Below are 50,499 nucleotides of genomic sequence, written 5' to 3' on the forward strand. Positions count from 1 at the left end.
CCGGTCGTCCCGTTCGTGATGTCGGCGATCGCCTCGTCCATCAACCGCTGCAACGTCGGCCGGTCGAACCCGGCGCACACCGGCTTCCGGGTCGACGGCGGGTACGGGTCGCTCTTGTTCGTCCAGCCGTTCTCGTAGTCGACGCGGATCGCGTTCCGGCATGTCGCTTCGACCGGTGTCGGCTTCGCCTTCGGGGTCACGGTCACGGTCGCTGTGACGGTCGCCGGTGCCGCCTTCGGTGTGCCGCCCCCGCCGCACCCCGCCAGTACCACCGCCGCGAGCACCCCGGCCGCGGCCACCCCAATAGCGTTCTTCATCGCTCCCCCACTCCCCAGTAGACGGCCGATTGTGACACCCCGTGTCCGGCCTTGGCTACCTCAGGTCAGGTCGACGCCGTAATGCAGCACGTACTCCGGGCCCGGCACGATGACCCGCGATGCCTCGACCGGCCGGTCCCCCACCAGGAACACGCGCACCACATCGAACACCGGGGCCGCGGTCTCCATGCGCAGCGCGCGCCGCTCCTCGTCCCGCGGCGCCCGGGTACGGACCTCCTCGTCCACCCACGTCGCCACCAGGCCGAGCGAGTGGAGCTCGGCGATCGTGCCGCCCGGCCATGGCTGCCGGCCAACCTCCGCCACCGGGGTGCCGCCTGCGATGTCCCACGGGATCGCCGACCGTTGCAGCTGCACCGGGCGGCCCTTCACGTACTTCGTGAAACGGCGCCGCAGAATGTCGGTGCCCTCTGGTACACGCAGCCGACGCGCATCCTCCGCTGTTGCTGGTTCCTTCGCGACCTCGACGTCGACCGTGTAGTCCTGCCAGCCGATCCCGTGGTCGGCGGTGAACGCTGACCGGAGCGGGTGGTCGCCTCCGCGACGCAGGACCTCGAGTTCTTCGACGTACCGGGCGGCGGCCATGCGGCGTTGCATCGGCGCTTCGGCGACGCGGGTCGCGGTGCCTTGCCGGCGGACGACGAGTCCGTCGTTGATGAGTTGGTCGATGCCGCGGCGGATCTGCTCGCGGGACATGCCGGTTGCGTCTTTCATCTGCTTCTCGGAGGGGATCTCTTCGCCTGGGGTGAGGCGGCCGTCGTCGATCGCTTCTCGGATCCGCGCTGCGAGCTGCTGGTACTTGGGTAGCTGCGCGTGGGGGTCGATCAGCGCGGTGAGGTCGATCGGCATGCACAGATCGTAGCCGAGTGTCGCGACACACTGCGGGATGTTGACATGTTGCCTTGTCTAGACGAGTGACGTACCGTTGTTGACTACGCGCGCGCAGTACGTGCGGGCGCGGGAGAGAACGGGGTCACGAATGGCGAACGAGCAGAAGCTCAAGCTCACGCTGAAGAACGTCGTCACCGACCGCGAGTGGAAGTACAAGCCGATGACCGTCACCGCAGACCCCGACGACCACCGGGCACTCCGCGGCCACATGGAAACCATGGCCCGCGACCTCGACCGACGCTCCGGCCGTGGCTGGCTCAGCGACTACACCGCCACCGTCGAGGTGGTCGACCAGTCCTGGCGGAAACCCTTCACCATCTCCGGTGGGAACTGATGGCCGCCGACACCGTGACCCCTCTCGACCGTGGACTCGACCCGCACCAGGTGCGGCTGTCCCGCCTGCAACAGAAAGCGAAGAAGAGCCGCGCCGCCTTCGTCATCAAGTTCGCTCGCGCCCACTCCGCCCGCGAAAAGTTCGACATCGCCGCCGACTACATGCGCAGCATCACGAACAATCCAGGCGTCGAGCACAGCCAGGCGCAAGACGCTCTGGAGCAACTCGCGCGGCTGATGATCGATCGGACGGACCAGCTCGCCAAGACCATCCGGAGGATCCGATGAGCGCCCCGGAGCACGTTGCCTCAGTCACCCAACTCCCCGTCCGGGCGCTTGGTACCACTCCCCCGGTGCCGTCGCCTGCCGTGGCCGACGTGCCGCGGGAGCCGATCATCACCCTCGACGCGGTAAAGGACGCGATCCAGCCGCCTGACATCTGGTCCGACCGGCGACCGTCGCTGCGCGAGATCTGGCTGTACGGGGTGTACGGACGCTGGACCCGAGCGAAGGGTCCGGTCCGGATCGCCGGCGCGGTCTACGCCACGGTCATTGCTCTGCCGATCCACGCGCTCGCCTACATCTTCTGCTGGCTCGCTGAACGCCCCGCTCGATTCTTCGTCGTCGCGACCGTCGCGGCGTTGACCATGCTCGCTCTCTGAAAGGAAGTCACATGGGTCTCACGTTGGGAGGTATCGCAGCGATCTCCCTCGTCATTGCTATCGGCCTGATGGTCGTCGGGATCGCCAAGCAAGCCGTCGTCTACCTGATGCTGATCGCCGGACTCGGCCTGTCCGGTCTGATCGGCGTAGCGCTCGGCCGGATCATGGGCAGCGCGGTGAAGGGCACCGCGACCGCTGGCGACGCCGTGCTCGGGGCAGGCGGCCTCGGCACGCTCGTGCTGTTCGCGTTCCTGTCCACCCTGCTGGTCCCCCGGCTCAAGCCGCGCAGTAACCCGCCGACCAAGTGGACGAAGTGGATCGCACTGTCCTACGGCTCGGTCATGGTCGCCACGGGCGGCATCGTCTCCGCGCTCATGGGTCTGCAACAGAACGTCGTGACGCAGGCCGCGAGCGCGCTCATGTCGGCCGCCACCGCGATCGTCGGAGGGTTCTGACCTCATGCTGAAGCGCGTCATTCTGTTCGGGGGTGCCCTCGTCGTCGCGGTGGCTGCGGGCTGGGCGTCGTTCGCGACGCTCGCAGCGCTGGCCAAGGCGACGCAGTGGCCGGGCGGGTACTTCCTGCTGCCGACCAGCATCGACGTGCTCGGCGCTCTCGCCTGCTACGTGTGGCTGACAAAGTCGTTCCCGCAGGACGCCCGCCGGTTCGCCCGGTGGACGACGCTGTTCGTGATCGCTGCGTCGGTGGTCGGCAACGGCATCGGGCACCTGGTGTCGTTCGGGAAGCTGACCCCGTCTGTCCTGTTGATCGTCCTGGTCGGCGCCGTCCCGCCCTCGTCGCTGGCCGCCCTGATCCACCTGATCGTCCTGGCGACCTCGACCCCGGTCCCGGCGAAGCAGGTCCGGAAGACCGAGCCGGCCCGTCCTCAAGCCAAGACCGAGCCGCCGGCGGTTCCGGCCAAGCCGTCCTCGCCCCCGAAGAAGACGGCCGTCCCGAAGCCGAGTCCGGTGAAGTCCGGTCCGGAGTCCGGTCCGGTCGTGGATGACGTCCTGATGCAGCGTGCGCGGCATGCGGACCGGACCTACCAGGAGAAGAACAACGGCAGCCCGATCACGCGGGACGCGCTGAAGGCTGAGCTGAAGATCGGGACGGGCAAGGCGACTGACCTGCTCGACGCCCTGAAGAAGGAGAGGGAGGTGGCGTGATGGAGATCGTGATCATCGTCGCGATCTGGTCGGTCATCGTGAAGCGCGGTGTGGAGGACATCCTGCACACCGCGCGCGGCGGGACCCCGCACCGGTATGAGGCGGCGAGGGCGCGGCGTTCGTCAGGTGCCGCAGGGCGGTACTGGAGTACGTTGCGCGACGACACTTTCGAAGACCTGCTGCGGAAGCACAGCGAGCGGCGCGACCGTCGCCTCGCTGGGGGGTCGCCGAAGGTGGATCGTCCACGGGGTGCAGCGACCCAGTACTTCGCCGGCCTGTTGCAGGACGGGCGTCGCGGGGCGCGCCGGTCCTGGGACGGGGCGTGGGTGAGGCGGGACGAGAAGCGCCGCGCGAAGTCGACTCGTCCTCGTCCTGGTCAGGAGACGGTCCCGGGCGTAGTCGTCCCGAACGCTCCGTCTGAGGACGGGACGCAGGACGGTGCTCAGGACGAGAGCCAGGACCGTCCTCAGGACGACACGGGACCTGCCCCCCACGTCGTCCCGACCGAGGGCGGCAGGACGGACCTGCGATTCGGGGACGACCCGACCGACCCGACCGGGACGAAGCTGTGCCCGGAATGCGGCGGGACCGTCCTCGTCGACGGCGAGATCTGCCTGTCCTGCCGCGACCGGCAAGAGCAACGCAACCAGCACTACGACAACCAGACCATCACCACCCCGGAGGGCGGCGAACAGGGCTCGCCCGACACCCAGGAAGGACCCACCACCATGACCGCAACCAACATCGAGGTCGTCGGACTCGACGGCGCGATCCGCTTCTGCGAGGACTCCGCCCGCGCGTACCGCGCTCAGGCCCAGGCCATCGACAACACCCAGGGCAGCCTCCAGGCGGGCGGCGTGACGGGCATCGCTGTCGACTCGCTGACGCAGGCGATGGACCAGGCGAACGCAGCCGCGACCCAGATGGACGCGGCGGCTGCCGAGTTCGTGAAGCACAAGCAGGTCCAGGAGGCGTACAACGCGAACCAGGGTGCCGGCGACCGGGACTTCATCCTCGCCGGGCAGTGAGCGCACGTCGAGCGCCTCGGGTCCGGTTGGTCCGGTCCGGGGCGCTTGACATGTACCGAAAGTCTCGCGTACGCGCGGGCGCGCGCGAAGGCGCCTTGAAGGCGTCAGATCGAGTTCCGCCCGGACCGGACTCCACCGGACCGGACTTAGGTAGGGAGAGGAGCACTCGATGAGTAGGAGGGCGACGAGGGAAGGGCAGCGGCTGGCCGAGGATGTGGCAGCCAAGGTGTATGCCGCGAGTGAGGCAGCGAGGCGGCGGCCACTGAGCCGGGCCGAGGCGAAGCAGATCAAGGCGGACCTCGCCCGGGAGCAGGAGGAGCGGCGAGCGACCAGCATGCGGGTGCTGTTGAAGCGGCAGTACGCGCCGTGGCTCGCCGGGCTCGGCGTGTTCGCGGTCGGCGCGGTCACCTGGCTGCTCAGCTGGCTCGCGATCAGTCCGATGCTGCCGGTCGCGGTTGCGGCGTTGACCGGGCTGTGTCTCGGCTGGGCGGCGTGGATGATGGGCCACCGGCATCAGCAGTGGCGACGCTCGCTGCACCGCGCCGCGATCATGTCTGCCGGCTGGCTGCTGATGGCCGCGATCACAGGACCGTCCTGGTCTGTCGTCCTCGTGTGGGCCGTCCTCGTCGTCCTCTCGTCCTCGTCCTGGTGGAAGGCCAACCGGATCCCGTACCCGACCGCGCCGTCCCCGCAGCCCGTCCCCGAGACGAAGCAGGCGTCGATCGAGATGCTGTGGGACGAACACCTCGGCGCGCCCGGCGCCGTCCTTCAAGGGAGCGTCCTCTCGGGACGGGACGATTCCAAGACGAACTGCGAGTCGTACGTGGTGAACCTTCGTCCTGGGAAGCAGACGATCACCGGGACGATCGCGCATCTCGAGCTCATCTCGAGCGGGCTACATACTCCGGTGGAGAATCTCGTCCTCGAGCCGCATGAGGACCGCAGCCCGACCCACGCGAAGCTGACCGTTGTCCGGAAGTCGCCGATTGAGAAGACGATGGAGTACTCCGGTGCGCGGCTCGTCGGAGACCAGCGGCATGTGATCGAGGTCGGCCCGTACGGCGACGGTGACGGGTGGGCGCGGTGGCGGATGTGGGAGCCGGGCGAGCAGCCGATGACTGGCTCGTGGCTGTCGGGGTGCGTGATCGCCGGTACCGGGATCGGGAAGTCGCGGCTGATGGAGCTGCTGGCGGCCGGCTACATGGCGTCGGGTTCGGCGGTCGTGTGGTTCGTGGATCCGCAGGGCGGTGCGTCGAGCCCGGCGCTCCAGGAGTACGCCGACTGGTATGTGTCGTCCGAGGGGGTCGGTCGGATGCTCGGTGCGTTGGAGGCGATCGCGAAGGCGCGGGAGGCTCAGAACGCGCTGAAGAAGTGGTCGCGGTTCGACCCGACGCCGGAGCGTCCCGGGATCGTCGTGTTCCTCGACGAGTGCCATGTGACGATCGAGAAGTACGCGAAGCGGCTGGAGGACTTGGCGCGGAAGACGCAGAAGGTCGGGATCGGGTTCGTCGGCCTGACGCAGGGTGCGTCGCTGGAGTCGCTCGGGAAGGACATCCTGCGGGCGTGTCTGACGGCGAATCTGATTGTGATGAAGACAGGGTCGAACCAGACGAAGAACCTGCTGCCCGGTCTCACGGTGAACCCGGAGATGCTGCCGAAGATCGCCGGGTTCGGCTACACGATCGGCGACCCGAAGGACGGCACGCGGACGGCGCCGTTCCGGTCGGAGTATGTGGCGGAGCCGGAGCGATGGTTCCAGCAGTACCGGATGCCGAGGTTGGACGCGCTGTCGGCGAACGCCGCGGGCGACGTGTACCAACTGCGCAGCGAGGCCGCGGCCGAGGAGCAGGAGAAGAATCGTCGGTGGGTCGAGCAGCTGGAGTCTGGTGAGGGCGTCCAGCCCACGCTGGACGAGGCCGACGACGACGTGCAGGACGAGCCGGCGCAGGGTGGCGCGTTCCAGGTGGCGGCGTTCCCGTCCGCTCCCCGCCCGCAGGACAAGCCTCCGGCGCAGCGGATCATCGCGCTGGTCGCGCAGGGTGTGACGCGGACGAAGGAGATCGAGGAGGCGATCGGGTTGAAGTCGTCGCAGACTGCGGCTCTGCTGCGGAAGCTGGTGGACGAGGAGCACCTGGAGCAGCCGACGCGTGGCGTGTACGCGATCGCGGGCAGCGCGTCGGTCCCGGAGCGGTGAGATTTGTCTAGGGCGAGATTGACTTGATTGTCTAGGGCGGGGTAGACTACTCTCATGAAGCGGCGGGAAGTGATCAAGCGGATCAGCAAGCAGGCCAAGGTCGACGGCGTTGCCTTCGACCTGAAGCGCGAAGGCGCAAACCACAGCGTCTACGACGTCGGTGGCTGCATGATCCCGATCCCCCGCCACAACGAGATCGGTGACAGGACAGCCGAAGGCATCTTCAAAGAGTGCGAGCCCGTACTAGGAAAGGACTGGTGGCGATGAGCACCTACCACGCGAACGTCGAACGCGACGGCAAGTTCTGGCTCATCCACGTTCCGGAGGTGGACCGAGTCACCCAGGCTCGCCACGTCCGCGAGATCGAACGCATGGCCCGCGATCTCGTCGCAACAATGGAGGACGTCGAACCTGGCTCGTTCGATCTCGAGGTGTCGATCGACCTGCCGAAGTACGCTCAAGACCACCTGAAGGCATCCCGCGCCTACCGCCATGAAGCTCTCGAGGCGAACCGCCGGTCGGCCGAGGAAGCTCGGATCGCGGCGCGCAGCCTGGCCGAAGATCTGCCGCTGCGTGACGTGGCCGAACTGCTCGGCGTCTCACACCAGCGGGTCCACCAGCTCGTCAACTCCTGACCCCAGACGCAACAAAGAGCCCCCCACCTCCGGAGAGGTGGGGGGCGCTCTTGTTCGCTGGGGTACCGGCCTGCGGCGGCGAGCTCCCAGGAGCTTCTACGTGCGGGCGGCCTGGATCTGGATGGCGTACCCGATGACCCACAGCGCGAGGCCGAGGGCGGGCAGCTTGAGGTCAGAGTCGAACGTGCCGCCGATGAACGCCGCGAGAGCTGCGATCATCAGCGCCAGGAACAGGCCGCGCATGGTCAGGCCGCGCCGGGATCAGCCGGGGTAGGCGCGGCCGGAGCCGGATCGGCCGGCTTGGAGTCGGCTGCGAGCCACGGCGCGTACCGGTGCAGGAAGTCGTTCACCTGCGGCAACGCCAGCACCCGGGTGACACCGGCGGCGATACCGAGCCCGGTCGCGGCCCAACCGGTAGCGACAGAAGGGTCATGGTGGGTGGCGGCCTGGTAGACGAGCGGCGACATGGCCGCGGCACCGACGATGACAGCGAACGCGGTACGGGCGGTGGCCCGCCACGGATACTTCGACTGGGTAGACATAGTCACCTTTCAGCGGTTGGTGGTGGTCACTGGCCCGGGTCCGCCATCGTCGCGGGCTGGTTGTCCAGCGCAGCGGCGACATCGGCGGTCAGGTTGGCCTGGAGCTTGTCCAGCTCCGCCTGCCGCTCCGTGTCGGTGGTGGAGTCGGTCTGCCGGGTGAAGGCGTTCACGGCGACGGCGTACTTCTGGACGATCTTGCCGACCTCGGTGATGACGCGGTTCGAGTGCTGCCGGGTGTTGTCCTGGATCTGGATCGTGCACGCCTTCTGGTAGGCGAGGATGCTCTGTACGTCGGCCATGGTGAGTTCTCCTGTCGATGTGCCGGGTGTGCTGTTGCTGCCCCGCGTCTTGAGGTCGGCGAGGGTCATGTTCGCGATGTTCGCGTCGCGGTTGCCGCCGCCGAACGACTGGCTGAACTGCCAGATATCCGGCCCGGATCCCCAGTTGTTCTGCGTCGGGTAGCCGGTGATGGCGTCCGGCCACGCGGTCTTGCCGTCGTAGGCGGACGGGTACTCCGGGTACCACCAGGCGGCGTAGTGCGACCGCAGGTTCAGGGTCGAGTTGTTGCGGATGTAGCCGCTGCCGCAGTACAGGAACGGTTTCCGGCCGGTGGCCTTGGTGACGATGTCCGCCCACTTGGCCAACCAATCGCGCACCGTCAGCATCGGCAGGTTCAGCTGGTTCGCCTCCATGTCCATGCAGGCGATGTCCTCCGGCCCGAAGCCGCCGGCAGCGTTGACGTAGGCCAGGAACGCGTTCGCGTCGTCGGTCGGGTCGTTGTCCGGGTGCGCGAAGTGGTACCCGACCCGCACGAGACCGGCGGCCTTCAGGTTCCGCCAGTTCGCCAGAAACTCGCTGTCCTTGCCGCCTTCAGCCTCGGTGACCTTCGCGGCACCCCAGGTGAGCCCGTACTGCTTCTTCAGCGCACCCCAGTCCACCGTCCCCTGGTAGTGGCTGACGTCGATACCTCTCAACATGTCCTGACCTCATTTCCTGGCTTGCGGCAGAACCGCCGGCGTGCAGGCGGCGTTCGTGGTTTGGGTGGTGTTGTCGGTGTAGGTCACGACCCAGACGCCGGACTGGTCACAGGCCATCGACTGGATCCCGCGGCCGTCCGCACCGTTCGTGCCGTTGGTCCCATCGGTTCCGTTGGTGCCGTCCTTGCCGTCGGCCCCGTTCGTTCCGTCCTTGCCGTCCTGGCCGGCTGTGCCGAGGCACGGCTTGGAGTCCTGCGCGCAGTACGCCGCCAGGGCCGTCTTCGCGGCGGTGAGCAGGTCGGCATCTGTGACCGGTGGAGCGTCCTTGCCGTCGTCGCCCTTCGTGCCCGGCTTACCGGTCGTGCCGGCAGGCCCGACACACTTCCCGTTCGCGCAGTACGCGGCCACAGCAGATACCGCGGCGGCATGTACCTGTGTCGCGGACGGTGAGACGCCGTCCTTCGGTTTCGGCACCAGGTTCGCGGCGACCCGTGCGACCTGGTTGACCTCGGCCGCCGTGATCGTGACGTGCTGCTTGGACAGTTCCTCGGTGACGATCGTGCGCACGTCGTCGGCGCCGATCCCCTTGATCGTTGGAGGCGCAACGGTCGGCGTACCACCGAGTGCCTTCACCTGCGCAGCCAGCGCGGCACTGTCGCGCTTGGACTGCTCGAGCTGGTTCCAGAAGAACGCCCCACCAGCTACGACCGCGGCGAGTACAGCGGAGCACAGCAACGCGAGGATCACCGCGGTCAGGTCATGTCGGCGCCGTTGTGACGGTGACTCAGACATCAATCAGCCCTTCAGGAACGCGGCAAGGACGATCGCCACGAGGATCGGGAACACGAGCGCCGTCAGCACCGCGAACAGTGCCTGGCGTCGGTTGGTCGCAGCACGGTTGTCCGCCTCGTGCTTCTCCTGCGCGCGCTTGTCACGCTCGGCCTTGAGGTCCGAGGCGAGATCCGTGATGTCCTTCTCGTTCTCGCGGATCCTGAGTTCCATCAATTCCCGCTCGGCCTTCCACACCTCGACGGTGAGGACCTCGCGCCGGAACTGGGCGAAGTCCTTTCGGAACTCGCCGATGAGGCGGGCGACCTCGCCGATGGTTGGTTCGTCAGCCACGTCAGCCCCCAGCGACGCTGTAGGGGCGGACCCGGAGATTTCCGGACCCGCCAGTACGTTCCCCCTGGATCTCGATCAGTACGTAGTCGTCCCAGCCGCCCGGCAATGCGAGCGACCACGCCGCCGCGTACGAGTCGCCGTCGGCGATCGCGGTGGGGGCATGGAGTTCCGTCGAGGTGCCTGAGATCACGGCCCTGACCGAGCCGGTGGTGCCGGCGTCGCAGGTGGCCTGGAACCGGACTTCCCAGGTCGCGTTCTGTCGGCGGCCGGCCAGCGTGAACGCCTCGACCCAGGACGCAGACGTGACCGTGGTGGCGGCGCCGGGGCTGGTCGGTGTGGCCGAGAGCCGCGGTTTCAGGATCCCCGATCCGGCGTCGATGTCGGCGCCGAAGATCAGGTTCCCGAGCGGGTCATGGAGCTGCGTGCTCGGGTCACCGCCCGACGTCGCGAGCAGGGCGCGGAGCCGAGCCATGTCCGACTCGAGCGCCTTCAACCGTTGAGCGATGGTGCGGTTGTCGAGGGGTACCCCCATCAGGCTGCCTCCAGGTACGGGTTCCACAGCACCGGCGTGTAGGTGTCGTTCGGGATGTCCAGGGAGATGCCGATGACGCGGATCGTTTCCTGGTGGCCGTCCGGGTGCCTGGGTGATGGCGGGTCTTCGCCTGGTTTTGGGGCGGACACGAACCAGGTGGCGTTGTCGCCGAGCTCGAGGTCGCGCCGGTACTGCGGCCCGTAGGTGAGGGACACCTTGACCGAGTTGGTGATCTGTCCGCGGGCCCGCCATTTCAGGGCGGCTTGGGCGGCGCCGGTCAGTCCGGCGATGTTGAGGTCGCCGGACGGGGTGACGAGTTGTTCCCACCGTGGCCAGCCCTGTTGGGTGATCGCGGTGTTGTCGCGGGCTGCGGGTGCGGCGCCGCCGGCGGAGTTGAGGGCGATGACGTAGTTGGCGCCGTGGCCTTCGCTGAAGTCGTCGTCGACCTCGTATGAGTTGATGCAGCCGGGGAAGTCGAACCGGGCGTTCGGGGTGCCGGACCAGCCGAGTTGGGTGCGGGCCACGAATACGAGGTCCACCGAGGTGCGGGAGGCGTCGGTCCACTGGGCCTTGATGGTCCACTCGGGGCCGCCGTCCATGGCCGCCAGGTCTTGCAGCGCCTGCAGCACGGTCTTGTTTTCGGTGGCGAGGAACCGGACCGCGCGCAACGTGGGGCAGTCGACGTCGAGGATGAAGTCGAGCCCTTCGGCGGCGGCGTCGCCGAGCAGGTCGGTGATGATCTTCCCGTCGGTCTCCCCGGGCCCGGCGCTGTAGGTGTGGGTGCCGACGTGGCGCCGGTTCAGGTACGACGCGATGGTGGAGCAGTTCAGTTGGGCGTCTGTGGCCGAGCCGGCCTGACGGAGGACGATGATGCCGGCCCACAGGATGTCGCTGGTGGAGTCGCCTTTGTACTCGCGTTCGACGATGACCATGGTGCGGCCCGGGGTGGTGACGCCGATGAAGTCGCCGCACATCTTGAGTGCGTCGTACTGGTCGCAGGCGAACTGTGCGGTCGACACGTCCCCGATCCGTTCCGGCAGTTCCCCGGACGGGCGCAGCGGCAACTGGGCGATCTTGTTGCCGGTGCGCAGGTCGCAAACCCAGTACCGGTAGACCGCGGTCGGCAGCGGCGGTTCCGTTGTCACGGTGTCTCGTTGGCGGGCCGGAACCGCAGGGTGATCGCGAGCGTGTCGCCGGTGTCCGGGACCGGCCCGGCGGGACCGAGCCGCACCCCTGCTTCGGAGACGGCCGCGAACGAGGCGGGCTGGCCGAGGGTGACGGCGTTGCGGGTCAGGCATGCCCCGGCGGACACGTCGTTGAAGGCGGTCCGGCCGACCGATCCGATCGCCCAGTCTGAGGCTGCGGCGACGGGCATGGTCCAGGCCCAGAGTCCGGCGCCGACGACGAACGCGGTGCCGTACGTGTACTTCCAGAACGCGTCGACCATGCCGCCGCTGATGCGGTAGGCGCCTGCCTCGACGCCGTTGCCGCGCTGCGGGTCCTGGGTGGTGCCCGTCCATGACGGGACCCAGTTCGTCCAGACCGACGACATGATGTTGCGCCACGCGGACGAGTGGAACACTTCGAGGACCCCGGTGGACCGGTTGTAGATCACGGCGCCGGGGCGCGGGTTGGACGGCCGGGCGGCGATGTCGAGGATGCCGCCGGCCGCTGCGTAGCCGACCAGGTTCGCGTTCGCTGTGAACGCGGGTGAGGCGCCGCCTGCCGCGGGCACGTTGAAGGTGCCGAGCCGGATCCCGACACCGGTGAACGCCGGGGCCGAGCCGGAGCCGGGGGTGCCGGTGGTGAGGACGATGTCGGCGCCTCGGAGTCCGGAGCCGTCGGCTTCGTGGTCGTAGATCTTGACGTCGAGTGCGTCGATCCGGCTGAGGGTGGCGTGCGCGGCCGCGAGGGTCTTCGACAGTTCGCTCGAGCCGCCGGGGAACGCTGCCCGGTAGACGCCCAGCGACGCCAGCGTCTGCACGACGACGGTCAGCGGGGCGATGGTCACGGAGCTGCCGGTGTTCGTTACGGCGCCGCCGCGGACTCCGCCCATGACGACGTCGGTGGTGTCGCGCAGGAACAGGCTGGTGTCGGTCAGCCGCCACTCGGTCGCGGTCAGCTCGGGGCCGCTAGACCCGGCGTCGTAAGTGATGCCGATGAGGTCACGCATCAGTCTGTTCTCCCTACTGGTACGTGTCGGAAAAGGCGAGGTCTGCGGTGCCGGAGCCGCCGGCTGAGCGGAACGCGATGTTGTTGCCTCCGGGCTCGATCTCCAACGTGCCGCCGCCTCCGGTCGAGACCTTCCCGGTGCGCAGCGCGGTGCCTTGCAGCAGCGCGACGAGCGGGTAGCGGAGGTACAGGACGACGAACTCGCCTGCCGCGAGGGCGTCGTTGTAGGTGACCCACTGGCCGGTGTCGACGTTCCGGATCGTCGGCGACTGCAACGGCCCGGTGAACGTCACGGTGATCGGCGCCGGCATGTTGCCTTCGTTCGGCGCGTAGACGTCGCCCGACAGGGTGGTGCCGGTGAACCGGAGCGGGAACCGGACCGGGAACTGGACGCCACCGGTCGTGGCGGGCAGGCCGAGTGTGATGGTGCGGTCGGTGCCGTAGCGGCGCGGGTCCGGGCATTTCAGTTCGGCTTGCCATGTCGACTGGGTGTCGGTGTCGTCGGCGACGGCCATGTCTCCGGAGCGTTGCGCCTGCACCTTGAGCGGGATCGCGTCGACGACGGTCAGGTCGAACAGGGCGAGGCCGAGTGCCGCGGTGAGGCGATGCTCGGCGTGCTGCCGCAGTTCCCGTGTCGGCGCCTGGATCCGGCCGGTGAGTTGCAGTGTGCGTGCGTTCAGTTTCGGGTTCGGTGCGGGCGATTCGCCGTGGTCTCCTTCGCGGGACTGGCCTGCTGTCTTCGACCCGGGCGACCCCCAGCCGTCGAGGGTGGCGCACGTCATGAGTACCCCGTCTGTGTCGGGGTCGCCGTTGAGGGTGATGCCGTTCGGCAGGTGGAGTTCGGTCTCATCTGGGAACGGCATCGTCAGCTCCTCGCCGCGAACTCGGCCTTCGCGTTGGCGCGAGACGCGATCAGATCGGCCTCAGCCATCGAGACGCCTTGGAAGGTGTTGTACTGGTTCACGACCTTCTGCACGCCCGGCTGCTGCTGGTGCATGACGTACCGGTTCGGTTCGACCCAGCCGCGCTGGACGCCCATGCGCAGCACCTCGGGACCTTCCTCACCGACCACGTAGTCCTTGCCGGGAAGGGTCGAGCCGCCCTTGGCGCGGCGCCCGGTGACCTGTGCGCCGTACTGGGCTGTCGCCGACCCGGCGCCGATCTGGTTCGCCTGGTTCTCGAGAGCCCACTGCGCCTTGTTCAGCGAGTTGATCAGGGCAAGGCCGCCGCTCAGGATCGCCTGCGCGACGTCGGTTCCCCCGGACGCGCCCTTGCCGACGATCTGCTGAATCAGGCCCTCGTCGAGCCCGGCCTTCCGCAGTTTCGTGACCAGCGTGTTGAACTTCGCGAGGTCCGCGCCCTGCGCCTGGAGATCGGACAGGAGTCCCTTGCCGGTCAGTGACTTCTGGAACAGGTCGCCGATGTTCGCGCCCTGCTGCAGGCTGTCGGAGATCTGCTGAGCGAACTGGACCGCGGCCTTCTGCTGCTCGATGAGGGCCTGGATCGACGCCTTGTGCGCCTCGTTCGCTTTCGTGGCCGCGTCGACCTTCACCTTGTATGCCGCGTCGGCCGCGGACGATGCCTTGGTCGCTGCGGTGGCCTTGTTCTTCGCGGCGTACAGCTCGTCCTGGAGCTCGATGAGCTTCTTCTGCTCGGCCGCGACCCGCTTGTCCTCGGCTGCCTGGCCCGCCTTGGTGGTCTGCTTGGGTGCGCGGGCGGCGGCGACGGCGCGCTGCTGCAGCGTGATCGCACGCTGGATCGCGGCGACCTGAGCCTTCGCGGCAGCCTCGGCCTTCTGTGCCTGGAGGGCTGCGTCGCGGGGCGCGATCGTGGCCCGGTTCGCCCGGTTCGCTGCCGCCAACGTGCCGCTGTAGTTGATCCCGGCGAGCGGGTTGAATGGGATGTTCAGCTGGCTCAGGATGTAGCTGATGTCGACGAGCTGCCCGGAGCCGGGCAGGATCCCGCCGGAGGCGAACGACTTCACCATGCTCATGCCGAACTTGTTCGCGACCTGGCCGAGGATCTTCTCTGACCGGTCCCGCTTCGACGGGGCGAGCGGAATGAACGCTTCGCCGCCGGTCTCCTGTTCGGCCCACTGCACCATGCCGCGGCCCTTGCCGGGGGCAATCGTCGCCTGCTGGGGCAGCTTGCCGTCGGCGTAGGACGGGATGACGCCGTACGGGTAGAACCCGCCGTTGGCGTTCACCTTGGGCGCCGGGACCCGGACGCCGACATCCTTGTGCGTCGTGGTCTCGACGAGGTTCTTGTACGTGTTGACGGTGATGGCGACCGTCTTTGATGCGGGCACTCCGGCCAGGGCGTCCTTTGCCGTCTTGATCCCGGCGAGCAGGTTGTCGATCTTGGCTTCGAGCTTCGCGCGCTGCGTCGCGGTTAGCTTCGGGTCCTTCAGCCTTTCCCGGGCGGTTGCAAGCTTGGCCTCGAGGTCGGTGATGTTCGCCTGCAGCCGTGCCGTGCGAGTGACGTTCGGGATCGCGATCAGCGAGGCCGCCATCGCCTCGGCCTCGGCCTTGCCGTAGTGCATCTGCTCGGCCAGCTTGATGAAGCTCCGCTGCGACGCCTCCGCGAACCCGGCAGCCTTGACTGTCCCGTCGCCGCCCTTGAGCATCGCGTCCCGCTGCGCGGTCGCTGCTGCGGCGAGCTGCAGGAGCGCGGTCTTGTTGTCGCGGCCCTTCTGTGTATTGATGTCGTGCGTTGCGCCGTTCGCCTTGATCGCCGCAGTCGTGTCGTCGAGGGCCTGCTGGTAGGAGATCTGCGCACCGGCCAGGGTCTGCAAGATGCCCGACTCGCGGTTCAGCGCGTCGACCGCCTTCTGCGTGGCGGCTGCCTGACGGTCGTACGCGCCCGCGAGCAGAGCCGCAGCAGTGTTCGCCTCGTGGGTTGCGTGGGCGTTGTGTAGCGCAGCGGCAGCGTGGGCCTGATGCTCGGCGGCGGCCTTGGCCAGGCTGTCTGCAAGCTTGCTCGTGGATGCCGCCGACTGGTCCGCCTGCGGGATGTAGATGCCGAGTCTCCCGGCCAGCCAGCGCGTGCCGTCGCCGACGCCGCCGAGCACCTTGGCGAGACCTTCGATCGGGCCAAGCACAAGAAAGACAGCGGCGCGCAGCGTGCCCATCAGGGCAGTGACGGCAGACACCCCACCGGTCCACCGCTTGAACGCCCCGTCGGCGTCGTTCATGATGCTGAGGAACCTGAGAATGTCAGACACCAGGCCGCCGATACCCTTGGCGAAATCCGCGAGTGCAGTCGGGTTCTTCGAGATGCTCGCCGACAGCTTGGTGAGGCTCGACGACAGCTGCGCGAATACGGAGTTCAGCGCCGGGCCGAGCGAGCCGAGGATCTTGGAGAAGGCACCGGCGAGCGGCTGGATCGCGGGCGCGAGCTTCCCGAGGGCCTGACCGAGCTGGTCACCGAAGCCGGACAGGGCGGGGCCTAGGGTCTTGAACGCGGCAGCCAGTTCCGGCTTCAACTTCGCGAAGGTCCGCTCGGCAACGATCGCCATCGCGGAGAGAGTCGTCTCGAACGGCTTCGCGATCGACCGGGTCTGCGCACCGAGGTCAGCGGTCGTCTTCGCCCAGATCGACTTCACGACCTCGGACTTCGCGGCGAACACGAGCCCGAGCGCGCCCAGACCGGCGCCGAACGCGGTCACGACGCCGCCCGCGAGGACAGCACCCACCGGGGCCGCGACCGACACCGCGGCGGCAAGCAGAGCGGCCAGGATAATAGGGCCGATCACCGGGGTCTTCAACAGGCCGGACAGGCCGGACAGGAAGCCGTTATTGAATCCCGCCACGGCTTCCTCGCCGAGTACCTTGATGCCCCCCGACCCGGCGCCGGTGAACCACTTCGCGATGCCCCGGAGGAAGCCCTTGCCGGAGTCGTCTCCGGCCTTCTCGAACTTCTTCACCGCCCGCTCAGCGGAAGCGAGCGACTCCTCGGCGCTGGCCAGCGCAGTGCCGCCCTTGCCCGACTTCTGAGCGTCGGCGAGCCGCAGTTGGGCGACTCGGAGACGGCCGAGGGCGTTCGCGTGGGCGTCGGTGACCTTGGACGCCTTGTCCATGCTCTTCGACATGCTGTCGACCGAGGTGCCAACGTCCTTGGAGGACTTGCTGAGCTTGTCGAGCTCGCTGCTGGCGCCCTTCGCCGAGTTGCCGATCTGCTTGCCTGCGGCATCAGCGGCCGTGCCGGTCTTGGTGAGCTTCGCGGCGGCGGTGTCGGCCTTCGATCCGAGATCGTCGAAGCCTGTCTTCGAGCCGACGGTCGCGAGCTTCTTGTTGGCGCTGTCTGCGGCCCGCTCGAGGCGGTTGACGGCGGCCGGGGCCTTGACGCCGATGTCTGTGACGAAGTCGCCGATGTCGGCCTTGAGGCGGACGGTGACGGTGCGGTCGGTCACAGGGGCTCACCGCCTCTCAGGGCTCGGGGGTGGGTACTGCCGTGGCGCGCCACAACTGGCCGGCGGGCTTGGCCTGTTTGCGGGCCTCGGTGTCGTTGGCGCCGCCGTCTTTCGCCTGGTGGTAGGCGATGGTTTCGCAGCGGTTGCACTCGTCGTGCTTGACGTCCCAGGCGATGTGCGGGTCGGTGGTTTGGTCGAGCGGGCCGCCGCACTGGGGGCACTCGTTCGCCTTCACCTGGGCGAGCGCGACGAGGTGGTCGCGGTCGCGGTCCGTCCACTCTGGTTCGCGGGTGACGATCGTGTGCCCGGTGTAGTTGCCGTCGGCGTCGAAGTGTTCGTGCCGCTCGGCAGGGACGCGGCCGAGCAGCCGACTCAGGGGTACGCCGTGCGCTATCGCCGATTCGACCTGCTGCCGCTTCGCTGGCGATTCTGCGAGTTGGCGTCGGAGAAAGTCGCTGTCCGGTCGTTCACGTTGCCGGCGACCTGGCAGGCGATGACGCGTTCACCGTTCGACATTTCGGCGATGAGGTCGGCGACGTCCATGTCGATCAGGTTGCCGTCGGCGTCCTCGACCTTCTTCGACGCGGACGCCAGCATGAGAGCGTCCGGGAAGGCGTCGCGGTCGTAGTCGGCGAGCTGGTCGAGTTCGTTGCCTTCGCGCGGCGGGTGCTCTTTGAGGACCTCGTCGTAGTCGGCGGCCTTCAACGCGGTGAACGTGATGATCACCGACGCGGCGTCGGCAGCGGCCTCGGCCTTGGCGACTGCCGTCTCGGCGGCCTTGACGGCCTTGGCGAGCGCTGGGTCGACAGCGACCTTGCCGCCTGCGCGCACGTCGGCCGTGGCGTTAGCTTCGCCGGCGGCCTGCTGCGCGGCGGCCAGTTCCTGTTCGGCGTCCGCGAGGTCCATCGAGAGTTCGTCGGACAGGCAGATCGCCATGCGGCGCGACGCGCGGCCCTTCGTGGACTTCTTGCGGTCCTGCAGCAGCGCGAGCAGCTGCTCCTGGCGTTGGCCCTGATCGGTTTCGGGCATGGGTGTACTCCTGGGCTTGGTGGGCTTGGTGTGTGGGCTCGGTGAGGTGTGGAGGGCAGGCGGCCCAAGCCCGGTACCGCCTGCCCCGTGCAGGGGCTACGAGACGACGGCGATGTTCCGCTGAACGACGCCGGTCACGGCCACGGGCTGCGTCACCGTGATCTTCGCGAACTCGTCGTTGCCGGCGAGCGGCGTCTTGCCCTGGATGCCGAACACGATCGGCCAGATGTCGACCTTCTGCGCCGCGACGAAGTCGATCGTCTCCGCGTCGAGGCCGTACCGGACGACGAGGAACCCGCCGACACCGGACTGGAACAGCTCGTACGCCTTGTTCGTCACGGCCGCGGTCGCGGCCTGCGGGTCGACGATGTAGACGATGTCGTCGATCGCGGGGTTCTCACGACCCAGCGTCTGGAACGTCTGCTTCGACCCGACCCGGCGGTCGTCGCCGCGGTTCTGGTTCGAGTTCGGCTTGAAGTTGCCCTCGGTCAGGAAGAACGAGATGTCGAGGCAGCCGGTCGCGGTGAGGTCGGCGACGGGCGGCGCGGTGACGGAGGTCAGGGTCGGGCAGTAGGCCACCTTGAGGTTGCCTTCGGCCTTGACGCCCGGGGGAATTGTGACAGCCATGGGTCAGTGCTCCTCGGTGGTGACCGTGAGGTCAGGGTTGGTGTCGACCGGCGCTTCGGCCGGACGGTTCAGGGCGGGCTTGGCGGGCAGGAGGTCGCCGCGTTCGTCGACGGCCGGCTCGTCGAGGACGGTCTCGCCTTCACTCCGGGAGTAAGTCGAGTACTCGTGGCCGGTGGCGTCGTCCCGGACGCGTTGCGGTTCAGGCATGGTGGGGCTCCTCAGATGTGGAGGCGGTACATGATCAGCCCGGAGGTCCGGGACGGGGTCACGTTCGTTTCGGTGCGGAACGTGACGTCGGCGAGGGCTTCCTTGAGGCGTGCGCCGCCGGTCGGCCGGGCGCCGGTCAGGGCCGCGCGGATCTTGTCGAGCGCCCACAGGGCACGGGTCTTGTCGCCGCCGACGATGAGGATCCGGGCAGTCCAGACCACGTCGGTGGGGACATGGTTGAGGCGGTCGCTGATCGCCTGCCCGCCGTCGGGGAAGTACACGGCGTAGGGGTGGACGCGGCCGTCCGGGTCGAGAGGCGGATCCTTGGGAAGCTCGGTGTCGAACGTGTTGAGGTGTTCGATGGCCTGCAGCAGCGCGTATGTGGCTTCGTCGACCGGGGTGACCGCGGGCAGGGCGGTCACAGGATCGACTCCGCGACCTTGCCGAGCGCGGCCTCGAACGTCGACTCGTGCGTGTCGGCGGCGGGACCCATGTACGGCTGCGGCCGGTTCCGTTGGGTGCCGTCGTCGTTGTGGGTGCCGTCCTCGACGTACCTGCCGTAGGACGCCGTGGGGCCGATCTCTGCTTCGAGGCCGTGCACGTCCGTGGAGATGGAGCCCTTCAGGGTGCCGGTTTCGACCGGCACGAAAATCTTCGCGGTGGCTTCGATGTCGTGCGCGGTCTTCGAGACGACGAGCGGCGCGGCCTTCTCGACCTTCGCGGCGCCGGCCCCGAGGTCATGCTCGAGGCCGCGGAGTTCGGAGACGTCGAGGTGCATCAGGTCGCCTCCAGGTTGTCGGTGCAGATGGCGGTCCGGTCGAACAGCAGCGACCCGCGTTGGATGTCGATGACGCGCAGTTCGCGGCCGACGAGGGTCGGGTCACTGCTCGCGTTGACGGTTCCGACGTCGTACTTCGCGAGGTCCATCTCGACGGGCCCGGACACCTGGTAGCGGTGGGTGGTGATCTGCTCGGCTGCCGCTACCGCAGTAGGGGCGTTGCCTCGCTCGTGGTTCTGGAGACGGACCGGGCCTGAGTAGACGGTGATGCGCGGCTGGCTGGTCGACCCGGTGGCCGGGTCGTGGACGGGTGCGCCGTTGGCTCGGGTGAACGTGATCGTCGCCGTCCACGTCGTCTCCAGCACGGGCCGGTGGTGTGCTTCCCATCTGGCCGGGACGACAGGCGTGCGGGGGCGTGGCATCAGAACCACCAGCCGGGTCGGTGCGGGTACGGCTCGTACTCGGCGATCTCGAACCCGGTGTCGGTGCCTTCTTCGCCGTCGTCGGCCTGCCTGCGCAACTCGGTGGCCTGCGCACGGAGCGCGGCGGCGACCGCGGGCCCGTCGGTTTGGAGGTCCTGGGTGCGGATCTTCTTCGACACCATGGCCTCGTTGGACGCGATCGTGTCCAGGGCCTGTGCCGCGGACCTGCGTACCGACTGGGCGTTGAGGGTGAGGAAGTCTTCGATCTCGCTGGTGGAGAAGAACCTGTTGCCCGGGTCGGTGTCGGAGATCAGCAGCCGCACCTGCCGCTGCTCCGGGGTCGGTGGCGGCGGCGGTTCGGCTTCGAACGTGTCGACTTGGGAGCCGGCGCCTGTGCCGGTGGTGGTCCAGGTGACGTACCAGACCCCCGGGACGCTGATCGGGGTCTGCACGGTCCAGGTCGCTCCCCCATCTGCGCTGACCGGGGTCGGGGTGGTTTCGGTGCCGTCCGGTGCCCGTACCACGGCGGTCGCGCCGGTGGTGCCGTCGAACGGGGCGACAGTGAGCGTAGAGATGGCGATGTCGCCGACGTCATACGCCATGGGTGGCCTCCAGACGGCTCGATGGTGCGTTGGTCGCGGCGAGTACGGCGGATGGCGTGTTGGTTGCGGTGAGCATCGGCTCGTGGGCCGGGCCGCCCGATGACGGCGAGGCAAGCCGGAGCGTCCCGGCACCAGACAACGCGAGCCGGGCGGCGACGCCTGGGCTGCCCGCCGCGGTGAGGGCGCCTGCACCGGTGAACGCGACCTGGCCGGTCGCGGACGGTTCGCCGGTCGGGGCGAGCCCACCGGAGCCAGTGAGTGCCGTACCGCCTTGCGCAGCGGGCTTTCCAGCTGCGGTGAGGGTGCCGCTGCCGGTGAGTGCGAGGCTGCCGGAGTGTGTCTCGGGGGGTGTGCCTAGCGAGAAGTCGAACCCAGGCGGATCGTCGCCGGTGATGACGGTCGTACCGGTGACGGAGGTCTGGTCGGCTGTGCCTGCGGTGGACAGGTCAGCGACCGGGGTTGCCGTGGTTGCCTGGTCGAACAGCCAGAACGCGGACGGGTTCGCGGTCGCCCAATTGGCGGCGGCGTCTTTCAGTCCGGCGGCTTCGATCGCAGCGTCGCCGGTGGTGTCCGAGGCCCAAGGGAGACTGTTCGACCACAGCGCGCGGGCAGCGACCCGGCCGCCGAAGAAGTCGCTGCTGCCCTGGAACGAGAACCGGACCTGGCCGCCGGCACCGGGAGCAACGCCGTCTCCGGCCGGTCCGGAACCGTCGTGATGCGCCCATGTGCCGGTCGTGTAGTTGTACATCGACAGGCGCGGAACGGCCGACCCGGTCGCCTTCCGGGCCACGACCAGCAGCCACGGACCAACAGACGGGGAAGGCCCCGACGTCCCCCAGTTGGCTGCCCCGGATTGGTAGTTGACCTCCCACGCGCCGAAGTTGGTCAGTCCGATCGGCTCGGACACCCACCCGTTCGACGCGTTGTGGACCATGCAGAAGTAGTGGAAGCCGGACAGCGTGGAGAACTTGATCAGGGCTGCAGCGGTGCCATACACCATGCCTGAGGCGGCTCCGACGCCTGTGACTAGTTCGTCGCTGGTGCCGTTGAATTCGCGGACGGTCATGGGGGACCTCCGCGGGTCAGGACTGCGTGTAGGAGAGGTTCAGCGTGTACTGGCCCTGCGTGGCGAACGGCTGCGATGCGACGGCGCCACCGTCCAGGTAGGTGCCTGCGGTGAGCGCGGTGTGTACGCCAGCGCCCGCGACCGTCACGCCGGCCGGGACGTCGAACACGACCTGGCCATACATCACACCGGGCAGCGCGGGCTGTGAAGCACCCAGCGGTCCGACGGTGTTCGGCGCGGTCCAGGTGATCGACTTCCGGGCGTAGGCAGGCGAGCCCCCAGTGACCTCGGTACCCGCAGTGGCACCGGGCACGGTGGTGTACAGCGCGGCGTGAGTGGCGTTCCCGGCCGCGCCATAGGCGGTCGCGAGGGCGTTCTTCATCGCCGTGGTCTGGATCGACATGTTGTTGCTCCTCGCGGCGCGAGTAGTTCAGGGGGGAGGGTGTGCGGGGCGCAGGTCGCGCGTGCAGGGAGAAAGGAGGGGGCTCGACGCAGCCCAGCCGTTAGCCTGGCCAGGGACTCCCCAGAACGCCTTCCCGCCGATCTGCAGTCGTAGCGGTCGCGTCGATTCCGGCGGGTTGACGCCCCGACACACCTACTGGCCGGTGACCCGCTTCCGGGTCGAGGCCTTCTTCACCGGCGCCTTCTTGACGGTCGCCTTCTGCTCCGGCTCCCCAGCGGCCGGAGCATCCGCGGGCTGTGCCTGAGGGGAGTTCCCCAGCAAGCCGATGACCACATCGAGCTTGCCGGAGATCTCCTCCAGGAACAGATCCGTTGCCGTGACGGCGCGCGGCATCAGGTCGTCGGCGCCGACGCGTAGGCCGCGATCGGGTCGAGGGTGGTGCCGCCGGTGACGTGACGGATCCGGTACTGGATGTCGTCGTTGTCGAACGACCCCTCCTCGGCCGGGACGTTGCCGCCACCGACACGCATGCCACCATCGGCCTTGACCCGCAGGTCCGGGGTCTCGTGACCCCGCAGGAAGCCCATCACCAGCGCCGGGCGCGGCGTCGACGGCGCCGGGAACAGGTACCAGGTCTTGCCGGCGTGGCCGGAGGTGTCGATGATCGGCAGCCACGGGTTGGACACGATCGTGACCTTCCCCGCCAGCCAGTTCGTGACCTCGATGTCGCGCGCCCCGGAGGCGGACGACGCGTCGTTGCGCAGCCGGATCAGCGTCGCGTTGACGATGTTGTGCGCGTAGACCTCGAGCGCGGGCGGCACGACCAGCACGAACGCGCTGATCATGATCGGCCGGCCGTCGGAGTCATGCCGGGTCGCGACTGTGGTCAGCGCCGCCGACAGCGTGTCAATCGTGAGCGCCACAGTGTCGACCGCGCCGCCCGACGCGGTGAAGAACGCCGACACCGGGCCGGTCGCGGACGCGTAGAGCCGGGTGGCGAGCTTGTCCTCGGTGTCACGCGCGGCCTGCGCGAGACGCTGCGGAGCCGACTGGAACGCGCCGAGGTCGTCGTTGATGATCATCTCCCACGTCAGCGGGAGACGCGCACCGAACTTGCCGACGGTCAGCGTGTACTTGTTGTCGGTCAGCGCACGCGCCTTGTACTCGGCGCCCTCGCCGACCGGGTCGAGCTCGGCGCGGCCACCGAGCAGGTCCAGCCACTTCTTCGACCGGAAGTCGTTGACCTGGGCACGGGTCGCGAAACCCTGCCACACCGGGGCGATCTGGTCGTACTGAGCCATCAGCTCCCGGTCGAGGACGTCACCGAACAGGTTCGGGAAGTCGCTCGTGGAGAGCAGTTCCTCGACCTGCAGCTTCGCGCGGCGATTGCCGGCGAACACCTGGCCGACGAGCGCCGCTGCCTCCGCGAGACGAGCGAGGTACCGCGGGTCGTTGCTCCGGCGCCGCGACGGGAGCGCCGTGGCCTCTGCGACAGCGAGGTCGCCAGTGAGAAAGTCCGTGGACATGTTCTGATCTCCGATCAGGCGGGGACGTCGCTGGCGACAGCGAACTGAGCGAGGCGGACAGGGATGACGCCGGCGCCGGCGCCCTTGATGGCGAGGGCGTGGCCGAACAGCTGGATGCCCGCGCCCGGGGCGATGCCCAGGGTGTAGTCGGAGCTCTTGATGTAGATCGGCATGCCGACCGTGACCGCACCGGCGCCTACCGACACGTTGTAGACGCCCTCTGTGGTGACGGTCGCGTTGCCGTTCGCGTCACGCGAGGTGGTCGCGACGCCCGGGATCATGCCGACGATCACCGGCGAACCGGAGACCGTGCCAGCGATGACGGGCAGGGTGAGGTCTTCGCCCTCGTCGAACACTTCATTCGTGGCCATGATTGTTTCTCCTTACCTGGATTAGATGAGGGCTCGGACGGCCAGACGAAGGCTGGCGTTGGCGGTGTCGCCGTCAGCTCGGACACGGAAGTACCGCGCTCCGAGAGGCTGCTCGGAGAGTCCGCCGATGCTGGATCCCAGGACCGCCTCCAGCCCCTCGTAGAGGACGTTGGTCTGATCGCTGGAGTGATCGACGTACAAGACCCCGGCACTCGCACACCGGAAGGTGACGCGGATCTTGTCGACACCAGCCGAGTCGATCCAAGGCCCGATGTAGCCACCGGAGCCGTCGAGCGTCGTGTCGACTTCGCTGAGAAGGTCAACTCTCTGGGACATCGGCGGTCAGGCCCCCTTCACGGTGCGGCCGAACGCGCCGGCGATGATGTTGTCGACCTGGCCCTCGGTGACCTGGGCGCCGCCCTCGGTCTGGCCGAGGCCCTGGACGGAGCCGCCGCGGTTCTTGATCACGGTGGCGAGGTAGGTCTCCTCGGCCTGCTGCGCCTCGGTGACCCGCTTGCCGAACGCCTCGGTGTCGAGACGCCGATCCGCTGCCTTCTCGGCCTCGGTCAGCGGCAGCTCCCGCATCGCCTCGGCGACGATCCGGTCGACCGCAGCCGGGTCGAGCTCGGAGTTGGCCTCACGGACCTGCTTCGCGCCGAAGTCACGCGCGTAGTCGCGGGCCTTCTCGACGGCGAGTGCCTGCTCGGCGGCGTTCGCGCGCTCGGTCTCGGAAGCCAGCTTGGCTTCGAGCACGGGCACCCGGCCGGCCTTCTCCTCGAGCTCGCGCCGCTCCGACTCCTGAATGGAGGTCGTGGCGCCCTCGTTCTCGGGCATGGTGTTCTCCCTGGTGGTTGTGGACTGCCCGGCCGGGTGGGTGACCGGGACGACTGGAGGTGCGGATTCCGTGGTTGCCACGGGCACGTAGGTGGTGCGGCGGGTGACCTCGACGCGGTCGCCGGTGAGCTCGACTTCGCCGGAGTCGGCGACCGTGTACGCCTGCTCGTAGGTCGTGCACACGCCGTCGGCGGACAGCTCGAAGTAGGCGAGCTTCGCGTCGGGGTCGAAGTCGCGGACCCACGCGTAGGTGTCGTTCGCCGAGTCGGCGTACGCCTGGCTGACCGCGTTGTCGAGCGCCTGCTCGGTGTCGGCGGTGGCGGCCTCGCGCGCCGGGCGGGACTCCTCGGCGGCCATGGCGAGCGCGTCGGGTTCGGCCCACAGGTCCCGCGTGTACAGCTGCGGCGCGGACTTCTCCAGGTCAGCGACGAACGCCTGCAACGCGTCGCCGACAGCGGACGACAGCGCGATGCGTTCCTCGCGGGTCAGCCGGCCGTCGCCGAACATGTTGTCGGCGAGCTGGGTGAGTTCGAGGTGGATCCGCGACTCGATCCACTGGCCGATGTTGCGGGCCTCACGGATCTTCGCGATCGCCGACTCACGCAGGAACGCGGCGGGCACGTCCTGGTCCTGGGCGGCGCGGGCGGACTCCAGCACCATGCCGCCGCGTCCTGCGTGGGTGACGAAGTCGACGCTGTTGAACGTGTCGGGGAAGATCTCCTGGACGATCGCGCCCTTGCGGCCTTCGGCCTCACCGATGCCGATGTCGGCCGCGGCACGTACGGAGACGCCGACAGCCTTCCGGAATGCTTCGTCTGCGAGGACGGTCTTGCCGAGCCCGACCGGTGTGACGCGGGCAACGAGCGATCCGCGCGCCGAGTCCCAGCGGGCATCCTCAGCGAGGGTCGCGGCCAGGTCCTTCACGGACCGCTCCGGCCGATCGACACCCTCGGACGCGGACGGGTGATCGAAGTAGAGATGGGTACCCGCGGGCCACACCTTCGCCTTGCCGGCGGCCTCGAGCACTGCGGACGAGTAGTAGCCGGACGAGCCCCAGCCGGGCGAGATGACCTGGACGAGGAACGATCCGTCCTTGCTGGCTTCGAGGATCTTGGTTTGGGCTCCGGCCTCGGTGAGGTTCTGGCGAGCCATGCGGACCTCCCTGAGGTCGGGGTTCAGGCGGACTTCGGGACAGGTGAGGTGACGTACGAGTCGCGCCACCCGTCGTTGGAGCGGCGCGCGGCCCAGGCGGACATGGGGTAGTCGCCGCGGAGGTAGGCGGCGTACCGGGCCGGGCCGAGGATGCTGCGCTGGGTGGCTTCGTCGCGGGAGTCGAACCACGCTTGCGACCCGGTGGCTGCTGGTGCTGGTTCGTCGAGGTCGATGCCGAGGTCTGCCCAGCTCTTGGTGAGCGGGACCCTGCTGCAGCGGCAGTTCTGGTGGCCGAGCGGACCCGGCTCGTCGAGCGGGTGCTCGGTGCCGTTCATCGCGAGGCAGGCGGGGCAGGTGCGGTCGCTGGTTGCCGCGAGCCACATCCAGCCGCGCAGCACGTCGGCGTTCTCGTTCTGCGCGACGGCCGCCGCTGCACGGTGAGCGTCGAGGGTTTCGGTGCGGGCGATCGTCATGGCCCTGGCGAGGCCGCCGTTGAAGTCGCCTTCGGTGCGCTTCACGATGTCCCGCGCGGTGGTCTTCGGGTTCGCGCCGGTCGCCAGCCCGCGGACGAGCCCGGTGCGGATCGCTGCATCAGCGGACGGGGAGATCGGCCACATCTGCGACGTGATCTGCTCCGTGGACCGTTGCACGATCGCGTCCAGTTGCCGTCGGTCGACCAGGCCGGACAGGTTGACCCGCTCGGCCTTGGGCAGCTGCGACGCGGCCACGGCCTGTTGAGCTTCGGCAGCCTGGGTCACGACCTGCAGCAGGTCGCCGGCGACCCGGATACCTGCGTCTTCGGTGAGCTGCGTCAACGCTCGGGCGATCGTGTCGAGCGCGATCAGCAGCCGACGCGAGCGGAGGATCGTGGCGCGGGACAGGATGGCGCCCGCGGCGTTCCCGACGAGCTCGTTGATCGCAGCGTCGTAGTCGCCCGCGACCGTGTCCCAGGCGTTCACCCAGGCGGCGGTGAGTTCCCGGTCGTGGGTGTCGGTGATCTTGAGCAGGTCAGCGCGGACGCGGCGCGCAAGGCGCAGCGTCGTCTTGGTGACGGCCACTAGATCCAGCCAGCGGCGCGCGCCGTGTTCTCCAGGATCGAGGCGAGTTGGTCGGACAGCCCGAAGCGCTCACGCTGGATCCGCAGCGACACCGCGAGATCGCCGTCGGCATGCCGCTCGGACGCAGCCTTCCAGTCGGCGAGCATCTCGACCAGGTCGACCAGCGTCATCCCGGCGACACCGTCTTCGAAGTGTTCGGGGTGGTGCCGGTTGTTGGCGTAGTGGTGGTCGAGTGCCACCCTCATCTCGGCGAGGAAGCCCTTGTACTCATCCGACCCGTAGGTGCTGGTCTTCAGCTTCGGGCCGTACTCGTCGAAGATCGCCTTCTCCGGATCCTCGAGCTTCGACGCGTCGTGCTTGGTGATCCGGTCGTGCACGCTGGCGACCATCTGCAGGAGCAGTTCATCGACGCGCCGCGAGTGGCGCAGGGTGTCGACCGTCGAGTCGATCGGGGCGACCATGTCAGGCTCCTTCGCCAGGCGGCGGCGTGGGTGCTGGCTCGCCGGGGTTGAGGACCGGATCCTGCCCGTTGCGGAACCGGTCGACCACGACTTGCCCGGCGTTAATCCCGGGGTCGATGAAGTTGCCGTCCGCATCGGTCATCTCGTCGAGGACCTCGTCGATGTTGTCGACCTTCAACGCGGTCAGCAGCAGCCGCAGCGTCACGAGCGGAGGCATCACCGTCGTGCCGTCAGCGGCGACGATCGCGGTCACGAGCTCACCGACCGGGACCGAGTCGAACTCCGGCCAAGTGATGTCGATGCTGCGGTCGTCGTTGTCGGGCAGTTCACGGATGACGCGGTCGCCGGTGCGGGTGACCTTGCCCTTCAACGGGCCCTTGGGTGCCTGGATCGCCCAGTCGATGACGTGGTTCAACACGTCGAGCATGAACTCGGCCCACAGGTCGCGGCGCAGCGAGAACGTCAACTGGGTCGGCTCATCCAGCGTCTCCGCGACCGCGCGGGCGCCGTTCATGCCGGGGTCGCCGAGCAGCATCGTCACCGGTACGTCGAGCGCGGCGGCTGTGAGTGCGGCGAGTGGCCGGCCGGAGTCGGCGTCGATGGTGGCGCCGGTCTTCGGGATCGCCTCAAGGCTGGTGTTGGGGTCGGTGACGACGGTCGCGCCTGCGCCGGCCGGGTTTCCGCCACGCAGCACGTCGGTCGTCGGCGCGGCAGCGGTCTTCGCAGCGACAGCTTTGGCTCGGTCGCCGCGGGTCTTGGTCTGCCACGCGAACCGGGCCAACGACTTCATCAGCACGGACCACTGCTCGAGGAACTCCTTGTACGCGCGGGCCCATGCGACGGCAGCGAACGAGTCCGGGACGCCGCGCACAGCGCGGGTCGGACGGTTCACGGTCACCATGCGCACAGGCACGTTCCACAGCACCGGGTGGCCGTCCAGCGTGCTGGGCTTGGCGCGGGGTTCGTAGCCGAGGGCCGGGTAGTACACGGTCCGCAGCCGCTGCAGGATCTGGCCGCCGACAGGGATCCGTTCGGTCCATTCGCGCCGGTAGTACCAGTGCGTGACCTGATCCTCGGGGTCGGTGATCACGTCAGTGATCTCCTCCACCGGGACCCACCGCAACTGCACGGTGCCGTCGAGCGGGTCCGTGAACAGCGCCGCAGCGAGCTCGCCGTCGGTGTAGGCGGCCTGCTCCATCTCCTCGCGGGCCTGCGACCCGGAGAACGTGGCCTTGTTCGCCTTGTCGTCCAGGAACGCCTGCACGACAGCGTTGACGTCCTGGCCCTTGTCGGACTGGTCCCGGACCGTGATGTCGACACCCTGGCCCCAGATGTACGCCTTGCGCAGCGACAGGCCCCGCTTCATCAGCGGGTTCATGATCGCCATCACGCGGCACAGGTCCCGGATCCGTTTCCGGCCGGCCGGCGACAGTTCGTACTGGGCCTGCGTTGTCAGCTGCAGCCAGCCGCGGTCGTCGAACGCGAGCTGAATGTCTGCGAGGGACTCCGACAGGATCTCGACCTGGTTCGTGGACGCCTCCAGCTGCTCGAGCAGGTGCGTTTCGCGCAGGGTCGCGACCTCGGTGAGGTGGTCGTCGAGGGTGGGCTGTGTCCAGTCGGCCATGCGGGTCACCTCCTCAGTACGGGCTGATGGCGTATCCGGCTGCGTCGAGTTCGTCGAACTCGTCGGGTTCGATCAGGGCGCCGTCGAGCAGAGGCGCGAGGATCAGCCGGTTGAGTGCTTGGGAGAGGCCGTCGACCTGGTCGTCGTGGGCGCCGGTGGGGAACGCCGCGGCTTCTTCGATCAGGTCACCGACCCAGGGCGCGATCTCGGGTGACGGGAGCCACACGTTGCCTGCCTCAACCAGCGGGGTGACGGCGGCGGCGCGGGCTTCCTTCGATCCGTGCGGCTCCTCCGGGACGATGCCGGGCACGATGCGGCGTAGCGCGTTGATGACCGCGGTGCCGTTGGCCTTGTCCTCGACGAGCTTCAACGTGGCCTGAGGCCACTTCGCGGAGAACTCACGGAACCGGGCGCACGTCGTAACGAAGTCCATGCGGCCCCGGACCTGGTCGAGCAGGAACGCGTCCGCTCCTCTGCGCATCCACACCTGCCCGACAACGAAGTCGCTCGAGGCCGTGTCTTTGAACGTCATGTCCCAGGACGCGATGATCTCGTCGAAGTGGGTGACGACACAGGAGCCGTCGTCGCGTTCGAGCCACGGCGGAACGTCGTACTCGCGCCAGTGGTCCCGCTTGAACATGCCGCCCTCGGCCGGTGACGGCCTGCCTTGGTAGAGGGCGTTCCAGGTGCGGGCGCCGGCGCGGACCTTGATCGCTTCCCACTGGGCGGTCGTCCGGCCGCGCGCCGAGATCATGAACTCGCCCGGCTCACGGCCGAGCGGGTCCGTCTCACCCTTCGCTGGGTCGTGGTCGGCCTGCGCGGGGATGTTGATGACCTTCCACAGGTGGCCATCCTCAGCAGCGAGGAGGCGGCCGGCGAGATCGTCCTCATGCCAGCGGGTCAGGATCAAGAGCACCGATGCGCCGGGCGCGAGACGCGTCGAGGCTGCGTCGGTCCACCAGTCCCACACGTTCTGCCGGATCAACGCCGAGTCGGCCTCTTTGCGGTCCTTGATCGGGTCATCAATGATCAGCAGATCCGCAGGGCGGCCGGTCAGACCGGCGCCGATGCCGACCGAGAGGACACCGCCACGGTGGCCGGCGATCTCCCACTCATGCTTCGCGCCGTTGTCGGCCGCGATCGACAGGCCAAGGCCCGGGTGGTCGCTGATGTTGCGTCGGAGCGCGAGACCGTTGCGGTTCGCAAGGGTCTGGCCGTACGAGGCGGTGACGATCCGCGTCTCCGGGTCCTCTTGCAGAACCCAGGTCGGGAAGTCCTTCGCGCCCCTCGTCGACTTCCCCTCCTGCGGACTCATCGAGCAAATGAGCCGACCATCCGGGGTGTTCGCGAGCTCTACGAGTGCGTCGTCGATCTGCTCGTGCGCGGGCGTCTGCTTCGTGCGCGGGTCGAGCGCCTGGGCAAGTTCGCCGGGTGTGGCGTACTTGCGTTCGGGGTTCTCGAACAGTCGGGCGGCGTACTCGAACGGCGAGAGGGCGGCCATTCGGTCACCCCCGTTCTAGACCCATGCGCTGGACTTGCGGACCATCCACTGCGCCGGCACCCACGCGTCGCTTTTCCTCACGAACAGGTCGTGTGGCTTGATGGTGATCTGCACGGTGTCTTCGCTCGAGAGCGTTGATCCGTCGCCGACCTTCAGGCCGAACACGAGCGTCGCGCCGGCGATGTCGGCCGGTGCGGTGAACGTGGGCTGCGCTGCCGACGTGGACGACAAGGTGACGGCGGGTCCGGAGATCTGCTCCCACTGGTACACGGACGGGCTGCCGGTGGAGGCTGTGCCGTCGAGGGTGACCGTGGCGAACGGGACGATGTCGGTCTGGTCGGGGCCTGCGTTCGCGGTGCCGGCGAACGCGGTCGAGTAGGTGACCGAGACCTGCGCGGCGTCCGCTGGCACGTTGTCGTAGGACCGGAACGACACCGCGTTCGCTGCAACGAACGCGTCACCGCGAGGCACGGTGAACACCAGGACGATCGCCTCACCGGAGCCCCATGTGCCCTGGTTGACGATCTCCTGAATGATCGTCTTCAGGTCCGGGGTCTGGTACGACGTACCCGCAACCCACGCCGACGGCGTCCAGGCGACTGACGCGGTGGTGAGGGTGAGCGCGTTCGCCGCTGCCCGTGTGGCGGGTGCGGCAGGGTTGTCGCCCTTCACGCCGTAGATCGTCAACGCCGGGATCGTGCCGGACAGTCCGACGGCTTTCAGGGTCGCGTGCGCCTCGGTGATGGCCGCACCGACCGGGATCGTGAGGCCGGCGATGCGGGCGAGACCCCAACGGTTGAAGTCGGTGCTGCTCGAGTCGCCGATCAGGATCGACACGGAGGTGGTGGAGAACGCGCCGGTGCCTTCGTTGTGCCAGGAGAGGTCGTCTCCGCCTGCTGCGACTTGGGCTGTGACGGTGGTCGTCATGTCAGCTCCAGGCGGCTTGCAGGTTGGCTGACAGGGCCGGGTCGGTCTCGTAGGCGTTGCAGGAGATCTGGCCGGTCGTGTTGCCTGCCTGGTCGGGGCTGGTCTCGACGAACAGCAGCACCGGCGAGGACGGGGTCCAGCCGGGCAGTGAGGCGAGCTCTTGCAGGATCGCGCTGATGTCCGGGCTGGCCTGCCAGGTGCCGTTGGGCCAGGTGGTGGGCTGCCAGTCGACCTTGGCGGTGGTCAGGTTCGCGAGGTGCGACGTGACGAGGTTCGTTTTCGACGTCGGCACGGTCGCGGCGATGGTCTTCTCGGCGGAGATCCGCAGCTTCGGGATGACGGTCCCGGACAGGCCGGTCGCGTACAGGTACAGCCGTGCCCCTGCCGCCACTACCGCACCGCCAGGCATCGACGGGGCGAACAGGAACACTCCCCCGCGGTCGGCGTCGTCTGTCACGGCCGCGTTGTCGCCGAGGAAGATCTTCGTGCCGGTCTGCGACCAGAACCCGGCGTTCGTGTTGTGCCAGTTCTGGTCGCTGCTGCCGGCCGTGACCTGCCAGCCTGGCCGAGGCGCGACGAGCTGCTGCCCGGTGGCTTCCTGGCCGGCCGACCGCCAGTTGTCCCAGGTGCGGTACCCGGAGTTCCACGCGTACTGGGCCCGGGTGGTGGCTGCGACCCGGTACGTGTTGGCGTCGAACCGGTTGTTCTTCCGGGAGTCGAAGTACTGCGTCGGGTCGATCCCGCTGGACCCCATGAGGGTTCCGAGGCCGGAGACGCCTTCGCCGAACTGGTTGCCGGACGTGTACAGGTTCCCGGTCTTCCCAGTGAGGGTGACCGGGGTCATGGTGACGTCGTTGTCGTGCACGTAGAGGTTGACCAGGTCCCGGTTCGGGTGGGTCGAGTCGGCGCGCGGACGGAACTGGGCAAAGATGCCGTTCTGGTTCGGGCCGAGCGTGTTGCCGGTGACCTCGACGTCGCGGGACGTGTTGATGTTGATGCCCGCAGTGCCGAACCCGGAGTAGCCGGTGAACGAGGCACCCTCCGGTGCATGGTCGGCGGCGAACTGGAACCCGCACCCGGTGATCGTGTTGCCGGAGATCTCGCAGTCGTAGGAGATCTCGTACCGGATGCCGTCCGCGTAGCAGTTCTCGACCCGGTTGCCGCGGATGTACACCTTGCCGGTGGCACCGTTCTCGATGTCGCCCCAGATCCCGAGGCCGCGGGAGTCGTGACAGTAGTTGTCCTCGACCGTGACCGAACTCGAGTTGGTGAACTTGATGTCGCCGGATTCCCAGTCGTCCGGACGGTACCCGTCGGTGTTGTTGTTGTGCAGGTGGTTCACCGCGACGCGGGCGCCGTCGGAGGCGTGGACGCCGATGCCGAGCTGCCCGCAGTGGTGCACGTGGTTGTCGTGCACGTAGCCGTTGGTGGCGCCGTCGAGGAATATCCCGATCGCGTGCGTGTCGGTGATCTCGCAGTGGTCGACCTCGACACCGGAGCCTTGCAGGCTGATCGTGCCGAGCTGCGACGGCGGCGCGTAGTGCTGCACCTTGATCCCGGTGATGCGGATGTTCGCCGCGTTGCTGTTGATCGCGTACGTCTTGGACGCCATCACAATGGTGTGCCCGGCGGGGTCGAAGCCGAGGTAGACGCGGCCCGCGGCGTAGTCCTGGTAGAACCCGGTCGCGTCGACCAGGTCCGTGAGGGCCATGACGCGGGTCAGGTGGACGCTGTCGGACCAGACCTGCTCGCGTTTGCGGCACGGGTTCGTGTCGGACAGCTCGCACTGCACGCTGGTGGATTCGGTGTAGCTCGGCAGGGTCGCGGTGGCGTACCAGTGGCCGGAGCCGTCGCTCGTCCAGGAGGTGAGCGTGGTGCCGCCGTCCCAGATCGTGCCGGTCTGCCCGACCAGGACCTGCCCTGTCTTCGGGGCGAGCGAGTCGGGGCGATGCGTGCCGGGCTTGAACAGGATCGACGCGCCGGCCGGTGCCGTGTTGAGCACGGTCTGTGGGTTGTCGCCGGGGTTGACGACGTACGTGTAGCCGCTACCGGGGTCGACGGGCGTGTAGCTGGGGCGGGTCCATACGCCGCCCTTGCGGACGAGCGCGTAGCTCACGACGCCTCAACGATCCAGACGTCTCGTTCCTGCGCCGCTGCTGCCGGGTCGTTCGCGGAGGTGGAGAAGAACACGCGCCGAAGACGGGTGTCCGGGGTGGCGTCGAACGAGGACGTGCCCGCGTTGTAGTCGCAGGCGATGAGGACCTTCGCGGCGAGGATGGCCTGTGTCTGGCTCGAGGTCAAGGGGATCGATGCGACGTAGTCGACGAGGTCGACTTTTCGGCCGCTGGTGGCGACAACAGCCAGGCCGGACACGTCACCGGGTGCGCCCTTGAGCGAGGCGAGGAAGTCAGCCTGCGTGCCGGTGTTGCCCGCGTCGAGCCACACCTGGTACGCCGACTCCCCTGCCGCACCGGTAGAGCCTGTAGCTCCTGCCGCGCCGGTCGCGCCAGTGGCTCCCGTGTCACCCTTCGCACCGGGCAGTGGAACCACACCAGCGCCTGCGGGGATGGGGTCGAGGGTGCCGAGCTGCAGTGCGCCGGAGCCGCGTGGGATGGGCACATGGTAGGTGGCGTTGTACTGGTTGTTGTCGGTGTCATGCAGCGTCTCGACGACGGTGTACGTGAAGTCGTGGTTGTGCATGTCGGGGTCGTCGGTGACCCGCAGCGTGACCGACAGCTTCCCGGCCGAGTCGAGCGTCGCGGACTGGGTCTTCGGCATCACGACCGTGTCTTCGGCGGCGGTCTCGACGGGCACGTCGCCCTTGAAGGTGACGGTGCCTTGGAGCGGGGTGCCGTCCCAGGCGAGGTAGATGCGTTCGACGACTCGGGTGTCCCACTCGGCGGGGAGTGCCATGGTTCACCTCCGGGTCGTGGGAATGGCGAAGGCCCGGCTCTCAGGTGGGGAGCCGGGCCTCGCCGGGGGCGTCAACTACGGGGGTCGAATCCGTAGGACTTGCTGCACCAGGTGCAGCGCCGGGGGTTGCGGCCCCGGGGGTGTTCAGTTGCGCAGTAGCGATACCTCGCCTGCTGTCGCTCAGTGTTGCTGACGGCAAACGACCGTGTCAAGTGACGCTTGACGGTGTGTCACGCGACACTGGACACGGAGGGCATGCGTGGGCGGTGGCGGACGGTCATGGAGTACGCCGAGACCTCAGGCACGAAGTACAGCTTCGCGCCGCGTGGCCCGATGCCGTGGGCTCGGATGTGGCCGGCTGATGCCCAGGCACGGATGGTGCCGGGTGCGATGGCGAAGGCGCGGTAGGCGTCGGCCGGGTGGAGGTGGCGGCGGTAGGCCTCGTCGGCGGTGTAGGTCGGCAGCTCGGTCATCAGTCCCCCAGGGTCATGGCAGCAGTTCGTATCCCGCGTGCTTCACCAGCGCCTCACCAGCGGCCTGCTTGTCCGGGAACAAGCCCACCTGGTGGCCTCGCGGCGTGTATGCGACGCACCCGACAGGGCCGTGGCTGGTGACGGCCCCGACGCACTCACCCCAGGGCGCGGCGGTCACGTGCCAGCTGCCGTCCTGCTGCTTGGCCAGGGTCGCGGTTGCGTAGCCCGGGTAGGCGGTGGGCTCGGTCATGTCACCCATTGTCCGCTAGTGCGCCCAACTCCTGACGCCACCGCAGGCCGTACTTCGACAGGTCGACCCGCCCGATCTCCCGCGATGTCGCGACCCAGCCGCATCCGGTGCACTCCTGCGTGATCGTCGTGACCCCGTAGATCATCTCCCGAAGCATCTGGTCCGAGATGCGTTCGACCTCAAAGCTTCGGCCGACCGGAGGCTCGTACCGCCCACCCGCCACCTTCCAGGCGTGCTGATGCTTCGGCTCACGAGCGAAGAGGCTCACCGCCGCCTCGCCTTCGGCTTGCAGTCGCCGGCGTGGTTCGGCTCGAACCGGCAGCCGCCGCGCATGGTCGACCACCGGTACGGCTTGCTGCAGGTTGGGGGCTTGAGCCTGTACGCGGATCCCCAGGTCGGCATCAGATCCCCCTCCGGGTATTGGCCTTCTTCAGCGCCGCCATCTGCTTGCCGATTCGGGCCGCGACCTCGGGTGGAAACACCGGCATGACGAGCCGTGGCGGGGCCGTGATCCTGATGGGTGGCGGCGGCGGTGGGTCGAGCCTGTCCGCCATGCCCCGGAGAGCGGCGGCGATGCGGTGCTTCATGGCTTCTCCCTGGTGATGGTGACCTCGACCGTAGCCGAGTTGATGACGTCCTCAGCGATGCGTCGGATCGACCACGACAGGAACGCGACACCCATCGGTATGCGCAGCCAGCGCGGCAGCGCCGAGGACAGGCTCGGGTCGGCGTATGACGTGATCTCGTGGATCGCTAGGACGAGGTACAGGTAGGTTCCGGCGCTCCGCTTGAGCCGCCTCCATCCGCGCGCCCGGTTGGCCCACGCTGCCTTGAGGTCGCCGTTGCGGGCTGCTTCGGAGAGCGCCATCAGCACGGCCAGCAGCACGCCGACAACGAGGACGAGTCCGATGAACGTGCTCACGATGCGTCCTCCAGTCGATTGCCGTTGTCGTCGATGATGCCGATCTTCAGCCCCAGCTCGCGTAGCCCCGAGTCGGCCTCGTACCGCGATCCGCACGACGCGCACCGAACCGCCCGCGATTCCTTGTCCATGAACAGCGGCCCTCCGCACACCGCCGTCTCGGCCTGCCCGACCGGCTGGGCTTTGCAGGTGCCGACCGGGTGGGTGCGGTACTCGCCGACCGCGTCCCGCAGCTGCCGGTGCAGGGACTTGAGTTCGGCGTACAGGTCACCGGCCCAGTCCTGCTCGGTGCACCAGGCCAGGTTGCCGATCAGGGTGGAGACCTCGGCCGTGACGGTGACTGCCGCGGGCTCCCAGTGCTGGCAGGTGCAGGCGATGACGGTGCAGCCTCGGTGCCGCCTGTCGGTGCCGTGGCTCGGCCGAGGGTGGCTGCATCCGCCGGCGCATGGGCGCGGGTCGTGGCGTTGGTCGCGTACGAGTTCGGCCCACCGGTGGAGCAGACCAAGGACGCCGCGGCCGTCGGTGGTTCCGTCGCTGCGCATCCCGACCCGGGTGTCGAGCAGGTCGACGATCTCCAGCCGCATCGGGGCGGGCGGGTCGGGGTTCTTGGCCCGCACGTTCTCCGGGTTGCCGGCGACGGAGCCGTGTTCGACGACGGCGGGCAGGAGCGCGTACAGGTCGGGCAGGGCACGCAGCCATCCGTCGAGCCGCTTGGAGCACCGCGGACACAGCAGTTTGCCGGGTTCGCAGAAAACCATGCCCCTCTGCGGCCCCGTGCCGGTCTGGCACGCGTTCACGCACTGGGACGGGGGTACGGCCGTGTAGGCAATCTCGGCCCGCAGATCGGCGTACAGGGCGTCTGGGCGCTCGGTCATCGTCATCGGTTCCTCCATGCGGCGTCCAAGCGGTTGAGGTCTCGAAGGTCGTCGTCGCTCAGCGCCTCAACCCTCGCTACCAGAGCGGGGTCGTTCGCTGCACGCAGGTCTGAGACGACGGGCCACATCAGGCCGCGCCGGTAGAGCGCATCGATCCGCTGGATCAGCTCGTCCTTCACTTCGTCCTCCTCGTTCGGCGGCGTGCACGCGATCGGTATGCGACTCGGGCAGCCTTGCGCCGCGGCGTAGCACCGAGCTCGCGGGTCAGCGTGACGATCCGGTCATGGCTCCAGCGCAGCTCGTGCAGCAGCCCGTCGTGGTCGGCCATCAGGCAGCGGGTGCCGAGCTCGGAGCGTTCCCGCATCCACGTCCACGCCTCCATGCGACGCTCGGGAGTGAAGCACTGGTCGAAGTGCTCCAGCGCTACGTCGTCGGGCAGCATGACGTTCTCCGGGCAGACCTCGCGGTGCTTGCAGGTTGTCGTCATGGCAGCCTCCGGATCTTCCGGCCGATCCACGTCAACCGCCTCCAGACATGCTCGCGAGCGATCCAGTGCTGACCGCAGTCGCATCGCCAGACCATCCCCGCCGCTCCCCAGCCGGGGCTGCATCGGTGCGGGGCAGGGCGGACGACCTGGCCGGTCACGCCGCATCCCCCGTCTCAGGCTCGACCAGCGACCGGAAGTGCTTCGCCAACATCCCCGGCACCCGAGCCTGCTGCTCCTCCGACAGCCCCAACTCAGCCACCGCAGCCAACACGACCGCGCCCATCTGCTCCCCCGCCGTCCGGTTGATCAACGTGATCCGAGCCTCGATCGCCTTCGCGTCCAGGCCCAACTGGATCATCCGCGCCAACGTCCGCTCCGCCCGATCCAACGCCCGCTCATACGCCGCGACATACGCCCGGACCTGCTCCCCCATCGCCATCAACTGCTTGCCGTCAGCCTCGTCATCGCTCGCACCGAACGCCGCGATCCTGAGCGTCCAGTCATCCAGCGTCTCCACCCGCTCCCGCAACCGATCCTTGAACGCCAACACCTCCCCCGCGTTATCCGCATACGCCCCGACCGGGTCCGACACCGGCGCCCAGCCCTGCCGGCCGATCTCCCGAGCGACCTGCTGCTCGAGCACACGCTCGGCCGCCTTGGCCTTGACCTGCGGCGCCGAGCCACCATGCGTGTAACACACGTCACCGCCCACGATGGGTCGCTTGCGGCAGCGTTCTCCGGTCTGGGTGCTGGTGGCCTTGCAGCGGGGGATCTCGAGCTCGGTCATGAGGGCCGCCTCTCGCGGATGGCTTTGGTGAGTTCGTCGATGCGGCGCGCGACGAGTCGCAGGGAGTCGACGATGCCGCTGAGGCAGATGACGGAGACCACGGCTAGGGCGATGAGCGCCTTGTCTGGGGAGCTCATGCCTGCGCCTCCTGCAGGCTGGGGGTGGTCGGGTACTGGTCCCAGGTGCTGCCGTCGAGCTCGCGGCCGGCGGCGTGCTTGCCGGGCCGGGTCATGCCCTGTGCACCGCGCGGAGTCTGCGGTGAGCGCGCGAGGCTGGTCGGCTGGTGGCTGAGCTCCATGAAGTGCGCGGTGTTCTCATCGAGGTAGCTGCCGGTAAAGGCGTGGGTTGCGCCGCCCTCGCCTTTCCAGCGAGCCGGGGCCCATTCGCCCCACTGCTTGAACAGGAAGGGGATGCCGTAGGTCGTGCACTCGTAGCGGAGCTGTCGTGCCCAGTCGGGGTGCATCGGGCGAGCGCGAGGGCCGGATTCGCCCCCGACGATGACCCAGTCGACGAGGGTGCCGGTGTCGATCTTGGTGTTGTCGAAGAGGCTGACGGGGCCGAGCAGCGGCTCGCAGGACAGGAACCGTACGGCGGCCGGGGTCTCGAGCAGGGCCGGGATGCGGATGTCAGCCCACTTCTGGTCCTCGACAGAGACGCCCAGCCACACGTTCGGCAGCGGCCACATGCCATCGGTGACGTCCTCTGCGGTGTTGTCGAAGCGGCTATCCCACTCCTGCCCCCAGTGGCGGAGCCACGAGATCACGTCGTCACGGAAGTCCGCGTTGCTCAGCAGCGAGCGCATCCGGTCGTGGCGCTTGGTGAGGATCTGGTAGGTGTGCTGCGGGGTGTGCGCCATGACGGCGAACACGCGCGCGATGAAGTCTGCGGTGACACCCTTGTGGAACAGGTCGCTCATCGAGTTGACGAACACCTTGCGGGGCTTCCTCCAGCGCAGCGGCACCTCGAGCCTGTCGGGGTGCATCGCGATTCCGAACCCTGGCCCGGAGGTCTTGGGGTCGCCGTCGGTCTGGTAGTCGGCCTGCCCCATCGCTTTGAGCCGCTTGGCCATGCCGAGGGCGTAGCAGTTGTCGCAGCCGGGCGAGACGCGGTCGCATCCGGTGGTGGGGTTCCAGGTCTCGTCGGTCCATTCGATGCCGGTGCTCACGCTGACTCCTGTTCGGTGGCGGGTTCGTCGGTGGTTCCGTGTGCCGCAGCAGATGCGACGGCTCGGGCTTGCTGGATGGCGGCGATCCGGTCGGGGTTGTCGCGCACGATCTCGTCGCGTTTGACGTCGCACGGCTGGCCGGCTGGGTGCGGGTAGCGGCACCTGTCGCAGATCCCCGAGTTGCGCTTGGTGGCGTTCGCCGGTGCCTTGGGTGTGGTCGCTTCCCACCACGGCCCGGCTTCGAGTAGCCGGCCGGGTGTGAGGGTGTCGGGGTCGGTGGCGATCCAGGCGACTGCGACGGCGAGGTCCCGGAACGGCCGGGTCCCGTGGTTCGCTTTCAGGTTGGTGAGGACCGACGACAGGACCCAGTCGGGGCGCAACGCGACAGCCATGGCGGCGACGCGTTCGAGTTCGTTGATCGTCGCCATCAGCCACCAAATCCAATCGAGGCCGCCTCGCGCGTTGGCTTAGGTGAGTTTTGGATTTGGCGAGTTCCGCTGGTGAGAAGAGACAGACCTGCGGCTGTGTAGGGACGTGCCCCAAGTACTTGCTGCTGTTGCTGATGCTGTTGGGTAATACGACCGTATTTCCGAGACCTATTCGATTTGGTATAGCTAATCGAATAGCACTTGCTATAGGTGTTGGTATCAGTCATTGCACTTCTCGCAGTCCTCGAACGACGCCTGGTGATCGACGTGGCCCTGCCGCTGCCACCGGTCATGGATGCCCTTCCGGCCCGCCAATTTCCGGTCCGCGCGCAGCTTCCGGATCTGCCGTGCGGACCGGTTGTGCTCGTGGTAGTCGTGGACGACCAGGTCGCCCGCCTGCTGCGGCTGGGGGCACTTGTCGCAGTGGTGGCCCTTCTCGTGCCAGATCTCACGGTTGATGAGCTCCCGCACGAACTTCTGGGGGACGTCGGCGACGACGACGGCGACACGTGGCTCGAAGATGCCGTCGTTGAGTTCCGCGTTGCACCAGAGGATCGTCGAGGCGTACAGCCACTTGGCTCGGCCGTCCGCCCCGCGCAGTTTCGGGTGTCGGGGCAGGCCGAGGTCCATCGGCGCGTACGGCCGCTCGTCCTTCGGCATCTCGTCTCCTCAGTGCTGGGTGGCGCAGGTAGCGGGTGGTCTGGGTGTGGCGCGTGGCCGCGGTGGGTCGTTCACGCGGCGCCCCCGTCTTCGAAGTCCAGGACTCCTTGCGGCGTGAAGTTGCTCCACAGCACCTCCGTGCGCTCCTTCCACACCGACCCCTGGCCGGTGGTGGCTGAGATCTCGTGGACGTACCAGCCGCTGTACAGCTCGTCGTACAGCGGCGAGTGGTAGCCGGAGAGCACGACGGCGGCGGATGTCGAGTTGAGCGCTTCAGCTAGTCCTCGGTGCTCTGCCTCGTCGGGCATCTCGTGCCGGTAGCCCATGCCGCTGCGTGTGGTCCGCAGGTACGGAGGGTCGACATAGAGCAGCGTTCCGGGGTGGCTGTACGCGGCGACTACCTCGAGGCCCGGGCGGCACTCGAGCGACACATTGGCGAGCCGGGCCGCAGCGGGAGCCATCCGGCCGAGGTAGCCGGCCAGGTAGGCGGGCATCCCCATCGTGGTTCCGCCCGCGTCAGCGTGGAACCTCCAGCCCGTCTTGCGAAGCGTGCCGGTCCGGCCTTGGGTCAGCTGCACCCAGATCCGTCGGGCTCGCTCGAGGTCGGTCAGGTTGTCCGGGCGGTTGTAACTCGCCTGGTGCTCCGCACGGCCGTGCGGTGTGAGACCGCAGACCCGGGCGAGATCGTCGGGCTGGTCGCGCAGCACGCGCCAGAACGTGATCAGATCTTGGTCGAGATCGTTGATGGTCTCGAGCGCGCTGGCGGGCTTTGCGAGCAGCACCGACAGTCCGCCTGCGAAGGGCTCGACGTAGTGCTGATGCGCTGGGAATAGCTCGACGATGCGCTCAGCAATGCGCTGCTTGCCGCCGAAGTACGGCACGGGCGGGGCGATGCTCACGCTGCTGCTCCCCGTCCTGGCTGCCGCGACTTCTGGATCTCTTCGGCGAGGTCGGCCGCGGTGGCGTTGGCGCTGACTTGGTCGCCGGCCCGGAACGCGTCGACGGCGTCGCCGAGGTCTTGCCGTGCCCTGATCTCAAGCGGCCCGCCGCGTACCCCGACGAGGTGGAGCGCGAGGTCGATGGTGCGGATGCCTGCGACGGCGTCCATGAGGATGTCTGCGCGCCACCCGCCGGTCTGTTCGTGGCTCATGCCGCCACCCCGTACCGCTCGGCCTTGATGCCGTAGTCGTGGAGGATCGTGCGCGATGAGACACCGGCGGCGATGAGGCGCCGGGCGACCTCTTCGGTCTCTCCCTTGTGGAGCTTGACCGTGCGATCCCCGGCGATGCGGCGTTCGATCGCGGCCTCGTCGATGATCGCCGCGGCCTTCGGGTTGTCTTTGAGTCCGGCCGGTTTGGCGTTCGGGTCGTCGATCACGTCGTCATCCCAGGCCAATGGGACGATCCAGCCGACCTTCCGGGCGTAACGCCTCTGCCTGTCTGCGCGCCATCCTTCAGGCCGGATCATTGAGAGCAGGTCGTATACGCGAATGACGTGGTCCCTGGTGTTGACGTGGACGCGGTCCCAGTGGCCGCTGGCGATCTGGTTGACCCTGCTCGGGCTGACATTCAGGGCAGGGGCCAGGTCGTGAGCGGTGTGTCCAAGAGCGAACAGCCCCTGGAGGCGGCGCATCGTCCCGGTCGGGTCGATGTGGACTCGATAACCGGCGCGACGGCGTGCGCGGTACCGGACAGCGTGCTCCCGTGCGCGCTTCCGGATCTCTGCGCGCTCGGTTGCGAGCTGCCGCCATGTCGCGATGTCTTCGTCGCTCGGCCACTGTGGACCGAACTCGCGTCGCTTTCTGCGCCATGCCGCGACGGCCTTTCGGCTGACTCCGAACGCTTCGGCGGTCTGTGCCATCGAGGTGTGCTCGGCGTGCTCGAGTACGACGCGAATGATCGCGGGGTCGGTGCGTGTGTCGCAGGGGGTCATGACGACCGCCCTTGACGCCGGGGCTGGATGCCTTGCTTCAGGATGGTCTTCTGGATCGCGGTGAGGGCGACGCCGTATGCCTTGGCGAGCGTGCTCATGGACTCGCCGGCGAGGTATCGCTGGCCGATCTCTTCGCGCTTCCCGGCTAGCTTGCCGCGACCCGCGAGAGACTCACTGCGGTCTCGGATCTCGACCCCAGCCATCCTGAGTGCGCCGTAGACGGTCTTCGGTGCGACGCCGTAATCACGGGCGATCTTCAGGACACTCTCGCCGTCCTGGTAGCGGCGAGCTACGACGATCCGCTGTTCGGATCTGATCTTGGAGTTGATGAGCTTCGGCCGCGGGCCGCGCGCAGGGAATGCGGGCGTCGGTTCGTCATGCTCCCTGTAATCGGTGGCGAGTTCGAACGTGTGCACTGCCCGCCGCGAGGTGGCCGCGGTGCCGCGGATCATCTCGACCCGGCTGCTGTCGGTCCACACCGAGTCGTCGACTATGCCGTCGTTCGCGATGTAGTTCTCGCGGATCTTGCCCCAGTCGATCCCGATCTGTTGCTTGTGGCCCCGGTACCGGACGGGCGCAGTGGGCAGGCCTTGGTAGTCGCCGCCGCCGACGTGCTGTCCTCCGGCGCCGATGTGGCCGGCGGGAAGCGGCTCGCGTTCGGGCTTGTCGGCCTTGCGCGGCTCCCCGGTCTCGAGGACGTATCCGGCGGACGTGAACCGGTTCTGGAGGGTGGCGCGGGCGACGCCGTGGTCCTGGCAGATCGCGTCGACGTTGTAGCCGTCGCGGATCCGGGCGGCGAGGTCGGTGATCGGCGGGAGGGTCGACGGGCGGCCCTTCTCGACAGGGAGTGTCATGCTGCGTCCCTCCTGGTCTCGGTGATGGGTGTGCGGGTGCGGCGGTACTTGCGGATCGGGCTGCGGTTCGCGGTGTCGCCGGTGGACTGGATGTAGCCGGCCCGGCGGAGGTAGCCGTGCTCGACGGCTTGGGCGAACAGGCCACCCCTGGACTTCTCGGGGATGTCGGCGGCAGTGAGGAGGTCGCGGAGAAGGTTGCTGGTGACCTCGTCGCCCGTGCTGGTGGTGTCGAGGACGCGCAGGAACGCGACCCACGCGTTGTCGTTCATGTCATTGCGAGGCATCGGTTCGCTCCTCTTCGGTGTCGGTTGATGGCTGGGTGCGTTCACAGGCGCACCAGATGCCGGCGAAGATCTCGGCGCGGGTTACTTCTCCGCAGCTTGGGTCGTTGGGGCAAGGCATCAGGCCACCGCCTCGGAGTGCAGGACTGCGCGCAGTCGGCCGCCGATCCATTCGCCGACGGCCGGGGTGACGGCGTTGCCGTAGCCGTCGACCTGGTCACGGGCGGATCCCCAGACCTTGAACTCGCCCAGGTGGTCGCCGAAGGTGACATCGAATCCGCAGCCGCGGCCGATCTCGTGGGCGGCCATCATGCGGAAGTAGCAGTCGTCGAGAGTCAGATCGGCGAGGGCTTCGCGCCACTCGGCGGCCAGGAGCGCGGTCGTGTCGCGGGAGGTGAGGGTGCCGAGCGGGTCCGTGACCGGGTGCGCGGCCGTCTCGGTGCCGGTCGAGCCGTTCTGCTTGTACCAGCCGGAGAACAGCAGCCCTGGGGTCTGGTCGCTGGTGACGGTCGGCATCGGTTCAGCGTGGGTCGTCGGGATCGTGTTCTTCCGGAACGGGACGACTCCGGTGGACAGGAGCCCCATGGTCTCTGAGCCGCCCTGTGTCGGCAGCGGCTCATCGGCGCCGCGGCCGGTGCCCTGGTAGTTGTTCACGGCAAGCAGGACGGCCTTCTCGTGGGTTGCCGTGACGGTGTCCATCGGGCGTGTGATGTGCTGCCCGTCGCCGTTGTGGCGGTGCGCGGCCATGACCTGGCCGGTGGACAGGATCGCGGTCTCCTGCTGGCTGGTCTGCGTCGACATCGGCTGCCAGGGATGCTTCTCGCTTCCGTGCGCGGACTTGGCCGGCATCAGCACTGCGGGGAAGTCGGCGAACCGTCGGCGGCACCGTTCGGCCCGCGCCATGGTCGCGGGCGCCATCGGTGACAGCACCTCCACACCGGTGATCTTGTCCTTGAACTTCTTCAGCGGCTTGTCGCCGATGCGGGTACCGAGGTCCCTGAGGTCGAGCGCGTCGAGCGACGGGGTGAACGCGGGCACGACTTCCTTCCGGCACCGGGGGCAGCGGTAGTCGTACTGCTTGCCGTACCGGACGGAACCAGTTGCAGGGATCGCGGTGCGCCACGTCTGCCGGGCTTCGACGACGTCCGAACAGTTGCCGCACCAGGTCGGTGGCCGATGCTCCAGGTCCGGCGCGGGGAGGTTCTTGTCCCAGAAGACGCCGTACCAGCGGTCGCGGGACTGGCCAACGCCGAAGAACATCGAGTTCAAGAACAACACCTTGTGGTCGTAGCCCTCGTGCTCGAACTGCTTGAGCCACCAGCGGTACGTCGAACCGTCGCCGACCTTCTTCTTCCCGGGGACGAGCGGCCCCCAGGACTGCAGCTCGGTCGTGCACTCGACCAGGATCAGCCGCGGGTGATGTACCTGGGCGTAGTGCAGTACGCAGTTCGCGGTTGCCCGGTCGCGCTCGGATCGGGTGACGCGCTCCTCGTAGTCCGGGTCGTTGAAGTTGAACAGGGTGAGGCCCTGCTCGTACGCCTTCTGCGTGTTGGCCTGCGAGTGGTTCACGCAGGAGACGCCAGCGGCGAGGAGATCGCCGGGCGGCAGGTCGCGGGCGTCGTGGTAGTCGGCGGATTCCGGGTCGACGAGGTCGGCGATCCAATGCTCGGTGGTGGGGTGGTTGGCCTCGTGCACCTCGACCTTGTACGAGTTGTGGTTCGCGGCGGTGATCACGTCGAACCCGGCACGTTCGATGCCCTTGCTCAGTCCGCCGAACCCGGAGAACAGGTCGACGGCGACGAGGGTGTCGTGGCGGTTGCGGCGCTTGACCGGCGCCGGCCGGTGCGTGGCCACGCGTGCGGTGCTCATCTGGTCCCCCCAGTGAGTTCGGGCCACCGGACCGCGTCCATGGCGGCGAGGTGGGCTTGCGGTAGCGAGTCCTCGATGGGTGCGCCGAGGTGTCGGGCTCCGATGGCGGCGAGGATGAGGCTGTCGGCCTCGTCGTTGCCGGTGACCTCGACCTGCGGGTAGCGGCGGACGACGGCAGCGAGGACGGCGTCCTTGCCCGCATTGCCTTTGCCTGTTGCGTACTTGGCGCGGGTCGTGGGTGATACTTCGGCGACGTGGTACCACTTGCCCGCGTGTGAGACGACGAGCCACCACAGGCCGGAACGGTCGTGCATGTGTCCGGTCTGGCGGGAGAACGCGGGCTGCTCGATGACGATGAGCGGGACGGAGTTGACCTCGGTCATCTCGTGCGCCTTGGTGATGCTCGTCTGGACGGCGTACTGAAGTTGCAGGAGCCGGTTTCGGCGTTCGTCGAGAGTGGCGTCTTTCTTGCCCTTGCTGACGATCCGCTCGACGGTTGTATCGCCGGTGGCGGTGTCGATGACGGCGATGCCGGTGGATGTGAGGCTGAGGTCGAGTCCGATGACGACGGTCACTGGCCTGCCACCTCCTTCAGGTGCTGTTCGATCTGGTGGATGCCGCGGGCGGCGCTGCTCTGGATGAGTCGCTCGACGCGTTCGGCCTGGAGGCGGGCCTGCTCGTTGCTGCGGGCCCGGATCAGCAGGACGACCTGCCGGCGGGACGGGGTACTCACAGGACCACCCCGGCCGGTGCCTCATGCTCGGGCGCGGTTTCGAGGTGCTCGGGGCACCACCAGTCGCCGGTGTCGCCTGGCTCGTCATTGACGAGGTTGTCGGTGCGGTCGCAGTCCGCGCACTCCGGGAGCCGGTGGTGGTCGCAGTAGTGCTTGCCGTCCTCGGTGACCTGGAGGCCAGCTTCGCGCCATTCGTCCTCGGCGTGCCCGGCCTCGGTCCAGCACTCGTACTCGCTGACGTCGATGGTCGCGTACTTGCAGTTCGGCCCATCGCAGACGACCTTGTACATGGTGACGTTGCGGACGCTCACGGGTGGGCTCCTTCGACCTGCAGCGCGATGAGGTTGGCGCGTTCGTCGAGCCAGTCGGCGAGGTTCTCCGCCTCGGCGGCTCCGTCGCGGGTGCGGGAGTTGCGTGCGATCTCCCGCTGCGCGCGGGCCGCGTCGCGCAACGCTTCGGCCTTGATCGCCTCGGGGTCCGTGTCGTCGCTCAGGTCGATGCCTTCGCGCTCCAGGTCCTCGCTCAGCATGCGGCGGGCCTGGGCGTGGCCCTGCCAGCGCCAGTAGTCCTCCATGTTGCTGGCCGGGCAGTTCTCGAGCGCCCGGATGAAGTTGGCGCGCTCGTCGAGGAACTTCGTGACGACCTTCTGCAGGGCGCCCATCACTGGGCCGCCTTGCATGCTTCGCGGGCGGTCTTGTACGTCTCGCCCTGCGCCGACAGGGTCGGGTTCAGCGCGTTCAGCTTCTCGGTCGCAGCCTGGATACCGGCCGTGTCGAGGTTGGCTGCTGCGCCGAACGCGTCGGCCATGATGCTGACCGCCTGGGCGGAGGTGCCGATGACCGTGTCGGCGTCGTCGAGCGCGTCGAGGCAGGACTGCGGGACGACGGTGGTCGTGGTGGTGACGGTGGGTGCCGGGGTCGGTGTGACGGCCGGGTGGCTGGTGGCGTAGGTCGCTGCGTCGGTCGCGTTGTTGTCGGTGACGGCGATCGCGATCCAGCCGCCAGCGACGGCCGCCGTGGCGGTGATCGCGGCGATGGTGATCTTCTTCATGGGCTCGGTTCCTGTTCAGTCAGTGGTTGGCCGGCGTGCGGCGCTTGTGTGTGCGGGAGGGGTCGGCGTGGATCGCGGCGACCCGTGACGCTTTGGTTTTGGTGCGGTAGCCGTCGGCCTTGGCGGGGCAGTCCTCGCAGGAGAAGCCCCAGCCGTTGTCGGTGACGTGGGTGACGGTCGAGTGGATCCGGTGTGGGTTCACCCGGCGTCCGCCTTGTCCTGCTCGGCGGGCAGGGACCGCATCTGCGACGCGGCGACGGCGAGAGTCGCGTGGACCTGGGCCTCGGCGAGCAGCTCCGTCACGGCCGCGCTTCCCCGCTCGTAGTCCGGCAGCCAGTCCAGGCAGCGTTCCGCCGCAGCGAAGTGCTCGGCCGCCTTCACGACTGACCGCCGTCCTCGACGACCTCAGCATCGAGGACCTCGCCGGTCCCGGTGTCGGTCATGCCAGCCTCGGTCCGGATCAGCAGGTCGAGCCGGTCGATGACCGCCGACGCCTCGTCCTTCGACAGCTGCTTCCGGGACGTGACATCGCGGCCGATGACACCCATCACGTAGTCAAGGGCATCCTGCCGATCCGTGATCCCGGCCGCCTTCATCGCGACCGCGAGCTTCTTCGTCTGCGCGTCGGTGATCGTGCCGGTCTCGGTGACGACCTCCGCGTCCTGAATGTCCTGCGACGGCAGGGCGGTGTTGCCCGCCGGACTCGAACCGGCCTCGCCCGCTGCAACTGCGGTCTCCACCTGGGAGCCCGCCCCGCCGTCGTTCTGGGGGGCCTGACCCGCGGCCTCGCGCAAGGTCATGCCCGGTCGGTGCGCCGGTCGGTCGTTGACCTGCGTCACAGTCACGACATCGCCGGCGCTGTTCACCTCGGCCCCCAACTCCTCCGGGGTGTAGATCACGCCGTACATCGCGTCCGACGCGCCCATCCGGATCACCTCGGTGATCGCCCGGTTCCGCATCATCTGGTCCGGGTACGTCTTCCAGTTGCCCTTCCCGAGCAGGTTCGCGGTACGGGCCTTGTCCTCGTCCCACTCGGCGACGAACGGGTTCTCCGGGTCGTCCGCCCGGATCAGCTCCGCGACCACGTGAAGCGGGTTCCGGGTCACCTTCACCCGCAGTTTGTGGCCCGCCTTCCGGACGAGCGCGGCCATCAGGTCAGCGGACGCGGACGGCTTGCCCTCGATCACGTGGATGCTGTTGATCGCCTGGATCGCCGGGATACCCAGCGCGTCGCCGAACTCCATCGCGATCAGCACGTTGCCCGGGTTCTGCTGGTACGCCCGCGGTAGCAGCGACGCCGTAGCGAGCGCCCGCGCGAACTGCATCTTCGTCTCCAGGCTGCTGCCGGAGTGCGACGCGATCGCGGGCAGGTTGGCGGTGGTCTCGGTCATGATGCGATTCCCCTCATTTGCTTTGCGAGGCCACGGGCCGGCTCGATCCACGGCGTGCCTCCGTTGCGTGCCTTGCGGGTGGCGATGTGCTGGTTGCCGTACACGGCGCGCTTCGCGGTGCCGGTCGCTGCGAGCAGCTCCGTCTTCGCGAGTGCTGCGCGCTGCTCGGCGTCTTCCAGGTCGATGACAGCGGCGATGAACTCCTGCGCCACATCCCCCGGGACCTGGATCTCGGATCCGTCGATCGCCGGGTGAAGCTTCCGCACCGACTGGTACGTCGAGGCGTGGCCGTCGATCGCCGGAGGCTCCCCCACCTCGATGCTGGCCAGGAACGCGGCGGCCCGGTCACGGGCGAACTCGGCGTCGTCCGCGTCGTACTCGACGACGTATTCCTTGAAGTCGAGGTACGACGTCAGGAGGGCGAAGTACGTGACGCTGCGGCCGGTGATGTCCATCGCCCACTGCGCCTGCGCCCGGTACCAGACCGGGACCTGATCCGTGCCGGGCCTGCCCCAGTCGTCGTTGCCGGCGTCGGTCTTGATCTCGAGCAGCGCGTCCTCACGGACCAGACCGTCGGGGTTCGCGACCATCCAGGGGCGCTGGATGCTCACCCACGTTCCGCCCGGGTAGCTGACGGCCCAGTCCGGGTGCTGGTCCTGGAACCAGTGCGCGATCGCGGGCTCGAGGTAGTGGCCGCGGGCCTGGTCCTTCGTCTGCGGCTCTGGATCCTCGCGTCCGGCCATGAGCTGCCAGAGCGTGTACGGCGAGGTCCACGGCGAGATGCCGAGGACGGCGCTGACCTTGCTGGCGGTCATGACCTTCAGCCACTCGGGCGACCCGGGCACGAGCTCCGGGATCTGGCGGGCGATCATGCGGTCACCCCGTAGCCGCGGCAGGCGATGCAGGTGTAGGTGTGGCCGGTGCGCTCGTCCTCGACGCTGCCTTCGCCATCGCAGAATGTGCACTCGTCGCCGCACTTCATGCGGGTGCACGGGCAGCCGTCCACCTCGCAGGGCGTCGCGGTGATCGCGGCGTGCAGGCTGTACGCCTCGACGCGGCGCGCCTCGACGATCTGCGCCGGGGTCATGCCGGTGGTGTCGATCGGCTTCGGCAGGTCGCGCATGACGTGGCGGCATTCGGCGTGGTTGCAGTCGACGCAGGGGACGCACTCGTCCGCGTCGAACCTGGTGTCCTTCTCGCAGACATGCAGCTGGGTGATGTAGTCGATCTGGGCAGCGGCACTGAGCGGGAACTCGAGGATGCTCATGCCGGGACCTCGGCCTTCTCGTCGCGGCGGTAGATGGCTGGCCGGCGCGTGACCCGCTCGACCCACGCGGTGGCCTCGGCGATGCACTCGGGGCGGTCGCAGACGTTGGTCGCGGCGTGCGATCCGCTTGCTGCGGTCCACGGGCCGGAGGTCACTACCCCGGTCCGCGGGTGGGTGCACTGGGCGCTCATTCGGGGGCCTCCGTCTTCATGAGGTCGGCGATGAGCGTGCTCAGCTGGTCCCGAAGTTCGGTCAGGTAGGTGACGGTGTGCTTGGGGAGGCTCGGCCTGAACTGAATGGTGACGTCGCCCATGCGGATGACGGGGACGCTCTTGTCGGTGCCGCCGAGGGTGGCTTGGGGGCGGTCGCCCGGCTCGGGGGTGAAGGTGGCTTGCGTCCTCACCGGTCCTCGCCGCCCTGGCGCGTCTGGTCGATCGGCTCGACGGGGAGCGTGTCCACGACCTCGGCGCACACCGCGCACCACGGGCGGTCCGGCAGGGCCGGGTTCTCGCAGCAGCGGAGGCACGTCATGTTGGCCGGGAGGTACACCGGCTCGGGCGCGGCGATCTCGTCGTA

At 68.3% G+C, this 50,499-nt stretch carries 74 protein-coding genes and 1 pseudogene (1 of these 75 only partly in view); 9 read left to right on the forward strand and 66 right to left on the reverse strand.

Annotated elements, in window-relative coordinates:
- Nucleotides 1-317, reverse strand: a pseudogene (locus VGH54_RS09390) (hypothetical protein); the annotation flags it as partial.
- A gap of 60 nt (nt 318-377) precedes the next feature.
- Nucleotides 378-1,184 carry a GntR family transcriptional regulator gene (locus tag VGH54_RS09395; RefSeq protein ID WP_331511677.1) on the reverse strand — a complete coding sequence of 269 codons (807 nt, stop codon included), beginning with the start codon at nt 1,182-1,184 and terminating at the stop codon, nt 378-380.
- Between the two features lie 130 nt (nt 1,185-1,314).
- Here VGH54_RS09395 and VGH54_RS09400 point away from each other — a divergent pair, with 130 nt between their 5' ends.
- The 9 genes from VGH54_RS09400 to VGH54_RS09440 all read left to right on the forward strand — a co-directional run bounded on the left by VGH54_RS09400 (nt 1,315) and on the right by VGH54_RS09440 (nt 7,242).
- Nucleotides 1,315-1,560: a hypothetical protein gene (locus tag VGH54_RS09400; protein WP_331511678.1), complete on the forward strand. Its 246-nt coding sequence runs from the start codon at nt 1,315-1,317 to the stop codon at nt 1,558-1,560.
- Nucleotides 1,560-1,847, forward strand: a complete 288-nt coding sequence (locus tag VGH54_RS09405) for a hypothetical protein (protein WP_331511679.1) — start codon at nt 1,560-1,562, stop codon at nt 1,845-1,847. The genes VGH54_RS09400 and VGH54_RS09405 overlap by 1 nt, the downstream gene beginning before the upstream one ends.
- Nucleotides 1,844-2,221 carry a hypothetical protein gene (locus tag VGH54_RS09410; RefSeq protein WP_331511680.1) on the forward strand — a complete coding sequence of 126 codons (378 nt, stop codon included), beginning with the start codon at nt 1,844-1,846 and terminating at the stop codon, nt 2,219-2,221. Before VGH54_RS09405 ends, VGH54_RS09410 begins: the two co-directional genes overlap by 4 nt.
- Before the next feature lie 11 nt (nt 2,222-2,232).
- Nucleotides 2,233-2,676: a hypothetical protein gene (locus tag VGH54_RS09415; protein WP_331511681.1), complete on the forward strand. Its 444-nt coding sequence runs from the start codon at nt 2,233-2,235 to the stop codon at nt 2,674-2,676.
- A gap of 4 nt (nt 2,677-2,680) precedes the next feature.
- Complete coding sequence (locus VGH54_RS09420) at nt 2,681-3,385, forward strand: hypothetical protein (protein ID WP_331511682.1); 705 nt, start codon at nt 2,681-2,683, stop codon at nt 3,383-3,385.
- Entirely contained in the window at nt 3,385-4,413 is a 1,029-nt protein-coding gene (locus VGH54_RS09425) for a hypothetical protein (protein ID WP_331511683.1), read from the forward strand. Before VGH54_RS09420 ends, VGH54_RS09425 begins: the two co-directional genes overlap by 1 nt.
- Before the next feature lie 169 nt (nt 4,414-4,582).
- On the forward strand, nt 4,583-6,607 hold the full coding sequence (locus VGH54_RS09430; protein ID WP_331511684.1) for a hypothetical protein: 2,025 nt from the start codon (nt 4,583-4,585) through the stop codon (nt 6,605-6,607).
- Nucleotides 6,608-6,661: 54 nt separating this feature from the next.
- Nucleotides 6,662-6,874, forward strand: coding sequence for a hypothetical protein (locus VGH54_RS09435; RefSeq protein WP_331511685.1), 213 nt, complete (start codon nt 6,662-6,664; stop codon nt 6,872-6,874).
- On the forward strand, nt 6,871-7,242 hold the full coding sequence (locus tag VGH54_RS09440) for a hypothetical protein (protein WP_331511686.1): 372 nt from the start codon (nt 6,871-6,873) through the stop codon (nt 7,240-7,242). The genes VGH54_RS09435 and VGH54_RS09440 overlap by 4 nt, the downstream gene beginning before the upstream one ends.
- Nucleotides 7,243-7,338: 96 nt before the next feature.
- On the opposite strand, the gene VGH54_RS09445 is transcribed toward VGH54_RS09440, so the two are convergent.
- The 64 genes from VGH54_RS09445 to VGH54_RS09760 all read right to left on the reverse strand — a co-directional run.
- Nucleotides 7,339-7,485 carry a hypothetical protein gene (locus VGH54_RS09445; RefSeq protein ID WP_331511687.1) on the reverse strand — a complete coding sequence of 49 codons (147 nt, stop codon included), beginning with the start codon at nt 7,483-7,485 and terminating at the stop codon, nt 7,339-7,341.
- 2 nt (nt 7,486-7,487) lie between these two features.
- Complete coding sequence (locus VGH54_RS09450) at nt 7,488-7,784, reverse strand: hypothetical protein (RefSeq protein WP_331511688.1); 297 nt, start codon at nt 7,782-7,784, stop codon at nt 7,488-7,490.
- A 26-nt stretch (nt 7,785-7,810) separates the two neighbouring features.
- A complete protein-coding gene (locus VGH54_RS09455; protein ID WP_331511689.1) occupies nt 7,811-8,761 on the reverse strand; it encodes a glycoside hydrolase family 25 protein in 951 nt (316 codons plus the stop codon).
- 9 nt (nt 8,762-8,770) lie between these two features.
- Nucleotides 8,771-9,553 (reverse strand): hypothetical protein, encoded by a 783-nt coding sequence (locus tag VGH54_RS09460; protein WP_331511690.1) that lies wholly within the window; start codon nt 9,551-9,553, stop codon nt 8,771-8,773.
- A gap of 3 nt (nt 9,554-9,556) precedes the next feature.
- Nucleotides 9,557-9,883, reverse strand: a complete 327-nt coding sequence (locus tag VGH54_RS09465) for a hypothetical protein (RefSeq protein ID WP_331511691.1) — start codon at nt 9,881-9,883, stop codon at nt 9,557-9,559.
- Between the two features lies 1 nt (nt 9,884).
- Complete coding sequence (locus tag VGH54_RS09470) at nt 9,885-10,415, reverse strand: hypothetical protein (protein ID WP_331511692.1); 531 nt, start codon at nt 10,413-10,415, stop codon at nt 9,885-9,887.
- The gene (locus VGH54_RS09475) at nt 10,415-11,560 is read right to left on the reverse strand and encodes a hypothetical protein (protein ID WP_331511693.1); all 1,146 of its coding nucleotides are present in this window, start codon (nt 11,558-11,560) and stop codon (nt 10,415-10,417) included. The genes VGH54_RS09470 and VGH54_RS09475 overlap by 1 nt, the downstream gene beginning before the upstream one ends.
- The gene (locus VGH54_RS09480; RefSeq protein WP_331511694.1) at nt 11,557-12,588 is read right to left on the reverse strand and encodes a hypothetical protein; all 1,032 of its coding nucleotides are present in this window, start codon (nt 12,586-12,588) and stop codon (nt 11,557-11,559) included. Before VGH54_RS09480 ends, VGH54_RS09475 begins: the two co-directional genes overlap by 4 nt.
- Before the next feature lie 13 nt (nt 12,589-12,601).
- The gene (locus VGH54_RS09485; RefSeq protein WP_331511695.1) at nt 12,602-13,450 is read right to left on the reverse strand and encodes a hypothetical protein; all 849 of its coding nucleotides are present in this window, start codon (nt 13,448-13,450) and stop codon (nt 12,602-12,604) included.
- Between the two features lie 2 nt (nt 13,451-13,452).
- The gene (locus VGH54_RS09490) at nt 13,453-16,998 is read right to left on the reverse strand and encodes a hypothetical protein (protein WP_331511696.1); all 3,546 of its coding nucleotides are present in this window, start codon (nt 16,996-16,998) and stop codon (nt 13,453-13,455) included.
- 16 nt (nt 16,999-17,014) lie between these two features.
- Nucleotides 17,015-17,233, reverse strand: coding sequence for a hypothetical protein (locus VGH54_RS09495; RefSeq protein ID WP_331511697.1), 219 nt, complete (start codon nt 17,231-17,233; stop codon nt 17,015-17,017).
- 155 nt (nt 17,234-17,388) lie between these two features.
- A complete protein-coding gene (locus VGH54_RS09500; RefSeq protein ID WP_331511698.1) occupies nt 17,389-18,027 on the reverse strand; it encodes a hypothetical protein in 639 nt (212 codons plus the stop codon).
- A 96-nt stretch (nt 18,028-18,123) separates the two neighbouring features.
- Nucleotides 18,124-18,654, reverse strand: a complete 531-nt coding sequence (locus VGH54_RS09505; RefSeq protein ID WP_331511699.1) for a hypothetical protein — start codon at nt 18,652-18,654, stop codon at nt 18,124-18,126.
- A 3-nt stretch (nt 18,655-18,657) separates the two neighbouring features.
- The gene (locus VGH54_RS09510; protein ID WP_331511700.1) at nt 18,658-18,861 is read right to left on the reverse strand and encodes a hypothetical protein; all 204 of its coding nucleotides are present in this window, start codon (nt 18,859-18,861) and stop codon (nt 18,658-18,660) included.
- Nucleotides 18,862-18,872: 11 nt separating this feature from the next.
- A complete protein-coding gene (locus VGH54_RS09515; protein ID WP_331511701.1) occupies nt 18,873-19,283 on the reverse strand; it encodes a hypothetical protein in 411 nt (136 codons plus the stop codon).
- Nucleotides 19,280-19,639 (reverse strand): HK97 gp10 family phage protein, encoded by a 360-nt coding sequence (locus tag VGH54_RS09520; protein WP_331511702.1) that lies wholly within the window; start codon nt 19,637-19,639, stop codon nt 19,280-19,282. Before VGH54_RS09520 ends, VGH54_RS09515 begins: the two co-directional genes overlap by 4 nt.
- Complete coding sequence (locus VGH54_RS09525) at nt 19,639-20,061, reverse strand: DUF6093 family protein (RefSeq protein ID WP_331511703.1); 423 nt, start codon at nt 20,059-20,061, stop codon at nt 19,639-19,641. Before VGH54_RS09525 ends, VGH54_RS09520 begins: the two co-directional genes overlap by 1 nt.
- On the reverse strand, nt 20,061-20,663 hold the full coding sequence (locus VGH54_RS09530; protein WP_331511704.1) for a hypothetical protein: 603 nt from the start codon (nt 20,661-20,663) through the stop codon (nt 20,061-20,063). Before VGH54_RS09530 ends, VGH54_RS09525 begins: the two co-directional genes overlap by 1 nt.
- On the reverse strand, nt 20,653-21,729 hold the full coding sequence (locus VGH54_RS09535; RefSeq protein WP_331511705.1) for a hypothetical protein: 1,077 nt from the start codon (nt 21,727-21,729) through the stop codon (nt 20,653-20,655). Before VGH54_RS09535 ends, VGH54_RS09530 begins: the two co-directional genes overlap by 11 nt.
- Before the next feature lie 16 nt (nt 21,730-21,745).
- Nucleotides 21,746-22,132: a hypothetical protein gene (locus VGH54_RS09540; protein ID WP_331511706.1), complete on the reverse strand. Its 387-nt coding sequence runs from the start codon at nt 22,130-22,132 to the stop codon at nt 21,746-21,748.
- A gap of 192 nt (nt 22,133-22,324) precedes the next feature.
- Nucleotides 22,325-22,525: a hypothetical protein gene (locus VGH54_RS09545; protein WP_331511707.1), complete on the reverse strand. Its 201-nt coding sequence runs from the start codon at nt 22,523-22,525 to the stop codon at nt 22,325-22,327.
- Complete coding sequence (locus tag VGH54_RS09550) at nt 22,525-23,658, reverse strand: Mu-like prophage major head subunit gpT family protein (RefSeq protein ID WP_331511708.1); 1,134 nt, start codon at nt 23,656-23,658, stop codon at nt 22,525-22,527. Before VGH54_RS09550 ends, VGH54_RS09545 begins: the two co-directional genes overlap by 1 nt.
- A gap of 14 nt (nt 23,659-23,672) precedes the next feature.
- Nucleotides 23,673-24,029: a DUF2190 family protein gene (locus tag VGH54_RS09555; protein WP_331511710.1), complete on the reverse strand. Its 357-nt coding sequence runs from the start codon at nt 24,027-24,029 to the stop codon at nt 23,673-23,675.
- A gap of 21 nt (nt 24,030-24,050) precedes the next feature.
- Entirely contained in the window at nt 24,051-24,365 is a 315-nt protein-coding gene (locus tag VGH54_RS09560; RefSeq protein WP_331511711.1) for a hypothetical protein, read from the reverse strand.
- Nucleotides 24,366-24,371: 6 nt separating this feature from the next.
- Entirely contained in the window at nt 24,372-26,015 is a 1,644-nt protein-coding gene (locus VGH54_RS09565) for a hypothetical protein (RefSeq protein WP_331511712.1), read from the reverse strand.
- A gap of 23 nt (nt 26,016-26,038) precedes the next feature.
- Nucleotides 26,039-27,073, reverse strand: coding sequence for a phage minor head protein (locus tag VGH54_RS09570; RefSeq protein ID WP_331511713.1), 1,035 nt, complete (start codon nt 27,071-27,073; stop codon nt 26,039-26,041).
- Nucleotides 27,073-27,534, reverse strand: coding sequence for a DUF5662 family protein (locus VGH54_RS09575; protein ID WP_331511714.1), 462 nt, complete (start codon nt 27,532-27,534; stop codon nt 27,073-27,075). Before VGH54_RS09575 ends, VGH54_RS09570 begins: the two co-directional genes overlap by 1 nt.
- Before the next feature lies 1 nt (nt 27,535).
- Complete coding sequence (locus tag VGH54_RS09580) at nt 27,536-29,158, reverse strand: hypothetical protein (protein ID WP_331511715.1); 1,623 nt, start codon at nt 29,156-29,158, stop codon at nt 27,536-27,538.
- Between the two features lie 13 nt (nt 29,159-29,171).
- A complete protein-coding gene (terL, locus tag VGH54_RS09585; RefSeq protein WP_331511717.1) occupies nt 29,172-30,659 on the reverse strand; it encodes a phage terminase large subunit in 1,488 nt (495 codons plus the stop codon).
- Between the two features lie 15 nt (nt 30,660-30,674).
- On the reverse strand, nt 30,675-31,586 hold the full coding sequence (locus VGH54_RS09590) for a PKD domain-containing protein (protein ID WP_331511719.1): 912 nt from the start codon (nt 31,584-31,586) through the stop codon (nt 30,675-30,677).
- A gap of 1 nt (nt 31,587) precedes the next feature.
- Nucleotides 31,588-33,702, reverse strand: a complete 2,115-nt coding sequence (locus tag VGH54_RS09595; protein WP_331511720.1) for a right-handed parallel beta-helix repeat-containing protein — start codon at nt 33,700-33,702, stop codon at nt 31,588-31,590.
- Nucleotides 33,699-34,499 (reverse strand): hypothetical protein, encoded by an 801-nt coding sequence (locus VGH54_RS09600; protein ID WP_331511721.1) that lies wholly within the window; start codon nt 34,497-34,499, stop codon nt 33,699-33,701. The genes VGH54_RS09595 and VGH54_RS09600 overlap by 4 nt, the downstream gene beginning before the upstream one ends.
- Before the next feature lie 230 nt (nt 34,500-34,729).
- The gene (locus VGH54_RS09605; protein WP_331511722.1) at nt 34,730-34,972 is read right to left on the reverse strand and encodes a hypothetical protein; all 243 of its coding nucleotides are present in this window, start codon (nt 34,970-34,972) and stop codon (nt 34,730-34,732) included.
- 13 nt (nt 34,973-34,985) lie between these two features.
- A complete protein-coding gene (locus VGH54_RS09610; protein WP_331511723.1) occupies nt 34,986-35,222 on the reverse strand; it encodes a hypothetical protein in 237 nt (78 codons plus the stop codon).
- Nucleotide 35,223: 1 nt separating this feature from the next.
- On the reverse strand, nt 35,224-35,565 hold the full coding sequence (locus VGH54_RS09615) for a hypothetical protein (protein WP_331511724.1): 342 nt from the start codon (nt 35,563-35,565) through the stop codon (nt 35,224-35,226).
- Nucleotides 35,566-35,623: 58 nt separating this feature from the next.
- Nucleotides 35,624-35,809 (reverse strand): hypothetical protein, encoded by a 186-nt coding sequence (locus VGH54_RS09620; RefSeq protein WP_331511725.1) that lies wholly within the window; start codon nt 35,807-35,809, stop codon nt 35,624-35,626.
- Nucleotides 35,806-36,144 (reverse strand): hypothetical protein, encoded by a 339-nt coding sequence (locus tag VGH54_RS09625; RefSeq protein ID WP_331511726.1) that lies wholly within the window; start codon nt 36,142-36,144, stop codon nt 35,806-35,808. The genes VGH54_RS09620 and VGH54_RS09625 overlap by 4 nt, the downstream gene beginning before the upstream one ends.
- Nucleotides 36,141-37,025 carry a hypothetical protein gene (locus tag VGH54_RS09630; protein WP_331511727.1) on the reverse strand — a complete coding sequence of 295 codons (885 nt, stop codon included), beginning with the start codon at nt 37,023-37,025 and terminating at the stop codon, nt 36,141-36,143. Before VGH54_RS09630 ends, VGH54_RS09625 begins: the two co-directional genes overlap by 4 nt.
- Nucleotides 37,022-37,198 carry a hypothetical protein gene (locus tag VGH54_RS09635; RefSeq protein WP_331511728.1) on the reverse strand — a complete coding sequence of 59 codons (177 nt, stop codon included), beginning with the start codon at nt 37,196-37,198 and terminating at the stop codon, nt 37,022-37,024. Before VGH54_RS09635 ends, VGH54_RS09630 begins: the two co-directional genes overlap by 4 nt.
- A complete protein-coding gene (locus VGH54_RS09640) occupies nt 37,195-37,506 on the reverse strand; it encodes a hypothetical protein (RefSeq protein WP_331511729.1) in 312 nt (103 codons plus the stop codon). Before VGH54_RS09640 ends, VGH54_RS09635 begins: the two co-directional genes overlap by 4 nt.
- A gap of 154 nt (nt 37,507-37,660) precedes the next feature.
- A complete protein-coding gene (locus VGH54_RS09645; RefSeq protein ID WP_331511730.1) occupies nt 37,661-38,293 on the reverse strand; it encodes a hypothetical protein in 633 nt (210 codons plus the stop codon).
- On the reverse strand, nt 38,290-38,430 hold the full coding sequence (locus VGH54_RS09650) for a hypothetical protein (RefSeq protein ID WP_331511731.1): 141 nt from the start codon (nt 38,428-38,430) through the stop codon (nt 38,290-38,292). The genes VGH54_RS09645 and VGH54_RS09650 overlap by 4 nt, the downstream gene beginning before the upstream one ends.
- Nucleotides 38,427-39,458, reverse strand: a complete 1,032-nt coding sequence (locus VGH54_RS09655) for a phage Gp37/Gp68 family protein (RefSeq protein ID WP_331511732.1) — start codon at nt 39,456-39,458, stop codon at nt 38,427-38,429. Before VGH54_RS09655 ends, VGH54_RS09650 begins: the two co-directional genes overlap by 4 nt.
- A complete protein-coding gene (locus VGH54_RS09660; protein ID WP_331511733.1) occupies nt 39,455-39,886 on the reverse strand; it encodes a hypothetical protein in 432 nt (143 codons plus the stop codon). Before VGH54_RS09660 ends, VGH54_RS09655 begins: the two co-directional genes overlap by 4 nt.
- A gap of 219 nt (nt 39,887-40,105) precedes the next feature.
- Nucleotides 40,106-40,546, reverse strand: coding sequence for a hypothetical protein (locus VGH54_RS09665; RefSeq protein WP_331511734.1), 441 nt, complete (start codon nt 40,544-40,546; stop codon nt 40,106-40,108).
- Between the two features lie 71 nt (nt 40,547-40,617).
- Nucleotides 40,618-41,445, reverse strand: a complete 828-nt coding sequence (locus VGH54_RS09670; RefSeq protein WP_331511735.1) for a DNA adenine methylase — start codon at nt 41,443-41,445, stop codon at nt 40,618-40,620.
- A complete protein-coding gene (locus VGH54_RS09675; RefSeq protein ID WP_331511736.1) occupies nt 41,442-41,696 on the reverse strand; it encodes a hypothetical protein in 255 nt (84 codons plus the stop codon). Before VGH54_RS09675 ends, VGH54_RS09670 begins: the two co-directional genes overlap by 4 nt.
- A complete protein-coding gene (locus VGH54_RS09680; RefSeq protein ID WP_331511737.1) occupies nt 41,693-42,478 on the reverse strand; it encodes a helix-turn-helix domain-containing protein in 786 nt (261 codons plus the stop codon). Before VGH54_RS09680 ends, VGH54_RS09675 begins: the two co-directional genes overlap by 4 nt.
- Entirely contained in the window at nt 42,475-43,332 is an 858-nt protein-coding gene (locus VGH54_RS09685; protein ID WP_331511738.1) for a hypothetical protein, read from the reverse strand. The genes VGH54_RS09680 and VGH54_RS09685 overlap by 4 nt, the downstream gene beginning before the upstream one ends.
- A complete protein-coding gene (locus tag VGH54_RS09690) occupies nt 43,329-43,616 on the reverse strand; it encodes a hypothetical protein (RefSeq protein ID WP_331511739.1) in 288 nt (95 codons plus the stop codon). Before VGH54_RS09690 ends, VGH54_RS09685 begins: the two co-directional genes overlap by 4 nt.
- A gap of 117 nt (nt 43,617-43,733) precedes the next feature.
- Nucleotides 43,734-45,482, reverse strand: coding sequence for a DNA cytosine methyltransferase (locus tag VGH54_RS09695; RefSeq protein ID WP_331511740.1), 1,749 nt, complete (start codon nt 45,480-45,482; stop codon nt 43,734-43,736).
- The gene (locus VGH54_RS09700) at nt 45,479-46,057 is read right to left on the reverse strand and encodes a hypothetical protein (protein WP_331511741.1); all 579 of its coding nucleotides are present in this window, start codon (nt 46,055-46,057) and stop codon (nt 45,479-45,481) included. The genes VGH54_RS09695 and VGH54_RS09700 overlap by 4 nt, the downstream gene beginning before the upstream one ends.
- A complete protein-coding gene (locus VGH54_RS09705) occupies nt 46,054-46,215 on the reverse strand; it encodes a hypothetical protein (RefSeq protein ID WP_331511742.1) in 162 nt (53 codons plus the stop codon). The genes VGH54_RS09700 and VGH54_RS09705 overlap by 4 nt, the downstream gene beginning before the upstream one ends.
- Nucleotides 46,212-46,526, reverse strand: a complete 315-nt coding sequence (locus VGH54_RS09710; RefSeq protein ID WP_331511743.1) for a hypothetical protein — start codon at nt 46,524-46,526, stop codon at nt 46,212-46,214. Before VGH54_RS09710 ends, VGH54_RS09705 begins: the two co-directional genes overlap by 4 nt.
- Entirely contained in the window at nt 46,523-46,876 is a 354-nt protein-coding gene (locus VGH54_RS09715) for a hypothetical protein (protein WP_331511744.1), read from the reverse strand. Before VGH54_RS09715 ends, VGH54_RS09710 begins: the two co-directional genes overlap by 4 nt.
- Nucleotides 46,876-47,265: a hypothetical protein gene (locus VGH54_RS09720; RefSeq protein WP_331511745.1), complete on the reverse strand. Its 390-nt coding sequence runs from the start codon at nt 47,263-47,265 to the stop codon at nt 46,876-46,878. The genes VGH54_RS09715 and VGH54_RS09720 overlap by 1 nt, the downstream gene beginning before the upstream one ends.
- Before the next feature lie 19 nt (nt 47,266-47,284).
- Nucleotides 47,285-47,467 carry a hypothetical protein gene (locus tag VGH54_RS09725; protein WP_331511746.1) on the reverse strand — a complete coding sequence of 61 codons (183 nt, stop codon included), beginning with the start codon at nt 47,465-47,467 and terminating at the stop codon, nt 47,285-47,287.
- On the reverse strand, nt 47,464-47,646 hold the full coding sequence (locus tag VGH54_RS09730) for a hypothetical protein (RefSeq protein ID WP_331511747.1): 183 nt from the start codon (nt 47,644-47,646) through the stop codon (nt 47,464-47,466). Before VGH54_RS09730 ends, VGH54_RS09725 begins: the two co-directional genes overlap by 4 nt.
- Complete coding sequence (locus VGH54_RS09735) at nt 47,643-48,656, reverse strand: hypothetical protein (protein WP_331511748.1); 1,014 nt, start codon at nt 48,654-48,656, stop codon at nt 47,643-47,645. The genes VGH54_RS09730 and VGH54_RS09735 overlap by 4 nt, the downstream gene beginning before the upstream one ends.
- A complete protein-coding gene (locus VGH54_RS09740; RefSeq protein WP_331511749.1) occupies nt 48,653-49,528 on the reverse strand; it encodes a lambda-exonuclease family protein in 876 nt (291 codons plus the stop codon). The genes VGH54_RS09735 and VGH54_RS09740 overlap by 4 nt, the downstream gene beginning before the upstream one ends.
- Nucleotides 49,525-49,923, reverse strand: coding sequence for a hypothetical protein (locus VGH54_RS09745; protein ID WP_331511750.1), 399 nt, complete (start codon nt 49,921-49,923; stop codon nt 49,525-49,527). Before VGH54_RS09745 ends, VGH54_RS09740 begins: the two co-directional genes overlap by 4 nt.
- A complete protein-coding gene (locus VGH54_RS09750; RefSeq protein ID WP_331511751.1) occupies nt 49,920-50,114 on the reverse strand; it encodes a hypothetical protein in 195 nt (64 codons plus the stop codon). The genes VGH54_RS09745 and VGH54_RS09750 overlap by 4 nt, the downstream gene beginning before the upstream one ends.
- Entirely contained in the window at nt 50,111-50,326 is a 216-nt protein-coding gene (locus VGH54_RS09755) for a hypothetical protein (protein WP_331511752.1), read from the reverse strand. The genes VGH54_RS09750 and VGH54_RS09755 overlap by 4 nt, the downstream gene beginning before the upstream one ends.
- Nucleotides 50,323-50,499 carry the 3' portion of a hypothetical protein gene (locus tag VGH54_RS09760; protein ID WP_331511753.1) on the reverse strand. It continues 96 nt past the right edge of the window, so the window shows 177 of its 273 coding nt (coding positions 97-273); its start codon lies beyond the right edge, outside the window; its stop codon occupies nt 50,323-50,325. The genes VGH54_RS09755 and VGH54_RS09760 overlap by 4 nt, the downstream gene beginning before the upstream one ends.

The organism is Mycobacterium sp., from assembly GCF_036488105.1.
Classification (GTDB): Bacteria; Actinomycetota; Actinomycetes; order Mycobacteriales; family Mycobacteriaceae; genus Mycobacterium.

Excerpts from the sequence above, each read along its gene's own strand:
- VGH54_RS09680 (WP_331511737.1), bottom strand. The coding sequence starts at position 42,478 with ATGACCCCCTGCGACACACGCACCGACCCCGCGATCATTCGCGTCGTA.
- VGH54_RS09590 (WP_331511719.1), bottom strand. The coding sequence starts at position 31,586 with ATGACGACCACCGTCACAGCCCAAGTCGCAGCAGGCGGAGACGACCTC.
- VGH54_RS09505 (WP_331511699.1), bottom strand. The coding sequence starts at position 18,654 with ATGGCTGTCACAATTCCCCCGGGCGTCAAGGCCGAAGGCAACCTCAAG.
- VGH54_RS09695 (WP_331511740.1), bottom strand. The coding sequence starts at position 45,482 with ATGAGCACCGCACGCGTGGCCACGCACCGGCCGGCGCCGGTCAAGCGC.
- VGH54_RS09690 (WP_331511739.1), bottom strand. The coding sequence starts at position 43,616 with ATGCCTCGCAATGACATGAACGACAACGCGTGGGTCGCGTTCCTGCGC.
- VGH54_RS09715 (WP_331511744.1), bottom strand. The coding sequence starts at position 46,876 with ATGGGCGCCCTGCAGAAGGTCGTCACGAAGTTCCTCGACGAGCGCGCC.
- VGH54_RS09630 (WP_331511727.1), bottom strand. The coding sequence starts at position 37,025 with ATGACGATGACCGAGCGCCCAGACGCCCTGTACGCCGATCTGCGGGCC.
- VGH54_RS09410 (WP_331511680.1), top strand. The coding sequence starts at position 1,844 with ATGAGCGCCCCGGAGCACGTTGCCTCAGTCACCCAACTCCCCGTCCGG.
- VGH54_RS09480 (WP_331511694.1), bottom strand. The coding sequence starts at position 12,588 with ATGCGTGACCTCATCGGCATCACTTACGACGCCGGGTCTAGCGGCCCC.
- VGH54_RS09450 (WP_331511688.1), bottom strand. The coding sequence starts at position 7,784 with ATGTCTACCCAGTCGAAGTATCCGTGGCGGGCCACCGCCCGTACCGCG.
- VGH54_RS09560 (WP_331511711.1), bottom strand. The coding sequence starts at position 24,365 with ATGTCCCAGAGAGTTGACCTTCTCAGCGAAGTCGACACGACGCTCGAC.
- VGH54_RS09400 (WP_331511678.1), top strand. The coding sequence starts at position 1,315 with ATGGCGAACGAGCAGAAGCTCAAGCTCACGCTGAAGAACGTCGTCACC.
- VGH54_RS09645 (WP_331511730.1), bottom strand. The coding sequence starts at position 38,293 with ATGACCGAGCTCGAGATCCCCCGCTGCAAGGCCACCAGCACCCAGACC.
- VGH54_RS09665 (WP_331511734.1), bottom strand. The coding sequence starts at position 40,546 with ATGCCGAAGGACGAGCGGCCGTACGCGCCGATGGACCTCGGCCTGCCC.
- terL (WP_331511717.1), bottom strand. The coding sequence starts at position 30,659 with ATGGCCGCCCTCTCGCCGTTCGAGTACGCCGCCCGACTGTTCGAGAAC.
- VGH54_RS09525 (WP_331511703.1), bottom strand. The coding sequence starts at position 20,061 with ATGCCACGCCCCCGCACGCCTGTCGTCCCGGCCAGATGGGAAGCACAC.
- VGH54_RS09405 (WP_331511679.1), top strand. The coding sequence starts at position 1,560 with ATGGCCGCCGACACCGTGACCCCTCTCGACCGTGGACTCGACCCGCAC.
- VGH54_RS09430 (WP_331511684.1), top strand. The coding sequence starts at position 4,583 with ATGAGTAGGAGGGCGACGAGGGAAGGGCAGCGGCTGGCCGAGGATGTG.
- VGH54_RS09440 (WP_331511686.1), top strand. The coding sequence starts at position 6,871 with ATGAGCACCTACCACGCGAACGTCGAACGCGACGGCAAGTTCTGGCTC.
- VGH54_RS09545 (WP_331511707.1), bottom strand. The coding sequence starts at position 22,525 with ATGCCGCGCGCCGTCACGGCAACGGATCTGTTCCTGGAGGAGATCTCC.
- VGH54_RS09415 (WP_331511681.1), top strand. The coding sequence starts at position 2,233 with ATGGGTCTCACGTTGGGAGGTATCGCAGCGATCTCCCTCGTCATTGCT.
- VGH54_RS09675 (WP_331511736.1), bottom strand. The coding sequence starts at position 41,696 with ATGAGCCACGAACAGACCGGCGGGTGGCGCGCAGACATCCTCATGGAC.
- VGH54_RS09735 (WP_331511748.1), bottom strand. The coding sequence starts at position 48,656 with ATGACCGAGACCACCGCCAACCTGCCCGCGATCGCGTCGCACTCCGGC.
- VGH54_RS09750 (WP_331511751.1), bottom strand. The coding sequence starts at position 50,114 with ATGAGCGCCCAGTGCACCCACCCGCGGACCGGGGTAGTGACCTCCGGC.
- VGH54_RS09460 (WP_331511690.1), bottom strand. The coding sequence starts at position 9,553 with ATGTCTGAGTCACCGTCACAACGGCGCCGACATGACCTGACCGCGGTG.
- VGH54_RS09720 (WP_331511745.1), bottom strand. The coding sequence starts at position 47,265 with ATGAAGAAGATCACCATCGCCGCGATCACCGCCACGGCGGCCGTCGCT.
- VGH54_RS09455 (WP_331511689.1), bottom strand. The coding sequence starts at position 8,761 with ATGTTGAGAGGTATCGACGTCAGCCACTACCAGGGGACGGTGGACTGG.
- VGH54_RS09555 (WP_331511710.1), bottom strand. The coding sequence starts at position 24,029 with ATGGCCACGAATGAAGTGTTCGACGAGGGCGAAGACCTCACCCTGCCC.
- VGH54_RS09540 (WP_331511706.1), bottom strand. The coding sequence starts at position 22,132 with ATGTCGATCCAGACCACGGCGATGAAGAACGCCCTCGCGACCGCCTAT.
- VGH54_RS09435 (WP_331511685.1), top strand. The coding sequence starts at position 6,662 with ATGAAGCGGCGGGAAGTGATCAAGCGGATCAGCAAGCAGGCCAAGGTC.
- VGH54_RS09580 (WP_331511715.1), bottom strand. The coding sequence starts at position 29,158 with ATGGCCGACTGGACACAGCCCACCCTCGACGACCACCTCACCGAGGTC.
- VGH54_RS09650 (WP_331511731.1), bottom strand. The coding sequence starts at position 38,430 with ATGAGCTCCCCAGACAAGGCGCTCATCGCCCTAGCCGTGGTCTCCGTC.
- VGH54_RS09510 (WP_331511700.1), bottom strand. The coding sequence starts at position 18,861 with ATGCCTGAACCGCAACGCGTCCGGGACGACGCCACCGGCCACGAGTAC.
- VGH54_RS09520 (WP_331511702.1), bottom strand. The coding sequence starts at position 19,639 with ATGCACCTCGACGTCTCCGAACTCCGCGGCCTCGAGCATGACCTCGGG.
- VGH54_RS09470 (WP_331511692.1), bottom strand. The coding sequence starts at position 10,415 with ATGGGGGTACCCCTCGACAACCGCACCATCGCTCAACGGTTGAAGGCG.
- VGH54_RS09620 (WP_331511725.1), bottom strand. The coding sequence starts at position 35,809 with ATGAAGCACCGCATCGCCGCCGCTCTCCGGGGCATGGCGGACAGGCTC.
- VGH54_RS09420 (WP_331511682.1), top strand. The coding sequence starts at position 2,681 with ATGCTGAAGCGCGTCATTCTGTTCGGGGGTGCCCTCGTCGTCGCGGTG.
- VGH54_RS09550 (WP_331511708.1), bottom strand. The coding sequence starts at position 23,658 with ATGTCCACGGACTTTCTCACTGGCGACCTCGCTGTCGCAGAGGCCACG.
- VGH54_RS09745 (WP_331511750.1), bottom strand. The coding sequence starts at position 49,923 with ATGAGCATCCTCGAGTTCCCGCTCAGTGCCGCTGCCCAGATCGACTAC.
- VGH54_RS09605 (WP_331511722.1), bottom strand. The coding sequence starts at position 34,972 with ATGACCGAGCTGCCGACCTACACCGCCGACGAGGCCTACCGCCGCCAC.
- VGH54_RS09660 (WP_331511733.1), bottom strand. The coding sequence starts at position 39,886 with ATGGCGACGATCAACGAACTCGAACGCGTCGCCGCCATGGCTGTCGCG.
- VGH54_RS09610 (WP_331511723.1), bottom strand. The coding sequence starts at position 35,222 with ATGACCGAGCCCACCGCCTACCCGGGCTACGCAACCGCGACCCTGGCC.
- VGH54_RS09500 (WP_331511698.1), bottom strand. The coding sequence starts at position 18,027 with ATGCCCGAAACCGATCAGGGCCAACGCCAGGAGCAGCTGCTCGCGCTG.
- VGH54_RS09445 (WP_331511687.1), bottom strand. The coding sequence starts at position 7,485 with ATGCGCGGCCTGTTCCTGGCGCTGATGATCGCAGCTCTCGCGGCGTTC.
- VGH54_RS09425 (WP_331511683.1), top strand. The coding sequence starts at position 3,385 with ATGGAGATCGTGATCATCGTCGCGATCTGGTCGGTCATCGTGAAGCGC.
- VGH54_RS09530 (WP_331511704.1), bottom strand. The coding sequence starts at position 20,663 with ATGGCGTATGACGTCGGCGACATCGCCATCTCTACGCTCACTGTCGCC.
- VGH54_RS09395 (WP_331511677.1), bottom strand. The coding sequence starts at position 1,184 with ATGCCGATCGACCTCACCGCGCTGATCGACCCCCACGCGCAGCTACCC.
- VGH54_RS09565 (WP_331511712.1), bottom strand. The coding sequence starts at position 26,015 with ATGGCTCGCCAGAACCTCACCGAGGCCGGAGCCCAAACCAAGATCCTC.
- VGH54_RS09485 (WP_331511695.1), bottom strand. The coding sequence starts at position 13,450 with ATGCCGTTCCCAGATGAGACCGAACTCCACCTGCCGAACGGCATCACC.
- VGH54_RS09740 (WP_331511749.1), bottom strand. The coding sequence starts at position 49,528 with ATGATCGCCCGCCAGATCCCGGAGCTCGTGCCCGGGTCGCCCGAGTGG.
- VGH54_RS09575 (WP_331511714.1), bottom strand. The coding sequence starts at position 27,534 with ATGGTCGCCCCGATCGACTCGACGGTCGACACCCTGCGCCACTCGCGG.
- VGH54_RS09685 (WP_331511738.1), bottom strand. The coding sequence starts at position 43,332 with ATGACACTCCCTGTCGAGAAGGGCCGCCCGTCGACCCTCCCGCCGATC.
- VGH54_RS09535 (WP_331511705.1), bottom strand. The coding sequence starts at position 21,729 with ATGACCGTCCGCGAATTCAACGGCACCAGCGACGAACTAGTCACAGGC.
- VGH54_RS09640 (WP_331511729.1), bottom strand. The coding sequence starts at position 37,506 with ATGACGACAACCTGCAAGCACCGCGAGGTCTGCCCGGAGAACGTCATG.
- VGH54_RS09600 (WP_331511721.1), bottom strand. The coding sequence starts at position 34,499 with ATGGCACTCCCCGCCGAGTGGGACACCCGAGTCGTCGAACGCATCTAC.